At 67.6% G+C, this 57,671-nt stretch carries 45 protein-coding genes and 1 pseudogene (1 of these 46 running past the window's edge); 26 read left to right on the top strand and 20 right to left on the bottom strand.

The genetic code is table 11. The annotated features are described in order from the left end of the window. Positions 1-477, top strand: partial view of a SpoIIE family protein phosphatase gene (locus tag VN461_11185; GenBank protein ID HXB55340.1) — the end only. Its footprint begins 1,107 nt before the window's first position; the window shows 477 of its 1,584 coding nt (coding positions 1,108-1,584); its start codon lies beyond the left edge, outside the window; it ends in the stop codon at positions 475-477. A gap of 22 nt (positions 478-499) precedes the next feature. Here VN461_11185 and VN461_11180 read toward each other — a convergent pair whose 3' ends face one another. Further along, positions 500-724: a hypothetical protein gene (locus VN461_11180; GenBank protein ID HXB55339.1), complete on the bottom strand. Its 225-nt coding sequence runs from the start codon at positions 722-724 to the stop codon at positions 500-502. Between the two features lie 765 nt (positions 725-1,489). Between VN461_11180 and VN461_11175 the strand changes: the two genes are divergently transcribed. Both VN461_11175 and VN461_11170 read left to right on the top strand, forming a co-directional pair. Continuing rightward, positions 1,490-4,009, top strand: coding sequence for a PAS domain S-box protein (locus VN461_11175; GenBank protein ID HXB55338.1), 2,520 nt, complete (start codon positions 1,490-1,492; stop codon positions 4,007-4,009). Positions 4,010-4,224: 215 nt separating this feature from the next. Then, positions 4,225-5,223, top strand: coding sequence for a diguanylate cyclase (locus tag VN461_11170; protein HXB55337.1), 999 nt, complete (start codon positions 4,225-4,227; stop codon positions 5,221-5,223). A gap of 198 nt (positions 5,224-5,421) precedes the next feature. Here the strand turns inward: VN461_11170 and VN461_11165 are convergent, their stop codons facing one another. Beyond that, positions 5,422-5,862: a DoxX family protein gene (locus VN461_11165; GenBank protein ID HXB55336.1), complete on the bottom strand. Its 441-nt coding sequence runs from the start codon at positions 5,860-5,862 to the stop codon at positions 5,422-5,424. 278 nt (positions 5,863-6,140) lie between these two features. Between VN461_11165 and VN461_11160 the strand changes: the two genes are divergently transcribed. The 3 genes from VN461_11160 to VN461_11150 all read left to right on the top strand — a co-directional run bounded on the left by VN461_11160 (position 6,141) and on the right by VN461_11150 (position 10,240). Further along, entirely contained in the window at positions 6,141-7,220 is a 1,080-nt protein-coding gene (locus VN461_11160) for a hypothetical protein (GenBank protein HXB55335.1), read from the top strand. Between the two features lie 63 nt (positions 7,221-7,283). After that, positions 7,284-7,865, top strand: a complete 582-nt coding sequence (locus VN461_11155) for a methylamine utilization protein (GenBank protein HXB55334.1) — start codon at positions 7,284-7,286, stop codon at positions 7,863-7,865. A 5-nt stretch (positions 7,866-7,870) separates the two neighbouring features. Beyond that, positions 7,871-10,240: an EAL domain-containing protein gene (locus VN461_11150; protein ID HXB55333.1), complete on the top strand. Its 2,370-nt coding sequence runs from the start codon at positions 7,871-7,873 to the stop codon at positions 10,238-10,240. Between the two features lie 1,353 nt (positions 10,241-11,593). Here VN461_11150 and VN461_11145 read toward each other — a convergent pair. Together VN461_11145 and VN461_11140 are read right to left on the bottom strand one after the other, a co-directional pair. Further along, the gene (locus tag VN461_11145) at positions 11,594-12,304 is read right to left on the bottom strand and encodes a PEGA domain-containing protein (protein ID HXB55332.1); all 711 of its coding nucleotides are present in this window, start codon (positions 12,302-12,304) and stop codon (positions 11,594-11,596) included. A gap of 1,101 nt (positions 12,305-13,405) precedes the next feature. Continuing rightward, positions 13,406-13,807 carry a hypothetical protein gene (locus VN461_11140; protein ID HXB55331.1) on the bottom strand — a complete coding sequence of 134 codons (402 nt, stop codon included), beginning with the start codon at positions 13,805-13,807 and terminating at the stop codon, positions 13,406-13,408. A gap of 1,232 nt (positions 13,808-15,039) precedes the next feature. Here VN461_11140 and VN461_11135 point away from each other — a divergent pair. The 7 genes and pseudogenes from VN461_11135 to VN461_11105 all read left to right on the top strand — a co-directional run bounded on the left by VN461_11135 (position 15,040) and on the right by VN461_11105 (position 23,863). Then, complete coding sequence (locus VN461_11135) at positions 15,040-15,399, top strand: hypothetical protein (protein HXB55330.1); 360 nt, start codon at positions 15,040-15,042, stop codon at positions 15,397-15,399. An 88-nt stretch (positions 15,400-15,487) separates the two neighbouring features. Further along, positions 15,488-16,759: a TolC family protein gene (locus tag VN461_11130; GenBank protein HXB55329.1), complete on the top strand. Its 1,272-nt coding sequence runs from the start codon at positions 15,488-15,490 to the stop codon at positions 16,757-16,759. A 13-nt stretch (positions 16,760-16,772) separates the two neighbouring features. Then, positions 16,773-18,467, top strand: coding sequence for an efflux RND transporter periplasmic adaptor subunit (locus VN461_11125; protein HXB55328.1), 1,695 nt, complete (start codon positions 16,773-16,775; stop codon positions 18,465-18,467). A gap of 4 nt (positions 18,468-18,471) precedes the next feature. Continuing rightward, positions 18,472-21,747 (top strand): efflux RND transporter permease subunit, encoded by a 3,276-nt coding sequence (locus VN461_11120; GenBank protein ID HXB55327.1) that lies wholly within the window; start codon positions 18,472-18,474, stop codon positions 21,745-21,747. 199 nt (positions 21,748-21,946) lie between these two features. Beyond that, positions 21,947-22,285, top strand: a pseudogene (locus VN461_11115) (helix-turn-helix domain-containing protein). Positions 22,286-22,346: 61 nt separating this feature from the next. Further along, positions 22,347-22,538 (top strand): helix-turn-helix domain-containing protein, encoded by a 192-nt coding sequence (locus VN461_11110; protein HXB55326.1) that lies wholly within the window; start codon positions 22,347-22,349, stop codon positions 22,536-22,538. Beyond that, entirely contained in the window at positions 22,538-23,863 is a 1,326-nt protein-coding gene (locus tag VN461_11105; protein HXB55325.1) for a site-specific integrase, read from the top strand. Before VN461_11110 ends, VN461_11105 begins: the two co-directional genes overlap by 1 nt. Here the strand turns inward: VN461_11105 and VN461_11100 are convergent. From VN461_11100 to tmk, 3 genes are all read right to left on the bottom strand, one after another. After that, positions 23,814-24,131, bottom strand: a complete 318-nt coding sequence (locus VN461_11100) for a hypothetical protein (GenBank protein HXB55324.1) — start codon at positions 24,129-24,131, stop codon at positions 23,814-23,816. The genes VN461_11105 and VN461_11100 overlap by 50 nt on opposite strands. Before the next feature lie 125 nt (positions 24,132-24,256). Further along, a complete protein-coding gene (gene holB / locus VN461_11095; GenBank protein HXB55323.1) occupies positions 24,257-25,228 on the bottom strand; it encodes a DNA polymerase III subunit delta' in 972 nt (323 codons plus the stop codon). After that, the gene (gene tmk / locus VN461_11090; protein HXB55322.1) at positions 25,215-25,847 is read right to left on the bottom strand and encodes a dTMP kinase; all 633 of its coding nucleotides are present in this window, start codon (positions 25,845-25,847) and stop codon (positions 25,215-25,217) included. The genes holB and tmk overlap by 14 nt, the downstream gene beginning before the upstream one ends. An 80-nt stretch (positions 25,848-25,927) precedes the next feature. Between tmk and VN461_11085 the strand changes: the two genes are divergently transcribed. Beyond that, on the top strand, positions 25,928-26,683 hold the full coding sequence (locus VN461_11085) for a 3-oxoacyl-ACP reductase family protein (protein HXB55321.1): 756 nt from the start codon (positions 25,928-25,930) through the stop codon (positions 26,681-26,683). Position 26,684: 1 nt separating this feature from the next. Here VN461_11085 and VN461_11080 read toward each other — a convergent pair whose 3' ends face one another. After that, positions 26,685-27,770, bottom strand: coding sequence for a hypothetical protein (locus VN461_11080; protein HXB55320.1), 1,086 nt, complete (start codon positions 27,768-27,770; stop codon positions 26,685-26,687). A gap of 213 nt (positions 27,771-27,983) precedes the next feature. Between VN461_11080 and VN461_11075 the strand changes: the two genes are divergently transcribed. Then, the gene (locus VN461_11075) at positions 27,984-29,471 is read left to right on the top strand and encodes a PQQ-binding-like beta-propeller repeat protein (GenBank protein ID HXB55319.1); all 1,488 of its coding nucleotides are present in this window, start codon (positions 27,984-27,986) and stop codon (positions 29,469-29,471) included. After that, positions 29,468-31,126 carry an ATP-binding protein gene (locus VN461_11070; GenBank protein HXB55318.1) on the top strand — a complete coding sequence of 553 codons (1,659 nt, stop codon included), beginning with the start codon at positions 29,468-29,470 and terminating at the stop codon, positions 31,124-31,126. The genes VN461_11075 and VN461_11070 overlap by 4 nt, the downstream gene beginning before the upstream one ends. A 21-nt stretch (positions 31,127-31,147) precedes the next feature. Here the strand turns inward: VN461_11070 and VN461_11065 are convergent, their stop codons facing one another. Continuing rightward, a complete protein-coding gene (locus VN461_11065) occupies positions 31,148-31,930 on the bottom strand; it encodes a cyclic nucleotide-binding domain-containing protein (GenBank protein HXB55317.1) in 783 nt (260 codons plus the stop codon). A gap of 53 nt (positions 31,931-31,983) precedes the next feature. Beyond that, positions 31,984-33,396 carry a hypothetical protein gene (locus VN461_11060; protein ID HXB55316.1) on the bottom strand — a complete coding sequence of 471 codons (1,413 nt, stop codon included), beginning with the start codon at positions 33,394-33,396 and terminating at the stop codon, positions 31,984-31,986. A gap of 74 nt (positions 33,397-33,470) precedes the next feature. Between VN461_11060 and VN461_11055 the strand changes: the two genes are divergently transcribed. From VN461_11055 to VN461_11040, 4 genes are all read left to right on the top strand, one after another. Then, entirely contained in the window at positions 33,471-33,833 is a 363-nt protein-coding gene (locus VN461_11055) for a hypothetical protein (GenBank protein HXB55315.1), read from the top strand. Between the two features lie 4 nt (positions 33,834-33,837). Next, entirely contained in the window at positions 33,838-35,580 is a 1,743-nt protein-coding gene (locus VN461_11050) for a carbamoyltransferase (protein HXB55314.1), read from the top strand. A 54-nt stretch (positions 35,581-35,634) separates the two neighbouring features. Next, positions 35,635-35,799: a DUF5989 family protein gene (locus VN461_11045; GenBank protein HXB55313.1), complete on the top strand. Its 165-nt coding sequence runs from the start codon at positions 35,635-35,637 to the stop codon at positions 35,797-35,799. A 71-nt stretch (positions 35,800-35,870) separates the two neighbouring features. Continuing rightward, entirely contained in the window at positions 35,871-38,075 is a 2,205-nt protein-coding gene (locus VN461_11040; protein HXB55312.1) for a DPP IV N-terminal domain-containing protein, read from the top strand. A gap of 67 nt (positions 38,076-38,142) precedes the next feature. Here the strand turns inward: VN461_11040 and VN461_11035 are convergent, their stop codons facing one another. The 6 genes from VN461_11035 to VN461_11010 all read right to left on the bottom strand — a co-directional run bounded on the left by VN461_11035 (position 38,143) and on the right by VN461_11010 (position 46,189). Then, positions 38,143-39,651 carry a Ppx/GppA phosphatase family protein gene (locus tag VN461_11035; protein ID HXB55311.1) on the bottom strand — a complete coding sequence of 503 codons (1,509 nt, stop codon included), beginning with the start codon at positions 39,649-39,651 and terminating at the stop codon, positions 38,143-38,145. 60 nt (positions 39,652-39,711) lie between these two features. After that, complete coding sequence (locus VN461_11030; protein HXB55310.1) at positions 39,712-42,048, bottom strand: TonB-dependent receptor; 2,337 nt, start codon at positions 42,046-42,048, stop codon at positions 39,712-39,714. A gap of 258 nt (positions 42,049-42,306) precedes the next feature. Further along, the gene (gene mpl, locus VN461_11025; GenBank protein HXB55309.1) at positions 42,307-43,704 is read right to left on the bottom strand and encodes a UDP-N-acetylmuramate:L-alanyl-gamma-D-glutamyl-meso-diaminopimelate ligase; all 1,398 of its coding nucleotides are present in this window, start codon (positions 43,702-43,704) and stop codon (positions 42,307-42,309) included. Beyond that, on the bottom strand, positions 43,701-44,627 hold the full coding sequence (locus VN461_11020) for an LD-carboxypeptidase (protein ID HXB55308.1): 927 nt from the start codon (positions 44,625-44,627) through the stop codon (positions 43,701-43,703). Before VN461_11020 ends, mpl begins: the two co-directional genes overlap by 4 nt. 1 nt (position 44,628) lies before the next feature. After that, positions 44,629-45,723 carry a beta-N-acetylhexosaminidase gene (nagZ, locus tag VN461_11015; protein ID HXB55307.1) on the bottom strand — a complete coding sequence of 365 codons (1,095 nt, stop codon included), beginning with the start codon at positions 45,721-45,723 and terminating at the stop codon, positions 44,629-44,631. A gap of 10 nt (positions 45,724-45,733) precedes the next feature. Then, the gene (locus VN461_11010) at positions 45,734-46,189 is read right to left on the bottom strand and encodes a GatB/YqeY domain-containing protein (GenBank protein ID HXB55306.1); all 456 of its coding nucleotides are present in this window, start codon (positions 46,187-46,189) and stop codon (positions 45,734-45,736) included. Between the two features lie 79 nt (positions 46,190-46,268). Between VN461_11010 and VN461_11005 the strand changes: the two genes are divergently transcribed. Genes VN461_11005 through VN461_10990 form a run of 4 tightly spaced genes read left to right on the top strand, consistent with a single transcriptional unit; the run spans position 46,269 to position 51,973 of the window. Further along, positions 46,269-47,474, top strand: coding sequence for a hypothetical protein (locus VN461_11005; protein ID HXB55305.1), 1,206 nt, complete (start codon positions 46,269-46,271; stop codon positions 47,472-47,474). 20 nt (positions 47,475-47,494) lie between these two features. Beyond that, complete coding sequence (locus tag VN461_11000) at positions 47,495-48,871, top strand: ABC transporter substrate-binding protein (GenBank protein HXB55304.1); 1,377 nt, start codon at positions 47,495-47,497, stop codon at positions 48,869-48,871. After that, the gene (locus tag VN461_10995) at positions 48,856-50,592 is read left to right on the top strand and encodes an ATP-binding protein (protein ID HXB55303.1); all 1,737 of its coding nucleotides are present in this window, start codon (positions 48,856-48,858) and stop codon (positions 50,590-50,592) included. The genes VN461_11000 and VN461_10995 overlap by 16 nt, the downstream gene beginning before the upstream one ends. A 13-nt stretch (positions 50,593-50,605) precedes the next feature. Continuing rightward, entirely contained in the window at positions 50,606-51,973 is a 1,368-nt protein-coding gene (locus VN461_10990; protein HXB55302.1) for a sigma-54 dependent transcriptional regulator, read from the top strand. Positions 51,974-52,008: 35 nt separating this feature from the next. Here VN461_10990 and VN461_10985 read toward each other — a convergent pair whose 3' ends face one another. The 3 genes from VN461_10985 to VN461_10975 form a co-directional block, all read right to left on the bottom strand. Continuing rightward, a complete protein-coding gene (locus VN461_10985; protein HXB55301.1) occupies positions 52,009-52,629 on the bottom strand; it encodes a hypothetical protein in 621 nt (206 codons plus the stop codon). A 177-nt stretch (positions 52,630-52,806) separates the two neighbouring features. Further along, positions 52,807-53,358 carry an AAA family ATPase gene (locus VN461_10980; protein HXB55300.1) on the bottom strand — a complete coding sequence of 184 codons (552 nt, stop codon included), beginning with the start codon at positions 53,356-53,358 and terminating at the stop codon, positions 52,807-52,809. 37 nt (positions 53,359-53,395) lie between these two features. Beyond that, positions 53,396-55,501, bottom strand: a complete 2,106-nt coding sequence (locus VN461_10975) for an oligopeptide transporter, OPT family (protein ID HXB55299.1) — start codon at positions 55,499-55,501, stop codon at positions 53,396-53,398. A 123-nt stretch (positions 55,502-55,624) separates the two neighbouring features. Here VN461_10975 and VN461_10970 point away from each other — a divergent pair, with 123 nt between their 5' ends. Beyond that, the gene (locus VN461_10970) at positions 55,625-55,942 is read left to right on the top strand and encodes a hypothetical protein (protein ID HXB55298.1); all 318 of its coding nucleotides are present in this window, start codon (positions 55,625-55,627) and stop codon (positions 55,940-55,942) included. Here the strand turns inward: VN461_10970 and VN461_10965 are convergent. Next, the gene (locus VN461_10965) at positions 55,939-56,802 is read right to left on the bottom strand and encodes a hypothetical protein (GenBank protein ID HXB55297.1); all 864 of its coding nucleotides are present in this window, start codon (positions 56,800-56,802) and stop codon (positions 55,939-55,941) included. The genes VN461_10970 and VN461_10965 overlap by 4 nt on opposite strands. Positions 56,803-57,032: 230 nt before the next feature. On the opposite strand from VN461_10965, the gene VN461_10960 reads away from it, so the two are divergent. Beyond that, positions 57,033-57,671, top strand: a 639-nt coding sequence (locus tag VN461_10960; GenBank protein HXB55296.1) for an Hsp70 family protein, incomplete at its 3' end; no start/stop codon positions are given.

Here is a 57,671-nt window from a genome sequence, read left to right as displayed (position 1 = left end):
TGGACGGAGGGCCCTCCTGCCGCCAGCCTGGCTCGCGCCAACGTCACCCTCTGCGAGACGATCCCCGAGAACCGCTACGCGAGCATGTTCCTGGGCAGACTCGATGCCGCCGGCGGTCAGCTCACGTTCGTCAACGCCGGCCACTATCCGCCCGTCATTGTCCGAGCCGACGGCCGGGTCCTGAGCCTAGGCGAGGGCGGACCCGTTCTCGGGGTATTCCCCTCCGCGGCCTATGCCAACAACAGCTGCACCATCGGCCTGGGGGACGCTCTCGTGGTCTTCTCCGATGGTATCGCCGAGGCCCGGGACGCCAGTGAAGCGGAGTTCGGGCAACACGGAGTGGCCGCTGTTGCTGTCCGAGAACGCGGCCGAGAGGCGCGGGCCCTTGCCGACGCGATCTTTGAGCAGGTCGCCCGTCACGTGGGTGCGGGCCGGGTCAACGACGACCAAACATTGATCGTTGTGAAGCGGCGCTGAACCCCGGGCCCGCGGTCGCGGTTTAGCCGATCGCTTCGACCCGATATTCGAGGGAGATGACCAGGGCGCCGTCCGACTCCTTCCTGACCGCGCTCGGCGCCGAGACGAAGCCACCCACGCCGCAGTGCGGACAAGACATATAGATCGCCAGCCGCGTCCCGTCCGAGGGATATCGGCAGGCCAAGGCAAACATCTTGCCGCAGGCGTCGCAGCGGTGCTCGCTCCTACCCTTCGTCGTCAGGTCCATACCACTTGGAGTTGGTGCAACTCCCGTGCCCAGTCTCCTCTTGCCGACGATCTCCCCGGAAGTTGCACACGGTTCGGCCGTTGACGCACCTGCGACTCCCCGCGGCTGGCCGAGAGGCACAACGAAAATGGCCCAAATCTGGCAACCCCGTCGCTTGTCCCCAAGGCCGCCACTTGGAAACGTGTCATCGGATGCTCGATGAAGACCCGCACTCTCTCCCATCGACTTGGTCGTCCAAAAGAAGTACCATCCATTCGACGCGACCGCCCCGAGCCTCCCTCCTCGAAGCGGGTGACTGCTCCCCTACGCGGCCCCCGTTCGACAACTCCGCTCGTCGAGCCGATTGCGGCCAGGTGAGCCGATGGTTGCGCGCAGGACTGGGCCCGGACAGCTCAGATGTGTGCGGTCGCAATTTCGGGCAAGCCGAGCACTGGCCGTGCCCTGCGGCCTCCTGCTCGGCGTCCGACTCCCCGCGCCCCGAAGACGAGGCCTTCGTAAGCACCATCCTCGAAGAGGATCCAAGGAGCCCGTCCGCCCCGAAAACCTGTGCGGCAGGGCCATCAACGCCTCTGCGCCCGCGCATGCGCCCTGGGCGATTCACTCCGAGCACCTCAACACCGCGCGGGCCGGCAAGCCGCCCTCCGGAGGCTGACCACGCGCCCTCTTCGCGACATATCGCTTCGTGGGAAGGTCGTCGCCATCACCACCGCCTCCGCGGGCCTAGCCCTCCTCCTGGCCTGCGCCGCCTTTGTGATTTACGAGCTCGTGACATATCGCGCCACCATGGTCCGCAACCTCTCCGCCGAGGCGGAGATCGTGGGCAGACAGTCCAGCGCCGCAATCGTCTTCCAGGACCCCGACTCGGCAACCGCCACCCTGCGAGCCCTGCGTGCGGAGCCGCACATCGTGTCCGCCGCCCTCTACACCCTCGACGGTACGCTCTTCGCCTCTTACCTACGCGACGTCGCCTCCCCAGTCGCTTCCCTGCCACGGCCCCCCTCCGGTCAGGCGGCAGGACATGCTTTCGAAAGCCGGCGCTTGGTGCTCTTCCGCCCGATCCAGTTCGACAACTCTCCCATCGGCACGGTCCTGATCGAGTCGGACTTGAGCGAGATGACAACGCGCTTGCAGCGCTACGCCGCCATTGCGTCCGGGGTGCTCCTCATCTCCTTGATCGTCGCGTATTGGACGGCTTCGCGGTTCCAACGCCTCATCACAGGACCCGTCCTCCACCTGGCGGAGACCGCACAGCGGGTCTCCAGCCATAGAGACTACTCTGTGCGCGCAGTTGCCCAAGGCCGCGACGAACTCGGCCTTCTGGTCTCGACGTTCAACGACATGCTGCATCAGATTCAAGAACGGGATGCCGCCTTACGCGCGGCTCAAGAGCGGCTTGCCCACGTCGTTTCGTCGAGCCCAGCCGTCCTGTATTCCCTCAAGGTCGAAGGAGGGGAGCTTATACCGATGTGGGTGAGCGCGAACATCTGGCGCCTCACCGGCTACACGCAGAAGGAAAACAAGGGAGCGGAGTGGTGGGCCGAACACCTTCATCCGGAAGATCTGGAGAGGGTCATCGGTCAAGTCCCGCGCCTGCTGTCGGAGGGCTACGTCAGCCGAGAGTACCGCTTCCGCCACAAGGACGGAACCTACCGTTGGGTCGGCGACGAGCAGAGGTTGCTACGAGACGCCAACGGGAACCCAACCGAGGTCGTCGGATCGTGGTCGGACGTCACCCCCCGGAAGCAAGCGGAGCTCAGGCTTCTGGAGAGCGAGGAGCAATACCGGCTGCTCTTCGACAGCAACCCTCAGCCCATGTGGGTCTATGACGAAGAGACCCTGGCTTTCCTTGCCGTCAATGACGCCGCCGTCAAACATTACGGGTACTCCCACGCTGAGTTCCTGAGCATGACGATCCGGGACATCGGTCGGTTCGATGAGGCTCAGCTCCGGGACGAGGGCGCCGTCCGCCGCCCCGCGGAGGCAGATCAGAAGGCCTCGCACTCACCGCGGGCTTCGGCGCACCGCAAGAAGGACGGCAGCCTCATCGACGTGGAGGTTGCCGTGGGCTCGATCGAGTTCAGGGGCCGGAAGGCGGGGCTTGTCCTGGTGACCGATGTCACGGAGAGAAAGCATCTCGAGACCCAGCTTCTTCAATCGCAGAAGATGGACTCCGTGGGCCGGCTCGCGGGTGGGGTTGCCCACGACTTCAACAACCTCTTGGGAGTGATTACGGGCTACGGCGAGCTGCTCGCCGCCCGCCTGCCCGACAACCCGAAGCTCCAGAGATACGCCAACGACATTCTGAAGGCCGCCGAGCGGGCGGCTGGCCTGACCCGCCAACTCCTTGCCTTCAGCCGCAAGCAGGTCCTGCAGCCTCGAGTCCTCGACCTGAACGCCATCGTCGCGGAGATGGAGAAGATGCTGCGGCGGCTGATCGGGGAGGACGTTCAGCTGATCACGATCTTTGACAAGCGCCTGGCGGGTGTTCAGGCGGACCCGGGGCAGATGGAACAGGTCCTCATGAACCTAGCTGTGAACGCGCGTGACGCCATGCCGAGGGGAGGACGGCTCACGATCGAGACCGCCAATGTCGACCTCGACGCAACGTATGCCCGCTCCCGCCCGGGGGTCAAGCCCGGCCCTCACGTGATGCTGGCCGTCAGCGACACCGGCCACGGTATGGAGCCGGAGGTTCTGGACCACATCTTCGAGCCCTTCTTCACAACCAAGGAGGCAGGCAAAGGAACAGGGCTGGGACTGGCCACCGTCCACGGGATCGTCAAGCAGAGCGGAGGGCACATCTTCGTGTACAGCGAGCGTGGGCAGGGCACGACGTTCAAGATTTACCTGCCGCGCGTCGCGGCGGGGAAGGTGGCGGAGACCGCCGCCGCCCCCCCAGCCGAACAGCACGGGGGCTCGGAGACGGTGCTGCTGGTGGAGGACGAGGAGTCACTTCGGGGAATCGTACGAGAGTGCCTCGAAGCGAGCGGCTACAGCGTCATCGAAGCTCGTCATGCCGCCCATGCCCTGGAACTGGCGGAAGGACACTCCGCCCCTATCCACCTCTTGATCACCGACGTGATCATGCCTGGGATGAGCGGGAGCCAGCTCGCGGCCACGTTCACGGCCATTCATGCGGAGACGAAGGTCCTCTATATGTCTGGCTACACCGACGACGCCGTCGTCCTCCACGGGGTGCTCGCCGCCGATGTGAGCTTCCTGCAGAAGCCTTTCACCACAGAAGCCCTCGCCCGAAAGGTGCGGGAGGTGCTCGACCACAGGTGACCTCCACCCCCGTCGCGAGCCCCCTGTCGGCCGCCCTTCGGTCGGGCTGGACCTCAAGGTGGCCGCCGAAGAGACACCCGGGGTCGGGGGGTCTGGCGACCGTCCGCAACTCCCCATTCCGTAAAGCATGGCAAACACGGCACTTGCCATGGGGCCGCTGCCTAAAGGGCACCTTGGCACCGGTCGTGCTCTCCTTTTGACCCCAGGAGGCATGGATGGGGACTCAGCCCGTGGAAACGAACCTTGGGGGCAGGCAGGGGCGCGTGCTCTCTGTCGATGACTCTCCCCTCGCACGGGCAGTAGTCCGCGGCTACCTCCACACGGGCGGTTACCAGGTCCAGGAGGCGGAAAGTGGGCCGGAAGCCCTCCGGCACCTGGCGACCGGCGGTTACGACGTGGTCATCACAGACCTCCATATGCCAGAGGTGGATGGCTTCGCTCTGCTGTCCGCGGTCAAACGCGAGGCCCCTAGCACCGAGGTCGTCTTCCTCACCGGGGCTCACGACGTCAACTCCACCATCCGGGCTCTCCGTCTGGGAGCCCATGATTACCTGACGAAACCCCTCACCAACGCTGACGCCGTGATCTTCAGTGTGCAGCGCGCCCTCGAGAAGAGGCGTCTTCACGAGAAGAACGAGCAGTTGTTGAGCCAACTGGAGGCCCAGAGCCAGACCGATCGTCTGACGGGGCTGGCCAACCGTCGAGCCTTCGAGGAAAGCCTTGCCCGGGAAACGGCGCTGGCGCAGCGTCACGGCCACCCCCTAAGCGTTGTGTTGCTGGCAATCGATGATCTCCGGGACTTGAACCGCGCTCACGGGCGCCAGGCGACGGACGAAATTCTGCGTTCCTTCGCCCGCACCCTGACCGGCGACCTCCGCGCCGGCGATGGCCTTTATCGGTACGGCGATGAGGAATTTGTGGCCATCCTGCCCCACGCTGAGTTGCTGGGCGCGCAGGGGGCTGCGGACCGCCTCGTGGCTGCGGTCGCCGCAACCGAGGTCATGATCGACGCCACTCAAGTCTCGATCAAAGTCAGCGCGGGAGTGGCTTGCCTCTCCCTCCAGGACACCGATCGATCCGCCTTCCTCGGCCGGGCGACCGCCGCCCTTCATAAGGCCAAGAGCCGGGCTGCACGCCGCGGTGAGCCTTGGCAGTCGCCCCAGGCTATCTCTGACGGCGAGGTTGCCTCGCGGGCAAGACGGCGGACCGACTAGGTCCGACGGCCCTTTCGGACGGACCTCCAATCCATAAAGCCAGAGCCCTCTACTGGACCCGCCGCCGCGACTGGCGCACGAACCACGATGTCCCCGGAAGCAGACTGGCGACTTTGCTGATAGAGATGGCGAGGCCGGCCTCAGGGTCCGCTCTTCAGGCGAGCTCCCGTCACTTGTTGGCCGGTGCCACGTGTCCAGTTATCGACTCTTCGAACTCCTGGACCGCAAGAACGCGTCCACGGATACAAGATCGTCTTCGCGCGGCAGGAGTAACACCACAGTGAGCAGGGCGAGCCTCGGAATCACGTGGGCGTGGAACGCGTAAAGGGGCTCCTTCAGCAAATGCCCGAAGGTGACGAGGATGAGCACTCCGCCCAGAGAGATCAATGCAGGGCGCGTCTTAAAGCCCACGAGAACCAGCGCCCCCGCGACGAGCTCGACGAGTGGAACTGCTGTGCCGGTAATCCAAAGAGACCATGCGGGCAAGAAGGTGTCTGCGTATGGGCCGACGAAATAGTGACGCGCATGGCCGAACGGCGTCATCACGAAGCACTTGTAGACGCCCGCCATGAAGAAGATGAGCCCCAAGATCCCTCGGCAAAAGAAGATGGCCCACGTCCGGTCGCAAAAACCTCTCATCCTGCCTCGGGTGTGGTCCCCATGTCGGGTCACGGTCACTTTAGGCGTCAGCCCTAGCTTGACCTGTCGGCCCGGCCCCATTGGAGGCCGTTCCGGTTTCAGTCTCGCGCCGATCTTTTCGCGAAGCAACTCGTCTCGCGTTCGCGGACATCATCTCGACCCTGGTAGGAGGGCCGCACGAGCAAGCCGCTCTCTCTGGAGCGAAAAGCACGGCCAAGCTCTCAATTGAAACTTCGCGAGCGGGAGACGATGATTGCCCTGACAAAAGCGACTCCATCATGCCTGAACCGCGACGGCGCGCCGCGATCGCAGTGGTTCTCCTCGCGGCGACCCTCGCGTTCTCAATGGGTGTCCGGGGCGAAGACACCCTGCAGATCAGCGGATTCGCCGACCTTCGTGGCACGACAAAGGCCGACAATCCCTTCGAGGCTGACAGAGTCTCCTCCCAGATCCAGACCGGCATCGACTGGTCGCCCTCTCCGACCTTCCTCGCCCATCTGCATCTGCTTGCCCGGACGGACGAGGGCCAGTCCGTTCGCGGCCATGCCGGAACGCCCGAAGCCTACATCGAAGCCCATCTCCCGGCCGGAGGGAGCCGGATCAAGCTGCGGGCGGGAGCATTCTTTCTTCCCACATCGCGCGAGAACGTGGACGCGCTCTGGGAGAACCCGTATGCGGTCTCCTCCTCGGCGCTCAACTCGTGGTTCGGCGAGGAGTTTCGACCCATCGGCGTGGACGCCTCGTGGCTGCGCGGAGGCGCCGTGATCGCCGCGACGGTCTTTCGCGGAAACGACACCTTCGGCGCACTTCCCTTGGATCCCGGCTGGTCACTGGACGATCGGTGGACCCTGCTCGGGCAGAAGGTCCAGGCCGGCACCCACTATTCGTCCGTTTCGGCGGATACCGATCACCGTCTCCGATGGTCAGCGCGGGCCGGATGGAGCTTCCACCAATTCTCCGTGCTTTTCACCCACATCGACAACCGCTCCGACGGCCTGCGCCATGGCGACCTCGTCAACTGGCGCACTCGCTTCGATATTCTTGGCTTTGACTACAGGCGCGCCGACTGGACTCTCTTGGGCGAGACGGGCTGGGGCCCGACCGAACTGTTCCACCCTGGGGGGAGCTTCCGCGCGGATCTGCGCGCCAGCTACCTCCTCTTGTCACGTCAACTTCGACGCGGGCGAGCGACCGTCCGCTTTGATGCCTTCAGCAATGGCGAATCACACAAGCACGCCCTGACTCTGGCCAGCTTCTGGACGGCCGCGCCGAAGCTTACGGTAGGGGTCGAGTTCTCCGCAGGCGGCGGCCAGCAACGGGGTCTCGGCGATCTCCGTTACCGCTTCTCGGGCCCCTGAGACCACCTGACCGCGCGAGAGCCGGACCCGGCGAAACACCTCCGATGGTGGTAGTCTGGCGAGATGGGTCTGGCCGCTGCTCTTCTGCTGCTTGCTGCCGCTCGCCCAGACTCCACCGCCACCCTTCTCGTCGAGGTGCGCGATGACCGCGGCGCCGCCGTCCCCGATGCCGTGGTCTATGCGATCCCCGAGGCAAGGAAAGCGCCCCCACCATCGCACCACGTAGTGCTGGACCAGAGGAATCGCATGTTTGTCCCCCACATCCTGCCGATCCAAACCGGCACCGCGGTCACGTTTCCCAACAGCGACAACGTTCGGCACCAGGTCTACTCGTTCTCGGCGGCCAAGAAATTCCAGTTGCCCCTCTACGCAGGCACGCCCGCCGCGCCCGTCGTCTTCGACAAGCCGGGAGTGGTCACCCTGGGATGCAACATCCACGACCACATGAGCGCATACCTCGTGGTCGTCGACACACCGTATTTCGCCCTCACGGTGGCCGGACGCGGCGAGCTGTCTAGCCTGCCGGAGGGAAAGTACGACGTGCGCGTGTGGTATGCGGGGATGCGCTACGAACCACTCCCGCAACCCGTCAGCCTCGGCGCCGGCGAGCAAAGCAGCCTGACCTTCAAGATCGGAAACAAATAGCCTCGATGAGGCGCCACAGTTTCCAGACCAGGCTCCTCTCCCTAATGGTCTGGGCTCTCGTCCTGCTCCAGGCGGCGACGCTGGTCGCCGTCCACGTCGCGGGACAGCGGAACCTTCGGCAGACTCTCGCGGAAGAGCTACGCGTAGGGGCACGCGTGCTTAACCGAATTCTCGCCGCGCGCGGACGTCAGCTAACCGACACCGCTCGTGTTCTCGCGGCCGACTTCGCCTTTCGGGAGGCCATCGCTTCGGCCGATCGGCCGACCCTCACCTCTGCCTTGGTGAACCTCGGCACCCGCATCGACGGCCACGTTCTCTTCTTGATCTCACTCGATGGCTCGGTCGACGCGGACACCCTCGGCGGCCATTTCGTTAGCCGCCCGTTCCCCGTCCCCTCCCTCGTTCCGCGCGGCGCCTCCCCCACTGGCGCCGCGGCCATCGTCACCTTTGACAACCGCCCCTTCCAGTTCGTGGTTGTTCCCGTCCTCGCTCCTCAACCCATCGCCTTGGTCTGCATCGGCTTCACGATCGACGAGGCCGTGCTCGAGGATGTTCAGCGTCTGACCGCGCTCGAGTTGTCTCTCTGGGCCCCGAACCCGGGGGCACAGCCCCTCCTCATCTCGACGCTCCCGCAGGATAAGCAGTCCTCGCTGCGGGAGCGGATCCGCGACGGTGGCGTCAGGGGGGAGACGCTCCAACTCGGCTCCGACACATACCAGACCATGCTGCAGCCGATCGACACCGGTGACGCATCGGCAATCAACGTCCTTTTGCAGCGATCGCTCGAGGAAGCACAGGGCCCCCTGCGCAAGCTGGAGCTCCAGATTTTCGAGCTCTCGGGCGCTGCCTTACTCATGGCCATCGTCGCCGCGATCTTCTTCGCACGTGGCGTTACGAGCCCCCTGCGACGGCTCGCCGAGGCCGCGCAACGGATCGGACGCGGCGACTACTCCACCCCCGTCGAAAGCCCCCAAGACGAGGAGATGGCCCAGCTCGCCACCGCCTTCAACAGGATGGGCACCGAAATCGGTGGGCGCGAGGAGCAAATCCGCTTTCAAGGAAGCCACGACGGCCTGACGGGGCTGCCGAACCGGACTCTCTTCCTCGACCGCCTTGCTTTGTGGATCACGAGTGCAAAGCGGCGCGGAGCCCTCGTCGGCATGGTGATGATGGACCTCGATCGCTTCAAGGAAATCAACGATACGCTTGGCCACAGCCTCGGAGACGACCTGCTGGTGGAGATCGGCAGGCGCCTGCGCCAAACGATCCGCGAGAGCGATACCGTCGCCCGCCTCGGCGGGGACGAGTTCGCAGTGATGTTTGAGATCGGGGCCGCGCCCAACGCAGTTGAGGTTGCACAACGCATTGGCGGGGCATTCGAGACGCCGTTCACCCTCGGGGGCGTTTCCATCGACGTTAAGGCCAGCATGGGCATCGCGCTCTATCCGCCTCACGCCGAGGATGCCGGCACTCTCATGAAGCGAGCCGACGTCGCGATGTACGAAGCGAAGCGAAGCCACCGCGCCTACGCGCTCTATGAACCCGGTCGGGACGAGCATTCGCTACGCCGTCTTGCCATTCTCTCCGAGCTCCGCCAAGCCGTCGCCAGCGACGCCCTGGAGCTCCACTATCAGCCCAAGATCGATATCGCTACAGATCGGGCGATCCATGCGGAAGCCCTCGTCCGCTGGCTGCATCCTGTCCACGGCATGATGGCTCCCGACGAGTTCATCCCGCTCGCCGAGCAGTCGGGCAACATCGGGATGATCACCAAGTGGGTACTCCGAAGGGCGATTGGGGACTGCGCGGGCTGGAATCGAGCCGGCTTCGACCTCGGCGTCGCCGTGAACCTGTCTGCGCTCGATCTCTACGACGCGGAGCTACCGACGCTCATCAGCGGGTTGCTCCACGACCAGGGACTGCACCCGTCGAAGCTCGTACTCGAGATCACCGAGAGCGCCATCATGAAGGACGCGGCGTACGCCCTGAAGACTCTGCGCGACGTCAAGACGCGGGGAATAACGCTTGCCATTGACGACTATGGCACGGGCTACTCCTCACTCGCCCATTTGAAGCGCTTCCCTCTCGATGAGCTGAAGATCGACAAGTCCTTCACCATGAACTTAGGCCAGGGGGCGACCGAGGACAGCGTGATTGTTCGTTCGACTATCGATCTGGGGCACAACATGGGCCTCAAGGTCGTCGCCGAGGGAGTCGAAAGCGCCAGTGGGTACGCGATTCTCAAGCGCTTCGGCTGCGACATGGTTCAGGGGTACTTCATAAGCCGCCCGCTCCCTCCGCCACAGTTTCTCGCCTGGATGACCGAGTCGCAGTGGGGCCTTGGCTCTGGAGTGTCGTCTAGCACCGAAGGTTAGCCCCGGGAGCGCGGTAATCGGCGGAGCTGAGCCGCCGCAACCTCAACTCTCGTTGGCAGGCCACGAAGTCTGATGGCCCGGCTCCCCTCGTGATCACAATCGTGCTGTCTGATGCGTCGAACATCCCAGCCATTAAGCTACTCCGTACCGAAACGCCGTTGGACACCCACACCGCGACCGCGACTCTTTATCCCCGTTCTCCTTGGTCATTCGAGGCCCTTAGCCAAGGCCTCCCGAAGCACACCGAGGCGGCGTAACAGAGACTTACGCCCGCGGCTCCGAGCCGAGGGCCATCGAAGCAGTCCAGGGCTGGACACCAGATGGACACCGCACGAGCCGGAGGGTTCTCTCATCGGCTCGCCATGAGCCTACGGCTTGGCGGGGCAGCTTGCTGAGTTGAAGCCCGTGCAAACCGAGCACCCGTCGAACACGATGCCATAGTCGATGAGGCCCGCGCTCACTTCACCCACGCTTGTCAGTACCGTGAAGGAGAACTGAACGTGACAGGAGCCACCGCAGCGGCCGGGACCCCCGGGGCAGCAGCCCACTCCGCCGCTGGAGAACGATTCATTGTTCAGCACGTCAGCCGTGCCTGTGCCCACTTGGGAATTCGTGACGGCATAAGTGAAGTCCGGCAGCCCGCCGCAGGCCCCGGTTACGGAAGTTTGGTGAAGGCGAACGCCTGAGACGAAAACGAGAGCGTGCGCTGTATTTGTGAGGCTCACAGTGAAAAAGGCGGGTTGGTTGCAGTTCAGGACAGCGCCATTCTGGGGCGACGTCACTGTGGCAGAAAGATTGGTGAGGCTCACGGCAGGTGGCAGCGTAGTCGTGGTTGTTGCTGCTACGGTATTCGAGCCGTGGCCCACAGTTAGCGCAGCAACACCCCCCCCCACTAGGGCAGCCCCTCCTAGGATGATCAGGGCCGCGTTGGAGCCACTCTTCTTCTTCGCCTCCGGTGACTGCTCCGGGCTGGCTGCAGTCTTGGGAGTGACCTGACTCGGCGCGGGATTCGCATCCTGCCTCGGTGTCGTTGGGGTCGCGTCGGCCGGCCTAGGAGTCGTAGGCAGAAGTCGCACGACAACCGTTATGGGTTCGGTCCCGGATTCGACGGAGAGCACCCGCGTCACTGTCTCAAAGCCTGGCTTCGAGATCGTGAAGGTGACCATGCCCGGATCAACGCCGACGACTCTCAGGCCCTCCTTGGTCGTCACACCTAAGTGCATAGAACCCTGGGACACCTCCGCTCCGTCCGGGTCAGTCACGATCTGGATATCGCTAGCGAAGGCAGTGGCAGAGGCGCCAAACGCAACGACCAGGACGGCACAAAGGCATCGCATGGAACCTCCCTTGAGCTTACTGCTGCGGACTCGCGTGGAGGGCGATTGGCAAGACAACTTCGTTGTTGGAACCGACCGTCAGGGTCCGCTCGACCGACGAATAGCCGAGCTTCCTCACCGAGATAGTGACACTCCCGGCTGGAAGCTCAAGGAGAAGGCCCTCGCGCGTCGTGGAGCCGACCCCAAGGTCGCCGATATACACATCCGCACCGACGGGGTCCGTCAGCACCCTCACGCGAAAGCTTGGTGCGGTCAAGGTGGGCGGCGCTGGGGCCGGCTGTGGGGGCGCCGCGGAAGGCGTGCTAGCGCCCGCCGGGCTTCCGCCGCCCGCGGCGGTAGGCGCGGGGCCTCCTTTGGACTCAGTGAACCGGATGGCCGTCACGTGCGCGCTCTTATCCTTGGAGCCGAACAGTACGGCCATTGCGTGATCTCCGCTGCTGCCCTTCTCGTAGCCTCTTAGGAGAATCGCGCTCGCTCCCATTTCGGCAGCCTTCTTGCACGCCTTCTTGACTAGGTCGCCCTCACCCTTGCCCCAGCCGGTGCTGCCCGCCGTCGTGATTTCGCCGATGACCTCATAGAACCGCTTCACGTCCTCTTCGGCGTAGAAGACAAGGACGGACTCGGGATTGGTCGGAGGGTAGATGGCGCCGCTGCCGGAGCGGAACGTCTGAGCGCTCACGCATCCGCCCAATACCGCCAGTGCTCCAACGGCACAGAGTTTCTTCATGTGGTCCACGAGACTACACCCGACGCCCGATGGACGGGGTACACAAGAACCTCCACGACCTTCTGGAGGGAAACGGTGGAAGCCTCAGGTTCTTATCCCTGACTATAGAACCCGATCGAATGTTGTCAAGGGTTTCTTGCGCCTAAGGAGGTGGACCTGCCCTCGACGAACGCAGCGCCTACGAGCCTCAGGCTGACAGGCTGACCGTTCCCCTGGTCTCGGTCCGAATGGCTGGTCTATCCCGGATTGTCTTTGTTCTCCGCCAACACCTACACCTCGGGGACCCGCATGGATAGCGGCCGAGACCGATGCGGTGTCCACGAAGTGACCACTGCGAGGGCCGCAAGCAGCCCGCTCGAAGCTTCCAAGAGCCCCTAGAAACGGGCCTTCTACCGAGGGCTCACAGGCTCTTGAGCCACGTGTAGGGACCTTGACACCCACACTGGCAGACTGGGGAGGAGCACAGGGCGTGGGAGGGAGCGTGGCATCCACAATGGCAGGGAGCCACCGAGGGGCGCCTCAAGAGGGCTAGGCTCAAGAGCACGAGCAGGCCGAGCCACCGCAGTTTCATCCTCCCCCCTCTGGTCCGCGGGGCTACTCCCCCGCCCACGTCCAGCAGCAGATGGGGCACGCCAGCATCCAGCAGACGGTAGACGCCTACGGCTCGTGGCTTCCGGTTCGGGTCCCGGGAGCGGTGGACGCCCTCGGAGACTCACTCCTTGGGGGTCGTGGACACCGGACGGACACTGGAGAGGCTTTCGAGGTCGAGGAAGTCCGAAAGTGCTTATGCTTCAGTCCTGATCCAGCGCCTTGTCCTCGTTCTCCTTGGAAGCCAAGCCGGAGAGCGAAGGAGAGCCCAAGCGCGCCAAGGCGCGCAGCCAAGGGCCAAAAGCAGCGCTGAGCCTCGCCGTAGATCGCCCAGGATCCGCCTGCAGTGGCGACTCGGTGGCGACAAGCCCGGGTGCCGCGAACGTCCCCTATTTGTGGGCCGACGAGCTCCTGCCGCTCGCCGTTCGGCAGCCGCTTCTTCACGGTTCGAGATAACGGATCTGTTGCGCACCTTCTCCGCGTTCCGTTGGTACCCGCCTCGACGACTAGAATCTATTGCCCCCCTTCGGTCCGGGCCTTCTTCAGGGCCTCGTGCAGTTCCCGTTCTGCCTCCGAGAGGGCCTGCTCCCACTCGTCACCGGCGACGGTGCGCAGCTCGGCGAGCAGCTCGTCCTCGGACACCTTCAGGCCCCCGGTCTGAGTGGCCCAGTGGGCGAGAAGGCGCATGAGTCCGAGGGTTGGTGGCCCCAAGAGCTCGACGATGATGCGGACGCCCTCGAGGGCCTCCAGGATCTCCTCGGCCTTCTCCGCGGCGACGCCCTCGCGGCCGCGGAGCGTCTCGCGGGCAATCGACAGATAGTGGCCGGCCGCGCGGGATCGTGTGATGCCGTGCGCCTTCGCGTAGTCGTCGATCTCACGGCTCAGGGCCAGCTCGATCTTCGCGGAGACAGGCAAAAGCCGGACTGGCGCGGAAGCGGGCGCAACCGGATTCCCGCTGCCGTTCGACCCTCGTCTGGCTTCGCCGAATCGAGTATTCGCAGTCTCCTTGGTGTGTCTCACGACGCCTCCCCGAGCGCACCAAGGAGGAACTGCTCGACGCTTCTTCCGCGCCTTCGGGCCGGCGATTCCAGCCCCCTCCAGGCCTCGGAACTCGGCTCGCTTTCGAGCCTGATCCGAAGCCGATCGGCGCTCCATTCGAGGTCGCGGACGGCGTCTCCGGCAGTAGGCTCCGTGCGGAACGGGTTACCCGAGCTCCTTCCCGTAAATCCTTTCGCCACCGCGGAGTGGACACGGAGCGGAAGGCGTGGGTATACCCGCTTTAACTTGCAATAGTGGGTGGTTCGGGCCAAGTGGGGGTCGAGACGCATTCCGAACGCTCCTAACGATGAGTTAAGGGAGTGGGCCTGCCGTGAATGGCAGAGACGGGGGCCGTGAATACACGCGCACGACGGGACGACGCCCTCGGGGCGGGTCTCGCCGGCGCGAGCGCCGGCGTTCTGCAGTTGGGTCGGCACAGCGGCGGCACCCGGTCGCGTAGGGGGCGCGGGCGCGGGCGGCCTGGCGCTGAGAGTCTTCTGGAGCTCAGCCTCCTCCCGTAGGGCGATCTCGATCGTCTGGGTGGTCACGTAGGTGAGGTCAGTGGTGCTGCCCAGGCACTTCGCGTAGCGCTCCTCCGCTCGGCCCAGCAGGGCGGGGAGCCGGAGGCTCACGGTCTCAAGCTCGACCGCGACCTTGGGCTGAATGCGACGTCGGTTCACGGATCTCCTAATTCGAAGCCTTCTGCTTTTACTGGCTGCCTGGGGAGGGGGAGGGGCAAGGGGTATGCCGGGCCGTCGGGGCGGCCGGCAGCCCGAGCAAGCCAGCCCTGACAAGGGATTACAGCCCAGGAGACGGCTGAATGCGGCGGCGAGTTTTCTCAAAATCGAGAAACTGCCGGCGGGCCTTCTCAGATTTGATAAGGATATGCGGTTCGCGCCGCTGCTCGTCCTCGCCCACAGGCCCCTCCGCCTCGGTCTCTCGAGGACGCGATCACGCGTCCAGATGTCTACGTTTCTACATGATCACCGACACCATGCCCGCAGAAGCGCTCGCGAGCCTGGGTTACGGCCGCGCTTGCCGCGGGAACCCCGGCTGAAGGGGGCAGGTGCCCACGCTGGGAATTGACCCGGCAGCCGCTCCGATATAGCGTGGTGACGATGTTTCGGCGCTTCCTGCTGCTCGCGACGGGCATAGGTATCATGGGGTCCCCGGTCGCCGCGCTCTACTGCGGCGAGGGGGACGCGGCGACGATGGCCTGTTGCAAGCGCGACATGAGCAACTGCAACCGGCCCGGAAAGACGGAGGACTGCTGCCATCCCTCAGCCGCCAGCGGCGGGTTCGTGGCGGCCAAGGTCGACCAGTCACCCCGGTTGGCACCGCCGTCCTTTTCGCTCGTTCCTCAACTCGACCTCGCGGAGCGACCCGCAGTTGGGGTTGCTGTAGGCGCCCGTCCGTGGGAGCCGGCCCAAGACCTGTCGCCTCCCAGTCTCTCCATCCTGCGAATCTAACTCCTCCCTTCCCAACCTGAGCCTTCGGGAGCGGTGTCGCTCCCCCGGCGCGCGTCCGTTTCATTGAGATTCGTGGGAGGAGATCGCGATGCGTCGTGTGCTTTCAGTCCTTGTCCTAGTCGGGGCTTCCTCGGCGCTCTCCGCGCAGGAGTCGCCGTTCTCGGAGGTCTTGCTTCCGGCGCTCGTCCGCGAGGCGCTGGAGCGGAACCCCCAGATCCAGATGGCTCGTCGCTTGGTCGAAGCCAAGCGCGCTCGGGTTCCGCAGGCGGGCGCGCTCCCCGACCCCATGCTGATGTACGGAGTCGTTAACGAAGCGAGCCCGGTCCCCTTCGAGAGCTTGGGTCAGCGCGACTTCAGCGAAGTCTATGTCGGGATCTCGCAGGACATCCCCTTTCCGGGCAAACGGGGGCTCAGGGAGAAGGTCGCCCGGGAGGAAGCCTCGGCGGCCGAGTGGGCCTACGAGGCGGTCAGACGCCTGGTTGTGTCCAAGGTGGCCCAAGGCTACTTCGACCTCTACGCGGTCCACGCGGGTCTCTCCATCGTCGAGCGGAACTTTCAGCTCCTGGACCAGCTCGTAAAGGTCGCCCGGGCTCGCTACTCCGTGGGCCAGGCCACGCAGCAGGACGTGCTCGACGCCGAGTTGGAGCTGTCCCGCCTGGAGGAGCGGCGCAGCCTCCTAGTGCAGCGGCGGAGCGTGGTCGAGGCGGTCCTGGCGCGCCTTCTGTACAGGACCGACCCGGTCCCTTTCGGCCGTCCCGGATCCGTTCTCAAGACGGCACTCGAAGCAAGCCTCGAACAAGTCTTGACCCGGGCCCAGGAGGAGTCGCCGCTCCTCCGCGAGCAGGAGCGTTTCGTGGCCCAGGGCGAGCGGAGGGTTGACCTCGCCCGGAAGGAGAGGCTCCCGGACCTTGGGTTCAGCTTCGTGTACCACAACCGCGACGACCACTTCTTCAATCCCTACTACAGCTACGGTGGCACGCTGACGCTGCCGATCTACGCGGGCCGCAAGCAGAAGAAGGCGATCCAGGAGGCCGCTGAGAACCTCGGTGGCGCCAGCAGCGCCCTCGAGGCCGCCCGGGCGCAAGTCCGGTACGAAGTAACCGACGCCTTTCTCATGGCCTCGACCGCGGACCGCCTCCTGCGCCTCTACGACGAGGGGATCCTCAAGCAGGCGCGCCTCTCTCTCGATTCGGCTATCGCGCAGTACCAGGTGGGCAAGGTGGACTTCCTCACCCTGGTCACGAACTGGAGGCGGCTGCTGGACTACGACCTCACCTATCACGAGCAGCTCGCAGAGCACGAGAAGGCCCTGGCCCGGCTGTCGGTTCACGTCTCGGCCGTGACCGGGCAGCCGTTCTGAGAGGGAGATGACCATGGACACCACCCTGCAACCCGCTCCTGATCGTCCCCGGGGACGCCGGCGGCTCGCGGTCGCCCTCGTCGCAGTCATCGCTGCCGTCGGGCCTGGCATTGCCTGGATCCACGGCTGTTCCTCTCCGTCCCGCGGGTCGTCGACCGCCCAAGGCAAAGCGACCTACTACTGCCCCATGCACACCCACTACCAGTCCGACCGCCCCGGCAACTGCCCGATCTGCAGCATGAAGCTGGTGCCTCTGGAGGCACCCTCGGGGGGGCCGTCGGCGACTCAGGTGGAGACGCCTGGAAGGACTGGCGCTCCGAACGCCAACTCCACAAGCGCCGGCACCGGTACCGGGCCCACGATCCGCATCGCTCCCGAGCGCCAGCAGCAGATCGGCGTCAAGTTCGCCGAGGCCACCCTCCTCCCGGCGATCGTCGAGATCCGTGCAGTCGGCAAGGTCGCCTACGACGAGACGCAGATCGCCCACGTCCACACCAAGGTGCAGGGTTGGATCGAGGACGTCTTCGTCAACTTCGTGGGTGCCAGCGTGCGCAAGGGACAGCCGCTCTTCACGATCTACAGCCCAGACCTCGTGGCCGCGCAGGAAGAGTACCTCCTCTCCTTGCGCGCGCAGAAGGAGCTGGCGACCAGCTCGTTCGAGCGCGTATCAGAGGGCTCACGCGAGCTCCTCTCTGCCACCCGCCGGCGGCTCGAGCTGTGGGACATCACGCCCGCTCAGATCGAGGCCCTAGAGAAGCGGGGCGAGGTCTCGCGCACGGTGACGATCGCGTCCCAGGTCAGCGGGATCGTGACCGAGCGCGCGGCCTATCATCACGGCCGTACGGTCACCCCGGAACTAGACCTCTACACGATCGTGGACCTCTCGCGGGTCTGGGTGCTCGCCCAGGTCTACGAGTACGAGCTGCCGCACGTCCGCGTGGGCCAGGACGGGGAGGCCACGTTCCCGTACGAAGCGGACCGGAGGCCCCTGCTCGGCAAAGTGACTTTCGTATCCCCCGTCCTCGATCCCAAAACGCGCACGGTGGAGATCCGCATGGAGTTTGCGAACCCCGACCTCGCGCTCAAACCCGAGACCTTCGTGAACGTGAGCCTGCGGCGCGACCTGGGCAAGCGGCTCGTGGTTCCGAAGGACGCCGTCATGGACACGGGCGCGAAGCAGTATGTCTTCGTCGATAAGGGGGAGGGCTACCTCGAGCCCCGCGAGGTGAGGGCGGGCGTGGAGGTCTCCGCGGGAAGGGTCATAGCGGATGGCCTACGCGAAACGGAGCGAGTGGTAACGGCAGCGAACTTCATTCTCGACTCCGAGAGTCGGCTGAAGGGCGCCTTCGACGCCATGGGGAAGCCCTCCACGGCGGAGGGTCAGCCCGCCGGCGCGGCACCACAGATCTCAGCCGATGTCTCGACCGATCCCTCGCCTGCGCGCGTCGGGCGCAACCGTGTGCACGTGAAGCTTGCCGACGCGTCTGGGCAAGCCATCAAGGGCGCGGACGTATCGATCCGCTTCTTCATGCCCCAGATGATGGGGATGGCCCAGGTGGACGTGAAGGCAGCCCTGCGCGAGGCCGGCCCGGGCGAGTATGCGGGCGAGGTGAACCTGCCCATCGCGTGGAGCTTCGCGACGACCGTGACCGTGGTCAGGGGCGGGCAGGTCGTCGGCACCGCCGAGACTACTGTGACTGCCAGGTAGCAACATGATCAATGCCATCATCGAGTGGTCGGCGCGGAACAAGTTCCTCGTCCTCCTTCTGACCGGTTTCGCGGTCGCGGGCGGGATCTACTCCATCCGCCACGTGCCCCTCGACGCCATCCCGGACCTCTCGGACCCGCAGGTCATCATCTACACCGAGTGGCCTGGGCGCAGCCCTGACATCGTTGAGGACCAGGTCACGTACCCGATCGTCTCCGCCATGCTGGCGGGTCCCCACGTCTCGGTCGTCCGGGGCGCCTCGGATTACGGGTTCTCCTACGTCTACGTGATCTTCGACGAGGGGACGGATATCTATTGGGGCCGCTCCCGGGTCCTCGAGTACATGGACAAGATCAAGGGGAAGCTGCCGGAGGGGGTCTCCCCGACTCTCGGACCCGACGCGACTGGTGTCGGCTGGGCCTTCGAGTACGCGCTCGTCGACTGGAGTGGCCGCCACAACCTCGCCGAGCTGCGCTCCTTCAACGACTGGTACGTGCGTTACTGGCTGTCCTCGGTCCCCGGCGTGGCCGAGGTCGCTACCGTGGGTGGCTTCGTCAAGCAATACCAGGTCAACGTGGACCCGAACCGACTCCTGGCGTTTGGCGTTCCTCTTAACCGCGTGATCGAGGTCATCCGCCGGAGTAACAGCGATGTCGGCGGCCGAGTCGTGGAGTTCACAGGGAAGGAGTACCTCGTCCGGGGACGCGGCTACATCAAGTCCCTCGGGGACATCCAGGACTTACCGGTGGGGACCGACAAAAACGGGACGCCCATCCTCGTGCGAAACGTGGCCACCGTCGCCCTGGGACCCGACATGCGCCGCGGCGTGGCGGAGCTGAACGGCCAGGGGGAGGTCACCGGTGGCATCGTCATCGTCCGCCACCACCAGAACGCCCTGGGCGTGATCGAGCGCGTGAAGGCCAAGATCGCGGAGGTGAAGCCGGGCTTTCCTGAAGGAGTGGAGATCGTCACGACCTACGACCGCTCGGACCTCATCCGGCGGTCGATCGAGACCCTCGTCCACACCCTGATTGAGGAGCTCCTCATCGTCAGCCTGGTGATCCTCCTGTTCCTCCGCCACTTGCCCAGCGCGGCCATCCCCATCGTGACGATCCCCATCGCCGTCGTCATCTCTTTCATCCCCATGTACGCCTCGGACCTCACCTCGAACATCATGTCGCTCTCCGGGATCGCCATCGCGATTGGCGCCCTCGTGGACGCCGCCATCGTGGTCGTCGAGCAGACCCACAAGAAGCTCGAGAAGTGGGAGACCGCCGGCCGGCCCGGGGACTACCGCGAGGTGATCATCCAGGCGGTCAAGGAGGTGGGCGGCCCCTCGTTCTTCTCCCTCCTCGTGATCGCGGTCGCCTTCCTCCCCATCTTCGCGTTGCAGGCCCAGGAGGGGCGGCTCTTCAAGCCGCTCGCCTTCACGAAGAACACCGCCATCTCGGTCGCGGCCGTCCTGGCGATCACGCTGGATCCGGTCCTACGGCTCTTGATGACGCGCATGAAGCCCTTCCGGTTCCGGCCCCGGTGGCTGTCGTCCGCAGCCACCAAATTGGTGGTCAGCAAGATGGAGCCCGAGGAGAAGACGTGGATCAGCCGTGCGCTCATGGCCGTCTACCACCCCGCACTCCTCTTCGTCCTGCGCCACCGCTACACGACGATCCTGGTGGCTGTGCTGGTCATGGCTCTTACCGTTCCCGTCTTCCTCTCCCTGGGCTCGGAGTTCATGCCCCCCCTCAACGAGGGGACGATTCTCTACATGCCCATAACGCTGCCGGGGATTTCGGTGACCGAGGCGGCGAAGTATCTCCAGATCCAGGACAAGCTGCTCCGGAGCTTCCCCGAGGTCGAGAGCGTGTTCGGCAAGGTCGGGAAGGCCGAGACCTCCACCGACCCGGCCCCGATGAGCATGGTCGAAACCACGGTGGTCTTGAAGCCGGAGAAGGAGTGGCGGACGCACAAGCAGGACCGCTGGTACTCATCCTGGGCTCCGGAGCCCGTGAGGGTCCTGCTCCGTCCGATCTGGCCCGAGGAAAGGCGCCTGGGGTGGGAGGACCTGATCGACGAGATGGACCGGCGGGTCCAGATCCCGTCCTTCGCCAACGCGTGGCTGTTCCCCGTCCGGACGCGGATCGACATGATCACGACCGGGGTGCGCACACCGGTGGGCATCAAGGTCCTGGGCCCAGACCTCCAGACGATCGAGCGCATAGGGCTGGAGCTGGAAAAAGTGCTCCAGCAGGTCCCTGGTACACGGAGCGCCTTCTTCGAGCGCGTCACCGGCGGCTACTACTTAGACTTCAAGGTGAACCGCCAGGAGGCGGCGCGCTACGGCCTTTCGGTCGGGGACGTGAACGATATCCTGGAGTCGGCCATCGGGGGGAACAACATCACGACCACGGTCGAGGGGCGCGAGCGCTATCCCGTGAATGTCCGCTACGCGCGAGAGCTGCGCGACGACCTCCCGAAGCTCCGGCGGGTTCTGGTGCCCACACCGGCCGGTTCCCAGGTCCCCCTCGAAGAGCTCGCCTCGATCGAGCTCCAGACGGGCCCTCCGATGATCAACAACGAGGAAGGCTTCAAAGCCGGCCGCTTGTACGTCGACGTGGCCGGGCGCGACCTCGGCAGCTACGTTGAGGACGCCAAGAAGGTCGTGGAGTCCACGGTCAAGGTCCCGCCGGGCTACCAACTACTCTGGAGCGGCCAGTACGAGTACATGCTCCGCGTGAAGCAGCGGCTGCTCGTCGTGGTCCCCTTCACCCTTGTGATCATCTTCCTCCTCCTCTACTTCAACACCGGCTCCATCGCGAAAACGCTCATCATCCTCCTGGCGGTTCCCTTCTCGGCCGTGGGCGCGATCCTCTTCATCTGGTACCTCGGGTACAACGTATCGATCGCCGTGTGGGTGGGCCTGATCGCGCTCCTGGGCGTGGACGCCGAGACGGGCGTCTTCATGCTTCTTTACCTCGACCTCGCCTACGGGCAGGCGCAGCGCGAGGGCCGCATGCGGAGCCCCGAGGACCTCAAGGAGGCGATCGTCGAGGGGGCGGTCAAGCGGCTGCGGCCCAAGGTGATGACGGTGGCGGTCATGTTCATGGGCCTAGTGCCGATCATGTGGTCAGCGGGCACGGGATCGGACGTGATGCGGCGGATCGCGGCCCCCATGATCGGTGGGATCTTCACGTCGTTCTTGATGGAGCTGCTCGTCTACCCGGTCATCTACGAGATCTGGAAGGCGCGGGACGTGCGGCGTGAGCGTGCGCTCCCTACATGACGGCGAAGCCTCAAGGGCCCTATCTTCCCATTCTCAAATCTGAGTCCAACCGACAGTTTTCTCTCAAAAGAGAGAAACCCAAACATCAGGGTCGCCCGTGGATAAAGGACTTGCGGGGAGGAGCGCAGTTTCTGCCCTGGCGTCACGTTTGCAGGAGGCTAGAGACGTGGCTAGTGCCTTTGCAGCCCGTACAAGCCCGATGGAATCCGCCCAGGAGCGGCTCGCCGTCGTTGAGCAGGCCCGCATCGACGAGCTACCCATCCTCGCCATGGCGATCGCCGCCCGGATGGCCGCCCTGGTCCCCGTCGTACCGGGGACCCCAACCCCCACCCAGGACCATCCGGAGGACCGCGCCTTGACCCTGCCTCAGGTTGCAGCGGTCCTCGGCGTCTCCACCTCCTACGCCTACGAACTGGCCCGGCAGGGGCGGATCCCCACCGTTCGCCTTCCTGGAATCGAGAAAACGAGCCGGGGCGGCGTCAAGCGCCGCGGCGACGGAAAGTACGTTCGCGTGCGCCGCTCGTCGCTCGTCTCCTGGCTAGCCGAGCGCGAGACGAAACAGCTAGACGCTGGACTTAGCGTCAACCTAACATTGGGCTGTGACGGGCTCGGAAGTAAGGCAGATCCGCAAGGCGCTCGGCATGTCGCAACCCGAGTTCGCGGAGCTGGTCGGCGTACACGCCATCGCGGTGAGCAAGTGGGAGACGGGCGCGATGGGCATCCGCCCGACCACCGGAAAGCTGATCCGACTCCTGACCGCCTCTAAACGAAACCGTAAGAAGAGTCGCTAATGGGCTGCGTAAAGAAGTGGCGTGGCCGGTGGGCGACCGACTACCGCGATGGGTTCGGTCGCCGGCACGTCTACGCGTTCGATACCCGGGCGGAGGCCGAGGCACATTTGGCCGAAGCCGTCATCCAGGCGCAGTCTGCCACGCGGCCAGCCGTTGACCCCGACATCCCCCTCGTGGAGTACGCAGTGCGCTTCCTTCGTTCCTGCGAAGCGAGGGGTATCAAGCCAAAGACCCTCGAGAGATACGAAGGAGCGCTGCGTCGGCACATTGTTCCCCACCTCGGCCGAGAGAAGGTCCGGGAGATCACCCGCCCGATGGTCAAGGAGTTACTCACGCGGAAGCTCGCGGATCCAAATGTGAGCGTCCAGGGTCAGCGGCGTGGCTTCGTGGGCCGCAGGAAGCTCACCCGGGGAACCGTCCGGCACCTCCTCGGGACGATAAACGCCGTCTTGAGCGAGGCGGTGGAGGACCAGCTCATCCGGGCAAACCCGCTCCAGAAGCTTGGCAAGAAGCTCGGGCTAGGCTTGCGGGGGAAGAAAGACCGCGGAGAGATCAAGGCGCTCGACGCGGGGCAGCTCGCTCGCTTCCTGGCCGCCGTCCTGGTGAAGGCCCCTGACATGTTCCCCGTCTTCGCCGTCATGGCCTGGGCGGGCGTCCGCCTAGGCGAAGCCCTGGGCCTTCGATGGGAGGCTGTGAGCCTCGAGCCAGGAAAGCTCAGGGTGGACCGGCAGTTCGGCGGTACGACGAAGACGGACACCACCCGTGAGGTGGACATGGCCGACCCGCTTCGGGACGTGCTGGCTGACCTACTCTCCTACTGCCGCGAGGAGGCATTCCGCCAAGGCGAGACTCTCTCGCCCTGGGTACTGTTCCCGGAGTTCGGCGACAACCCCGACCGCAAAGCCGAAGCTCGGGTTGTCAAGCGGGTCCGCAATGCCATGGCCCGCTGCCTCAAGGCCGCCGACCTCCCACTGCACTTCACGCCCCACAGCTTGCGCCACAGCTTCGGGTCGCAGCTGGTCGCCGCAGGGGTCTCCCCCGCCTACGTCATGCAGCAGATGGGGCACAGCTCGATCCAGATGACGGTGGACGTGTACGGCTCCTGGCTGCCGGTGAAGGTCGAAGACGCCGTCAACAGGCTCGCCGCGGCCTCTTCCCCGTGGAGTGGCGACAAAGTGGCGACTGAGGGCGGTTTGGAGGCCTCCCAGGGGCCATCCGGCCACGGCTCTGGCGAGGGGCAACTCCTTGCAACGACTGGAACTGAAGGGAAAGCGGTCAGTCCGAATCCAGCGCCTTATCCTCGTTCTCCTTGTACATGTACTTGATGTTGTCCTTGGGGAGGAGGATGTTAGGGGCATCCGGGCGGTGGACCTTGAGCGCCGACTTGTCGTACCACTCGATCGTGCCGCGGAGCTCCTCTCCGTCCTTCAACACAATGACCATGCGCGTCTTGTTGGTCATCTGCTTCAAGTAGTAGAAGCTTTCGGCGTTGGTCTGCTCGGGGGGCGTAGGTTTGCGCTGGCGGTAGGCCTTGGTGGTCTGGAACTGCTCCTTGATCTCGGTCAGGTCGGGTCGGATTAGCTTGCGGTTCATCGTCACCCGCCTCCTGCTCGTCCAGCCAAGCCCGATGGCTCCCATGAGCCGGGCTCGCGGTAGTTCCAGACAATCGGGGGGATCCTTGATCCTTTTCTAGCATAAGCGCGAGGCTGGGCGCAACGTCAGCCGGCTAGCGCTTCCAGCAGTAGGTCCATGGAAAGGAGTTTGTTCGCATACCCGCGTAGAGCCTCCCGGGTCTCCCCTGCCGCCTCCGCCAACAATGCGGCCCGTTCGCCGACCGGACCCGCCGCCAATCCCGCCAGGCGGTCGGCGGCATCCGCGTTCAGGAGCCGCTCCGGAGCCACGCCCGTGCGCAGGGCGGCCGTGTCCCGCAGCAACGACCGCAAGGCGGTCAAGGCCAGAGCGGCGTCGTCTTCCTGATCGAGCTTCTCCGCCGCCGCCATGCGCTCCAGGGGTCCCCATCTGGGGAGCGCTTCCAGAAGGGCGAGCAGGTCCTCACGCAACGCACGGTAAGCCTTGGACTCGAACGCCAGGGCCGCGCCCAGGCTCCCCTCGGACAGGGAGGCGCGCAGCCGCGCCTCCTCGGACGAGAGCCCGACCGCACTCTGCAAATGTGCCTCCAGGACGCGGGCGGGGAGGGCGCCCATGCGGAGCACCTGACAACGCGAGCGAATGGTCGCGGGCAGGGCTTGCGGCGCGGCGGTGACCAGGAAGACGTGGGAGGTGGGGGGCGGCTCTTCCAGGCTCTTGAGGAGCGCGTTCGCCGCTTGCTCCGTCATGAGGTGGGCGTCATCGATCACTACCACCCGCGCCCGGGCCTCGAAGGGACGGTCCGCGATCGCGCGCACGGCGTCGCGGACCTGATCAATCTTGATGGCGGCGGTGGCGGGCTCGATCAGGGTCGAGTCGGGGTGGATGCCACGCTCGGCGCGGCTGCAGGCCGGGCAAACCCCGCAGGAATCACCGTCCTGCCGCAGACAAACCAGAGCCCAACCCGCCGTCAAGGCCAGCGTTTTCTTGCCGATTCCCTCCGGACCCGCGAAGAGGAGGGCAGGGGGCAGCCGCCCCTGACGGAGCGCCCGCGAGAGGAGTTGCTTGACGTGGTCGTGACCGATGACCTTAGCGAAGCCCACGGTCCCTCACGGCGAAGAGCCCCCGCGAATCCACCGCGGCCCGCAGGCGCTCGCTCACCTCCGACGTCGTTCCCTCGCCGTCCACTCGCACCCAACGCCGGGGATCCTCGGCCGTAAGGGCGAGGTAACCCGTCCGCACGCGTTCGTGGAATTCCCGAACCTCAGACTCGAGGCGGTCGTGGACACCCCGTTTCCCCACTCGAGCCAGGCCCGTCTCCACGCAGACGTCCAAGAAGATCGTGAGGTCGGGCCACAGGCCGCCGGTCGCCACCTCGGCCACCGCCCGGATGGCCGGGAGGGACAGGCCGCGCCCGTAGCCCTGGTAGGCCAGAGAGGAGTCCACGTATCGGTCCGAGATCACGCTGCGCCCCTCGGCCAGGGCGGGCCGAACCCGCTCCGCGACGTGCTGGGCCCGGTCTGCGAAGTAGAGCAGCAATTCTGTGACCGGAACCATCGCCTGATTTCGGTTGTCCAGGAGCACGCTGCGAATCAGGCGGCCGATGGCCGTCCCCCCCGGCTCATGGGTCACGAGCGTTTCCGGGCCCAGGCCCGCGGCCAGGGCCCGGGCCTGCGTGCTCTTCCCGCTCCCTTCGATCCCCTCGATGGTGATGAACGGCATCAATAGTCCCTGGGCATTCTAGGCCGAAACGCGGTTTCGGTTGACTCCGCGGCCGCAACCGGCGTACGGTCCCCCTCGCCATGCTCACGCTGTCGGGGAAAGCGGCCCTGGTCACGGGAGGAAGCCGTGGCATCGGGAGGGCGATCTGCGTGCTCTTTGCGCGCCTGGGGGCCCGGGTGGTCGTGAACTACCACCGCGACAAGGCCGCGGCCCTGGAGACGGTGGCGGCGGTCGAGGCGATTGGGGGCGAGGCCCACGCCATCCCCGCCGACGTCTCCCAGCCCTCCGAGGCCGGGCACCTCGTGGCGGAGGCGGAGGCCCGCCTCGGGGGTCTCGACATTCTGGTCGTGAATCACGGGATCTGGAAGCGCGCCTCCATCGACGCCATGACCGCCGAGCAGTGGGAGGAGACGGTGCGCGTCAACCTGGGTGGAGCCTACGGGGTTTGCCACCATGCGGCCCGCGTCATGATCCCGCGCCGCTCGGGCGTCATCATCACCATCGCCTCCACGTCCGGCCAGCGCGGCGAAGCCCACTACTCGCACTACTCCGCCACCAAGGGCGCGCTCCTCTCCTTCACGAAGTCCCTGGCGGCCGAGCTGGCCCCCCATGGCATCCGCGTCAACGGGGTGGCGCCGGGGTGGGTGTTGACGGACATGACGCGCGACGCCCTCACGGGGCCGGAGGCCGCGGCCGCCGTCCGCCCCATTCCCCTCGGCCGGCCGGGTACGCCCCAGGAGATCGCGGGGCCGGTGGCCTTCCTGGCCTCCGACCTGGCCTCCTACCTGATCGGCGAGATCCTCTCCGTGAACGGCGGGGCCGTCCTCGTCGGCTGATTCAGACCACGACCTTGGTGCGGGAGGGATGGAGTTGGGCGGAGTAGGCCTGGACGGCCCGGGTGAGGGCAGGGCGGATCAGGGAGGTGGGTTGCGATCGGTCGGCCAGGACGGCGATGGCCTCCTCGGCCTCCGACACCACCCCCACCAGGATCGAGAGGCTCCCCGTGACGAGCTCGAGGGACTCCAGGGGCTCCTCGGCCTCGTCCACCCTCAACAGGTTGCGTAGGTACAGGCTGAGGCCCGGGACCTGCTCGGCGAAGGAGGCCACGCGGATGTCGGCTGCGCCGCGCCCCGTGCGTGTGAAGACCGCACCCGTCATCAGATCAAAGATGAACGCCTGGAGGAGGGCGGGCACCTGGCCCGAGAGCTCGTCCAAGACTCGCTTGCGTAGGGCGGCCTCTTCGGCCGCGATCTGGTCGGTGGGCGCCGCTCGCTCCTCCCGGCGATTGAGTCGGCTCCGCGTGGCCGTCTCCCCGACTTCGTGGCGAGACTTCCACACGTCGCGCGAGAATTGGGAGAGGAAGAGCGTGGTCCCGTCGCCCTTGTCGAGAGCATCCTCCAACTTCTGCCGGGCTTCGCCCTTCTCGAGGGTGAGGCCCTCCCGGCTTTCCCAGTAGATGTTCGAGGCCCGGCCCCGCACGAGCAGGACCATGGCCGCTCCGGCCCGGGTCTCGATCTCCAGCGTTCCCGTGTGCTCGGCCTTTTCCAAGTGATAGAGCAGCTCGACGAGATCGGACCGGTCGCCTACCTTCTCTTTGAGACGCTGGCGGTTCGCGATGCCCCGGAGCAGGTGGGCCATATCGAGGGGGAGCTCGTAAACGGAGATGAAACCGGATTCGCCGCCCACCTTGGCCCGAAGCTGGTCGAGCGCGACCGGCCCGTTGAGTCCCACCGCTCCCTCGCGGTACAGCGCGTTCACCTCCGCCCCCAAGTAGTAGAAGATGAGCCCCACCCCCTGCGGGAGCTTGATCTCCGCGAGGCCGGTCAAGCCGGCCTGTCGGCAGGACTTCAACAGGTCGTCGAGCGAGAGCTGCCGGACCGAGAGGTCCCATTGGTGGAGGAGTTTGCTACCGGGGAACTTCATATGGGGGAGGGCGAGAGGATCCTACCGTTGACCCCGAACAAACACAAGGCGCGCACTCACCGCGCCCGGAGGCTCTCCGCAGCCGCCCCGGCCCGCGATCCGATTTTCGCATACTGCGGAACGCGGGAAGGCCCAGCCGTGACTTCAGCTTGGAAGATCGGCCGTGCGGATCCCCGAGGGTCCCCCTGAACCCCGTTGGTATAATCCGCGCACATGGCGACTGAGCTCCTCGAAGACCACCTTCGCCGCGTCACCCGCAACTTCACCGCCCGCCTGCCCGAGGACGCCGTCTTTGCCCTCGGGCGCGACCTGGCCACGGAGCTGACGAGAGCCCACGCCGCCTCCCCCCCCCGCCACCCCTCCCTCGAGCCCGCCGCGGTACCCATGATCGACGGCCGTCCGCGTTTGGATGGCGGGGGTCCGGAGGGAGATGCGGCGGAGGACCTCCTGTGTCTGGGAGCGCTGCTGCACTCCTTGGCCACCGGCGAGGAGCCCGAAGTCTCGTGGCGCCTGGACGGGCCGCCCCCCACCCCCCTCTCCACCCTGGCCCGCCGGGCCGTGCTGGCCGGGCTCACGTCCCCCCGCCCGGACGGCCGCTTCCCCACCGCCTCCGCTGCGGTGGAGGCGCTTTCCGCCGCCCTCTCCCCCGAGGCCGATCTCCCGCCTCCCTGGCCCCTGTTCCGCGGAGATCCCGGGCGTACCGGGGCCCGGACGGCGGTTGTCCCGCGGGCTGGCGTGACCCCCCTCTGGGAGGCGGCCGTGGGCAGCGTGGTCGGCTCTCCCGTGCTGACATCCCGGTTGGTCCTGACCCCGGCTCCCGACGGGCGGCTCCTCTTCCTGGACCGAGCGGGAGGCCGTCGGATCCACGAGATGCGGCTGGGGACGGCCCTCGAGTCCTCCCCCGCCCTCGCCCAGCAGGTCCTCCATGTGGGAACGGACGACGGCGAGGTCGTGGGCGTCGACATTGTGCATGGCCTCGAGACCTACCGTGTCAAGCTCGGCCGGCTGGTCCGTTCTTCACCTCTGCCCTGGGGAGAGCGGGTATTCGTGGGCGTCGTGGAAGGCAAGGACGCGGGGGCGGTGGTGGCCCTGGACGCCTCGAAGGGCAAGCCCCTCTGGAAGCGCAAGCTGGGGGCGGTCTTCTCGTCTCCGGCCGAGGCGGGGGGACGGATCCTGGTGGGAAGCGACGAGGGCAGCCTCTGCGCGCTTGACCCCGAGCAGGGCACGCTCTTGTGGTCCTGCGCCCTCGGCGCGCGCGTACGCGCGACCCCGGCGGTCGGCAAGGAGGTGGCGGTGGTGGGCGCCTTCTCCGGGCGCCTGGCCGCGGTCCGGCTGACCGACGGCACCGTGGCCTGGACGCGCGAACTGGGCCAGACCGTCTACTCCTCGGCCTGTCTCTCCGGCGAGCTCTGCGTCGTGGGCTGCCATGATGGCCGCGTCTACGGCCTGACCCTCGCCACCGGAGAGCCCGTTTTCCAGGTCGCGACCCGTGGCCCCGTGGTCTCCTCGCCCCTGGCCGTGGGCGATCGCTTCCTGATCGGCTCCACCGACGGGGATCTCTACATCCTGGACGGGGCGGGCCGCGTCCTCGCGCGTGCTTCCCTCTGCCCGGAGGGGACGGAGTCCTCTCCGGCCGTGGACGGGGACACCCTGGTGGTCGGGAGCGCGCGAGGCCTGCACGCCCTCCGGCTGACGCCATGAAGACCATGCGCATCCCCGACTGGCTCGGCGGGGGCCTGCTCGACCGCTACCACTCAGGGGCCAGCCACCTCTTCCTGCTTCACGGCAACGTACGCGACCTCCAGTCCTTCGGGCCCGGGTACCTCCCCCTCGCCGACGGCCTGCGCCGGTTGGCCGCCCGCCGGGCCGTGGTCGTCTCCTACGAGGTGTCCAAGGGTCTCGTCTTCCCGGATCCCGCCCGGGAGAAGGAGTTCCGGCGGGTGCTGGGTCTGAAGGCCGGTCCCCTCCCCGCGGATCCCGCCCGGGCCATGCTCCTGCTGGACGCCCTTCTGGCCAGCGACCGTGGCGCCCCGGGGTCGGTCGCCATCCTGCTCGACTACGTCCATAACCTCGCGCCTTCCGGGCCCGCTTCCGGAACCGAGCGCCAGACGGTGACCATGCTCGCCCGCTGGGCCTCCGACCCCAAGGTCGCCACCCGCCGGCCCCTCGTCCTCCTCATCGCCCCCGCGGCGGGCGATGTCTCGGAGGAAATTTACTCCGGTACATCGGGGGCGGAAGTGGTGGCGGTGCCGCGGCCAGAACTTCCCGCCCGGACGGAGTTCGCCCGCCACCTCAAGGACTCCTACCCGGAGGTCACCTGGACGCTGAGCCCGGAGGAGTTGGCCGCGGAGACGGGTGGCCTGGCCCTGGTGCAGATGGAAGACATCCTGCAGCGGGCGCGGGGCGGGCCCGCACCCCTCGGCCGCTCCTCGATCGTGGACCGCAAGATCGACCTCCTCAAGCAGGAATACGGGGAGGTGCTGGAGATCCTGCAGCCCAAGCACGACCTTTCCGCGGTGGGCGGGTTGGAGCACGCCACCCGGGAGCTGAAGGAAGTGGCCGACATCATGCGCCGCGGTCTCACCTCCGCCGCCCCCATGGGGATCATCCTCATGGGGCCCCCCGGCACGGGCAAGAGCTACCTGGCCGAGTGCTTCGCCCGAGAGTGCGGCATGCTCTGCGTCCGCTTCCGCCCCCTGCGCCAGATGTACGTAGGCCAGTCGGAGCGAAACCAGGAGAAGGCTTTCGCCGCCATCCGCGCCCTAGCCCCCGTGGTCGTGATCGTGGACGAATCGGACCAGGCCGAAGGGGGCAGTCGGGACCAAGGCTCGGGAGACTCGGGGGTCACCGAGCGCATGCGGGCCTCTGCCTTCGCCTTCTGGGGGGACAGCGGGCTTCGGGGCCGGGTCCTGCGCATCGACATCACCAACCGCGTCGACCTCATCGATACCGCCATGCGGCGCTCCGGCCGGACCGACATCAAGATCCCGATCCTCATGCCCGACGAGGAGGCACGAAGGCAGATCTTCGAGGTAACGGTGCGCAAGCACGAGCTCGTCTCCACCATCGCCGACTACGCTCCTTTCGCGCGGCGCACGGGGGGTTTCACGGGAAGCGACATCGAGTTGGCGCTGACCACCGCCTGGCGGTTCGCCCTCCGCGGCGGCGGCACCGCCCTGACCGAGGCCGCCCTCACCGCCGCCCTCGACGACCTCCTCCCCACCGCCCGCGATCAGGTCACCGTCGACCGCATGACGCTGATCGCGCTCGACGAGTGCCGCAACAAGCGGCTCCTGCCCCCCAACGCCGAGGTCATCCGCAAGGAGATCGAGGCCCGGCGCCTCGCCGCCGGCTAGGCGCGGGGGGGCCCCGATGGCTCAGCGAGCCGCGGGAGTCTTGAAGGTGAGCGCGAGGCGACAGAGGACCAGCTCGTCGCCGTCCTTGACGGGGGTAAGCACGCCGTTGGCCAGCTTCTGGCCGTTCAGGAACGTCCCGTTCATGGTCCCGATCTCTTCCGCCACGAAGTGCTTCCCCTCCTTGATGACCAGCCGAGCGTGACGCCTCGATATGTTGCGGCTCTGGTCCTCGTTGGTGAGGTCCACCTCCGGGCTCATGCCGGTCACGGAGTCATAGCGGCCGATGAGGGCGTCGCTCTTGAAGACGGGGAATACGTTGCCGGTGGACTGGGAAATGAAATAGGCCAGGGCCTCGGCCTGGAGCGTCCCCGAGGTGGGGGACTTCGGCCGGGCTTCCGAGGACATGTCGGCGGGAACCGCGCCCCCGGCCGCAATCTGCTCGATCTGCCGCGTGGTCTCGCGGAGCCGGAGCGAGTACTTCCGGAGCATGCGCACCGCGATCTCGGGGTTGCTCTTGATCATGTCCCCAAAGATCTCGCTCCCGATCACGATCAGGTCCCCGTCCTCCACCATCTCCGCGGAGGCCGACCGCGGCATCCGCTCGAGCACCGCCATCTCCCCGAAGAAGTCCCCCTTCTCCAGCACGGCCAGGGTGGTCTCTCCGTGCGGAACCTTCTTCTTGATGGCCACCCGGCCGGATTGGATGATGTACATGTCCTCCCCCTCGTCTCCCTCGTGGAAGAGGACCGTCCCTTTGGTGAAGTGGTTCAGGAACTTAGCGAAGGGGTTCTTGTCCGCGCTCATCGCGTTCAGTTAAGGGAGTTTAGCAGATTCGCCCCGGAGGGGGCCAGCCGAGCTCAGGCGGGGGCCTCGATCCCCCTGAGCTCCTCGTCCAGGGGGACGTTCTGCAGGATGGACCGCTTCTGCACCTCGCGGAACAGGGTCATGAGAAAGGTCTCGAAGCGGTGGCCGATCAGCTGGAGGGCGGGCAGGCTGGGGCACTTCAGAATCTCGATGAAGAACAGCTCGAAACCGGACCAGTCCCGGTACATGAGGTACTTGATGTTGTGGTCGTAGAAGGTCGAGATCTCCTCCTTCATCCTCACCGCGGAGGCGGGATCCTTCCGCTCCTGGAACTCGCGGAGGGCCTTGACCAGCCTGGCCAAGCCATCGCGCAGCCGCACGGACTGCTCCAGCTTGGCCGTGAAATCGGGGAAGATGTCGCTCCCTTCCACCTTCTCGTCGAAGGCCTGGGCCAGCTGGACCACCGACTGCTGGAAGCAGTCCTTCAGGATTCCGTGGCTGTTCTCCACCCGCGTCCGGATAGTATCGGCTTGCCGGGCGACCGAGATGTCTAGGAGCTCGGTGTTGATGACTTTCTTGAGCTCGAGGGGGATGCAGTATACGAAGGAGTCGTAGAGTTGGTGTAGCAGCTGCCCGGCCTCGAGGCTCCTCAACACCCGTTTCTCGATGTAGCCCAAGAGCAACCGCGTCTCCGAGGTGATGAGGGAGAAGATCAGGATTGTGTTGCGCAGATCCTCCTCCCCGCTACGCTCGGGGTTCGCGTACTCGAGGTAGTGCAGAAGGCGGAAGAGCTCCAGGAATACCTTGGCCGCCTGTTTGCGTTCGAGCGGGCTCCCGATGCCCCGGATGGTGGCCGCCACCGCGGGGTTGGTGACCCGGTCGTGGATGGGCTTGAACTTCTTATCGATGAGGAGGGCCAGGAGGTGGCTGCGACGGATCTCACGGTAGAGGATCTTGCCCACCGCGCTGAAGCTCGTAAAGGGCAAGCGGGAGAGCTTCACGAGGTCGGTGAGCATGATGTGGATGTCCTCGAAGGACTCGCGCAGGAGGGTCAGACCCGCCTCCGGGGTGGCCTGGCGGATGAGCTTCTCCACGTAGGGATCGACGTCCTCGTCCTTCTTGAGGTAGCTCTCGATGTACTGGTCGAAGCGGGTGAGGTTGACCTGCTCCTCGGTGAGGATGGCGGTGCAGAGGTGCACCACCCGCAGGATCACGTTGTCGACGAGTCGCAGCTCCTCCGACCAGTTCCGGAGGGCGAGCTGCTTGGTCTCCTTTTCCGAGAGGGGCTGGTTCTTGATGTGGAAGAAGCGCTCGAAGCTCTGGAGCCACATCTCCAGTTCGAAGAGGTCGGCGGTCTTGCCGGCCGCCGCCACCTCCTCCATCCACTGACGGAGCTGCCCGCGCAGAAAGTCGGTCCGGGGCTCCAGCGGGGCCCGCGGGGTCTCCTCGCGCTTATCCCGGGACATCTGCCCGGATTATACCGCTTGCCCGCCCGCGCATTGACCCCTCCCGCCTCCGCCGTTATCATTGGAGGCTGTTTTTGGGGGTTCTGATCTCCTTGAGCGTCTTCGAAGCCCTCACCGACCTCGCCCGCCTGCCCACGCGGTGGAAGCTCTTGACCCTGGCCACGGTCGTGGTCCTGGCGGAGCTGGCCCTGCGCCGCTTCGCCCCCCGGTCTCGGGCCTATGCCCGTTGGAAGGCCACCTTCGAGGCGGTGGGCTCGGTCTGGACCGGCGTCCTCCTGTCCGTCGTCTATCTCCTCTCCGTGGGCCCCATCAGTCTGGCCGTACACTGGTTCGGCCGGGACCCCCTCGATCGAGCCTTGGGGCCTGAGCCCACTTTCTGGCGGTCGCACGAGCCCAACCCCTTGGGGCCCGAGGCGGCTGTCCGACACCAGTTCTGACCAGATGAACGTCCTCGGCATTTCCTGCTTCTACCACGACTCCGCGGCCGCGCTCCTGCGCGACGGACAGGTCGTGGCGGCCTGCCAGGAGGAGCGCCTCAGCCGCAAGAAGCACGACTCCGGCTTCCCCTCCCGAGCCATCAAATACGTCCTGAAGGAAGCCGGGATTGGCCCCCAGGACCTCGACGCGGTGGGCTTTTACGACAAGCCCCTGCTCAAGTTCGAGCGGATGCTCTCCACCTACATCGCCACTTTCCCCCGCTCGTTTGGCTCCTTCCGCAAGGCCATCCCCGTCTGGCTGCACGAGAAGCTCTGGGTGCCCTCCATCATTCGCAAGGAGCTCAAGCCCTACAAGGGTCCGATCCTCTTTGCCGAGCACCACATGAGCCATGCCGCCTCCTGCTTCTTGGTCTCGCCGTTCGAGGAAGCGGCCATCCTGACCATTGACGGGGTGGGGGAATGGGCGACCGCATCCTTCGGGCTGGGGCGGGGCAGCGAGATCACGCTCTTCAAGGAGATCCGGTTCCCCCACAGCCTCGGGCTCCTCTACAGCGCCTTCACTTACTACCTGGGCTTCAAGGTCAACAGCGCGGAATACAAGGTGATGGGCCTGGCTCCCTACGGCCGGCCGCTCCACTACGAGCGGATCATGAAAGACATGATCCACTTGAACGAGGACGGCTCCTTCAAGCTCAACATGGATTACTTCTCCTACGACTACGGCCTCACCATGACCAACGGCCGTTTCAACGACTTCTTCGGGGGGCCGCCGCGAAAACCCGAGACCTGGATGACGGAGCGCGAGTTCGATATCGCCGCCTCCGTGCAGAAGGTCTGCGAGGAAGTCGTCCTCAAGATGGTGAACTACATCCACCGCGAGACCGGCCTCACCAACCTTTGCATGGCGGGGGGGGTGGCCCTCAACTGCGTGGCTAACGGGCGGGTCATCCGCGAGACCCCCATGAAGAACCTCTTCGTGCAACCGGCGGCCGGCGACGCGGGGGGAGCGGTGGGGGTGGCCCACTACCTCTACAACACGATCGGCAAGAAGCCGCGGGGCAAGGCCTGGGCCCACGCCTACCTGGGCCCCGCCTACGAGGATCGCGAGATCGCGGAGTACCTCGAGGGTCAGGGCGCGAAGCACCGGCTCCTCTCCGACCGCGAGCTGGTGGAGACGACGGCCCGCCTCATCGCGGAGGGCAACGTCATCGGCTGGTTCCAGGGCCGGATGGAGTTCGGCCCCCGGGCCCTGGGGGGCCGAAGCATCCTGGCCGATCCCCGGGACCCGAAGATGCGGGACACCCTCAACATGAAGATCAAGTTCCGGGAGGGTTTCCGCCCCTTTGCCCCCTCCGTCCTCGCCGATCGGGCGAAGGACTGGTTCGAGATCGAGTGCGAGAGCCCCTACATGCTGCTCGTGGCTCAAGTCCCGGAGAGCAAGCGCGTGATCCCGTCCGTGACCCACGTGGACGGCTCCGCCCGCCTGCAGACCGTGACCCGCGCGGAAAGCCCGCTCTACTACGACCTGATCGCCGAGTTCGGGCGGGTCACGGGCGTGCCCGTGGTCATCAATACCTCCTTCAACGTCCGGGGAGAGCCCATCGTCTGCACCCCCCACGACGCCTATCTGTGCTTCCGCCGCACGAACATGGACTACCTGGTCCTGGGCCATTACCTCCTCGACCGGAGGGAGCAGCCGCCCTTGCGCGAGGACGTGGACTGGAGGAGCCTGTTCGAGCTGGACTAGATCGTGGGGCCCCGGGGCCGCGGTGGCGGAGTCTCAGGGAGCAAGGAGAGAGGAATGGCATTTGAAAGGCTCGGCATCCTGCGCGAGCTTTGGGCCTTCATGAAGGTCCGCAAGAAGTGGTGGCTCGGGCCCATCGTCGTGATGCTGGCCCTCCTGGGCCTCCTCGTGGTCTTCACCCAGGGCAGCGCGGTCGCTCCCTTCATCTACACCCTCTTCTGATCTCCAGGGTGGGACACGTCCCCGGGCGGCCGGCGCGACGGGCCGGTCGCCCTTCCGAAGCTGTCCTTGTCTTGGCCGCCGCCCTCCTCGCGGCCCTGGCCCCCGCCCTCCTCTTTCCCGGGGAGGGCAGCCAAAAGCTCACCCCCGAGCGGCTGGCCGCGGACCCCCCGCTGGGCGGGGTCCTCCCTTCCGACCTCGCCTGGAACCCCGACGCCAGGCGGCTGACCTACCTGCGCCCGGCGGGCCAGAAGAGCGCGGCCGACCTCCACGCGCTGGATGCGGGGACGGGTCGGGAGACCCTCGTCCTGGCCGGCGCCCGGGTGCTTTTGCCCCCGACGGCCAAGGAAAACGGCGGTTCCGCGAAATCCCTCCCCCTTGGCGGTTACGCCTGGTCGCCGAAGGGAGATAGCCTTCTTGTGTCGTACGAGGGCGATCTCTATCTCGTGGACGTCCGGACCGCGGCCGTGCGTGCGCTCACCCACACCCCCGAGGCCGAGGAGTTCCCGGAGTTCTCGCCCGACGGCAAGCGGGTGGCCTTCGTCCGCAAGAACGACCTCTACGTAGTGGAGGTCAGCAGCGGGCGGGAGACCCGCCTCACCAAGAGCGGCTCCGACACCCTTCTCAACGGCCGACTGGACTGGGTGTATGAGGAGGAGCTGGCCTCCCGCTCCGGCCGGTCGTTCGTCTGGTCTCCCGACTCCCGCGCCATTGCCTACCTCCAGCTCGATCAGGCCCGCGTCCCCACCTTCCCCATTGTGGATTTCCTGCCCGTGCCGAACGAGGTCACGGCCCAACGCTACCCCCAGGCGGGGGCCCCGAACGCCATCGTCCGCCTGGGGGTGGTGGCCCTTTCGGACGACGGCAGCCCCGGGCCCGAGCGCCTGCTCTCCTTCGATCCCGACGACTGCTACGTGGTGCCCGATCTCGCCTGGGCGCCGGACTCCCGCACCCTCGCCTACCAGCACTTGAACCGAGAGCAAAACGAGCTGCAGCTCCGCTTCCTGCCCGTGCCGGAGGCCGCCGGCGCCCCCCTGGGCAGCGCGCGCACCGTCCTCACCGAGCACGCCCCGACCTGGGTCGACGCCCAGGGTGCCCCCCACTTCCTGAAGGACGGGCGCCGCTTCCTCTGGCTGTCCCAGCGCGGCGGGTTCGCCCACCTCCATCTTTGCGAGGCCGAGGGCCCCTGCCACGCCCTCACCTCGGGCCCCTGGGTGGTGGACAAGGTTCTGGGGGTGGACGAGAGCGCGGGCCTCGTCTACTTCACGGCCACGGAGAAGGACCCGCGCGAGCGCCACCTCTACCGCGTGAGCCTGGACGGAACGGGGCGGACGCGGTTGAGCCGCGAGGACGGCACGCACAAAGTCCTGCTCTCCCCCGGCGCCCGCTTCTACGCGGACACCTGGTCCGATGTCGCCACGCCCCCCCGGATCTGGGTCGCGTCCTCGGAGGGAGGGCGCCGCTCATCGGTGGAGGAGAACCGCAACCCCGAGATCGCGCAGTACGAGCTGGGAAGCGTGGAGTGGGTGGAGGTCAAGGCTCCCGGAGGCACCCCCCTCCACGCCCGCCTGCTGAAACCCGCCCGCTTCGACCCCCGGCACCGCTATCCGGTCCTGGTCAAGGTCTACGGAGGCCCGCACGTCCAGACCGTCCTAAACGCCTGGGGAAGCGTCTCCCCCCTCGATCATCTGCTGGCCAGCCACGGCTTCCTCATCTTCTCCCTCGACAACCGGGGCTCGGCGGGGCGCGGCCAGGCCTTCGCGGACCCGCTCTTCCACGGCATGGGCCAGGTCGAGCTCGAGGACCAGCTGGTGGGGGTCGAGTACCTGAAGTCGCTGCCCTACGTGGATCCGGCCCGCCTCGGCATCTGGGGCTGGTCGTACGGGGGGTACATGACCCTTTACGCCCTCACCCATGCCCCCACCGTCTTCAAGGCGGGGGTCGCGGGAGCGCCCGTGACGGACTGGAAGTTCTACGACACCATCTACACCGAGCGGTACATGGGCACGCCCCAGTCCAACCCCCGGGGCTACGAGAGCGCCTCTCCCCTCTTCCGGGCCGCCGACCTCAAAGCGGACCTCCTCCTCATCCATGGCACCGCCGACGACAACGTGCATCTGGCCAACACGATCTCCTTCGTGGACGCCCTCACCCGGGCGGACCGGCCCTACCGGCTATCCCTCTATCCCCGCCAGATGCATGGGTTTCGGGCCCGGGAGAGCCGGGTCGCCGCCGACACCGACATCCTGCGCCATTTCGAGAAGAGCCTGAAACCCTGAAGCCGCGCGCCGGAGAGCGGTCCGGAGAGGGACGGGTTCGGTCCTGCTGGCGTTTGCCGGGCGCTCTTCAGCCCGCGGTCACGACCAGCTCGCGCCCGTAGGCACGCGCGAAGCGCTGGCCCACCGTGCGGGGCCGCCAGCCCGCCAGGGTGGGGACCCTGACCCGCACTTCGTCCTTGGTCACCTCGCAGTCCAGGCTCACGGCCTGGCCCCGCGGGCAGCGTTCCTCGATGTCGTCCGCCAGGACGAGGAGAGCGGCCGCGCGGGCCACCGCCGGCTCGTCCTCGCCCGTGAGCAGGGGGGCGTAAGACTTCGCCCTCGTGTCCTTGTCCCCCGCGCTGCGCACCACCGCGGAGAGGAGGGCGATACCCCGGTGAGAGAACCCGTTCAGGTCGGTGGCGAGCACGATGTCGGCCACGTGCTCGTGGCGGTCGAAGAAGTCGATGCTGCGCCCGATGTCGAGGACGGTGGCCGCCTGCAGGAGGGCCTCCTGGGCCTCGGCGTGGGGGCGGAGCTCCAGGGCCGCGTCCAGGCCCTCGGCCAGGGTCCGGCGCCGGGCGGCCTGCTCCGCGTCCCAACCGTCGAAGCGCGACACGAGGGCGGCGATCGAGGACTCGCGCACGGCGGAAACCGCGGGCAAGCCCTCCGCCACCAGGCTCACGGCCAGACCCTCCCGCACCCCCTGCCCGGAGACCTGGACCGCGGCGGCATCCAGAAGCTCCATCAGCGTCAGCACGCCCAGGCCTCCGCCCACCACGGAGTCGCCCCGGTCGTCGTTCAGGCCCGGGGCCTGCTCCCGTTTCTTGAGCTTCATGGAGGCGAGCTCCCCCGTGATCTCCTTGATCCGGCGGCGGGGGACGATGTAGCCATGGAGGCGGCTGATGGGATAGTCCCGGGCGCGGCGGTCGATCTTGGCCAGGTTGCGCACCGTGCCCCCCGTGCCCACGAGCTCCTCCCCCGGCTCCAGGGGCGTCACCTTCGCCTGTTTCAGCTGGGCGTGCACGTGCTCGCGGAGCCGCTTGATCTGGCCCGAGCTGGGAGGATCCGACTCCAGGAAGGCCTCGGACAGCCGTAGAGCACCCAGAGGCAGGCTGACTGAGCTCACCAGCCGCCGCTGGCGAAAGCGGGAGACTTGCATGCTTCCGCCCCCCATATCGAAGAGCACGCCGTGCTCCACGGGCAGGCCCCGCACCGCCCCCAGGAAGCCAAACTGGGCCTCTTCCGCCCCCGAAAGGACGCGCGCCTCGATGCCCAGCTCCTTGCGGATGCGGGCGATCAGGGCGGGTCCGTTCTCCGCGTCGCGCACGGCCGCGGTGGCCACGGCCACGATGCGCTCCGCCCCCGTCCCTTGGGCGATAGCGCGGAAGTCGCGGAGGGCCTCCCAGGCCCGGTCCACCGCCTCCTTGGTCAGGCGGTGGCCCTGGTCGAGGTCGTGGATCAGGCGCAGGGAGGCGCGGCTTCCGGCCAGGATCTGCAGGTGGCCACCCACCTGATAGCGATAAACCACCACCCGGCCGGAGTTGGAGCCGATGTCGATGACGGCCAGGGTCCGCGGGGAGGCCTCAGGGGGGGTCATCTGCCGTGGGCCAAAAAAAGGGCCCCCGGGATTCGCCCCCGGGGGCCTTGGCCCAGCCCTTCACTTGGTGAAGATGCGGACCTCGAGAACGAGGGCCCGCTTCAGGATGTCCCCGTACACCTGCTGCTGGATGGTCTTGTTCAGGAGGTTCGTCCCCTTGAGGCTGGTCACGACCTTACCCTCCGCCCATTTCCAGCCGAGCGTCGCGTTCACCATGGTGAAGGAGTCGGTGTACCCCGAGAAGTCCGGGGCGAGGACGTCCGTCCAGAAGGCCTTGTCCGTGAAGTTCAGGGAGAGGTTGCCGATGAACTGCTTGGTGTTGACGTTGACCCCCGCGTTGAACCGGTTGGTGGGGGGCAAGGACAGTTTGGCCGCAAAGTACGGGAGCTGGCCAGGGTCGGGGGTCTGCACCTTCGGTGTGTTCTGGTAGGAGTAGTTGGCGTAGGCGCTGACCTCCCGGGTGAACTGCTGGTCGATGGAGAGCTCCACCCCGCGCTGCTGGGTCGGCCCCAGGTTCAAGTAGGTGCTCACCTTATTGGGGAGCAGGATCGGCCCCCCGAACTGCGGGGGTATTTGGGCCAGGACCCCCATGAGAACGGGAGGCAGCGTGATGGGCTGGCCCGTGACCGTGACCCCGGTGGCGGGGTCCGTGGGCGAGTAGAAGCTGAGGCCGTTGGCCAGGGCGGCGGCGGTGGGGATGGTGGTGAGGTTCGTGAAGCTGATGCTGTTGTTCTGGTCGTTCTGGTAGATCGCGAACCCAAGGGTCGTCTTGCCGTTGATGGATCCCGTGTAGGCGAACTCATAGGCGTTCAGGGACTCCGCGACGAGGTTCGTGTTGCCGAAATTGTTGACGGTCAGGAAAAACGGCGTCGTCACGAAGGGCTGGAGGGGTGGGGGGAGGAATGGTGCCAGCGGCGAGAGGTTGATGGGCCGCGGGGCCAGGATGTTCTGGTCCAGGTAGTTGTTGATGTCGGAGGGCGAGCGGAACGCGCGATTGAACGACACCCGCAGAGAGTGCTCGGGCGTGGGCTTGTACATGAGGCTCACGCGCGGCGACCAGAAGGCGCTGTCCAGGTTGCCGAACTTGTCCACGCGTACGCCCCCCGCCAGGCGGAACTTGTCGACGAAGAATTCCTCCTGGAAGTAGGCGCCGAATTCGTTGCGGTCCTTGCTGTTGGGCGCGAGGGTGATGTTGAAATTGTTCCGGCGCGCATTGCCCCCGTAGCTGAGGATGTGCTTGCCCGCGATGACGTTGGAGTTCCCGACTTCGAAGTCGTAGGTTTGGGTCTTGAAGCCGAGGACGACGGCGTTGCCGCTGGGGTCCTTGGCCAGCTCGTTGGGAGCGGAGGTGTCCGTGAAGTTGCCGAACGCCGACACCTTTAGGGCGCTCTTGGTGTACTGCAGCTTGCCGTACATCAGCTTGGAGCCGCTCTGGATGTTGAAGGGGCCGATTCCGGTGTGGATGATCCCGGTGGTGCCGGAGTAACCCCCCTGGTAGGTCATGTGGCCACCGCCCGAGAACTCCTGGTCCACGCGCAGGTCAGCCTTGGGCTGGCTCGTGCCCTGGTTCGTAAACGCGCCCAAGCCTTCACGGTCGGGTGGAAACACTCCGCCCCCGACGCACCCGGTCTGGGTGCCAGAGACGCAGGGCACGGAGCTGGGAGCGGTGGGGTTCGGGATGATGGGCACCTGCCCCAGCGGCCGGGAGTAGGGGTCGGAGTTGAAATAGCCGGCGGACAGGCGCCAGGCCACCTTGTCGCTGGGGGCCTGGGAGTAGGTGAAGTTTGCCCCGTAGCTATAGCCGTTGCCCTCGCTCTGCCGCGAGCCCGCGTCACGGTTGATCAGCCCGCCCGTGAGGTTCAGCCCGAAACCCTGGGCCTCCCGGGGCGACTTGGTGATGATGTTGATGACACCGGTCAAGGCGTTGGCCCCCCACACCGCGGACGCCGGTCCCCGCACGACCTCGATCTGCTTGATCTCGTTCGGGCTCTGGGGGAGGAAGTCCCAGAGCACCAGGCCAAAGAAGTCCAGGTAGATGGACCGACCGTCCAGCAGCACGAGCTGACTGTCGGTGAGGGTCGAGGTGGACTGGCGGGCCGTGATGTTGAAATCGCGGGCCGAAGTCTGGATGACGTTCAGCCCCGGCACCGTCCTCAAGAGGTCGCCGTAGTTCTGGGCCGGGCTGGTGACGAGGGTGTCAGCGCTTATCACGCTCATGGTGGCGGGAGCGTTGATGAGCGTGGACTCCACCTTCGATGCGCTGACCACGACCACTTCCTCCCGCTTCACGACCTCGTCGTCTTTTTTCTTTTGATCCTTCCCCTGGGTTGGGTCTTGGGCCAGGACCGGAACTGCGAACGCCCCCAGGCCGATGAGGGCCAGGAGATGGCATTTCATACCGTCCTCCTTACGAGAACAGATCCTCCGGCCCTGGGCAGATAGGGCCGGCGTCGGGGGCGGCCCGCGGCCACCCCGGGGAAGCCCGAAGCCCCTGGGCTAGCCGCCGTCGATGGGAGCGGGGCGGCTCCCGGTTCCTGCGCGCGACCAACTACGACTCGACGACGCCTCATCCCTGGATTGATGGACGCAGTCATACCACACCGGGAGAGCATCTTCCAGCGCGCGACGGCTGGGCTTCCGGCCGGACCGCTCGGATCAGGCCCGCTCCAGGGCCCGGAGCAACTTCTCGTGGATTCCCCCAAAGCCGCCGTTGGAGAGCAGGACGACCCGGTCTCCCTCCCGAAGCTCGGCGGAGAGGGCGGTCACGATGTCAGGAACGGAGGGGATGAAGCGGGCCTCGGTGCCCTGGCCCCGCAGCGCGTCCACGAGCCCGACCTCGGAGAGGCGGTGACCCTCCGGAACCTTGCCCGGAAGGTGCGCCGCCGCCACCACCACGAGGTCGGCGGCGCGGAAGGCCCGCCCGAAGTCTTCCTGAAAGACACCCGTGCGCGAGGTGTAGGAGCGGGGTTCGAAGACGGCCACCAGCCGGCCCCCACCCTCCCCCGCCGCCCGCAAGGCCTTGAGCGTCTCCCGCACCGCGGTGGGATGGTGGGCGAAATCGTCGTAGACAATAACCCCCCGCGCCCGGCCCCGCACCTCCAGACGCCGCTTCACGCCCCGGAAGGCGGCCAGGGCCGCGCGGGCGGCCTCGGGCGGGACCCCCACCTCGGCCGCGACCGCCAGCGCGGCCAGCGCGTTCCGCACGTTGTGCTCTCCGGGAAGGCCGAGGGCGAATTCTCCCAGGTCCCGGCCCCGGCGCTGAAGCCCGAACCTCCAGGCGTCGGGCCCGGGCCGCACGTTCACGGCCCGCCAGTCGGCTTCTCCCTGAATCCCGAACGTCTCCACCCGGCACGGCGCCCGGGAGAGGATCTCAAGGAGGGGCGGGCTCTCCGCTCCCGCCACGAGCAGGCCGCGACGGGGGATCACATTTAGGAGCCGGACGAAGGCCGTCTGCACCGCGGCCAGATCGGGGTAGATGTCGGCATGGTCGTACTCGACGTTTCCGATCACCGCCACGTCGGGGAAGTAGTGCACGAACTTGGGGCGCTTGTCGAAGAAGGCCGTGTCGTACTCGTCTCCCTCGGCCAGGAAGTGCGGGCCGGCCCCGAGCCGGAAGCTCTGGCCGAAATCAACGGGGATTCCCCCAATAAGGAACGAGGGATCGCGACCCGCCTGGTGGAGGATCAGGGCCAGGAGGCTGGCGGTGGTGGTCTTGCCGTGCGTCCCCGCCACCACCAGCGAGGTCCGGCCGCGGATGAACTCCTCGGCCAGGAGGGCGGGCAGACTGGACATCCGCTGCTTGCGGTCCAGGACCGCCTCCACCTCGGGGTTGCCCCGGGAGAGGGCGTTGCCGATCACAACCAGGTCGGCCTCGGGGGGAACGTTGTCGGCCGCGTAGGGCGAGCGCAGCCGGATCCCCAGGGCCTCGAGCTGGGTGGACATGGGCGGGTAGACGTCCTGGTCGGAGCCTGAGACCTCGTGGCCGCGCTCGCGGAGAAGCCCGGCCAGCGAGGCCATGGCGGTGCCGCAGATCCCGCAGAGGTGGACCCTCACGAAACGGACGGCTCCAGCACCTCGAAGCTCGCTTCCTCCCCGCAGCGGAGGCGGGCGCGTACCCCCAGGGGCAAGGTCAAGTTCGGGCTGGAGGTGTGTCCGCTGCTGAGCCCCACCGCGATGGGGATGTCCAGGCCGGCGAGGGCGTCCCCGATCACGTCTTCTAGCGAGTAGTCCGCGGCCAGGCGGGGAACGCAGCCCTTCATGTCCCCGAAGACGACCCCCGTCACCCCTTCCAGGCCTCCGGAGTCCCGAAGCTGCCGCAGCATCCGGTCGATCCGGTAGGGAGCCTCGTCCACATCCTCCAGGAACAGCATCGTGCCCTCGTCGTCCGGCGGCAGCTGCCAGGGCGTGCCTGCGGCCGCGGCCAGGATGCTCAGGCAGCCCCCGCGCAGTCGGCCTTCGGCCCCGCCCGCGCGCAGCGGCATGAGGTCCCCCTCCTCGCTCGCATAGGCCGCCCCTTCGCCCATCACGGCGCGCCGGAAGCTGGCGGGGTCGTACGTCCCCTCCGGAAAGTCCCAAGCCACCATGGGGCCGTGGAAGCTCACCAAACCCAAGCGAGCGAAGTACAGGTGGAGGAAGGTGGCGTCGCTGAACCCCACGAAGACCTTGGGGTGAGCCCTTAGGAGAGCCCCGTCGAGGGCGGGCAGGAGATGGCCCGCCCCCGCCCCCCCCCGGGCGCAGACGACACCCGTGACCGCATCGTCGGCGAAGAGGGCGTGCAGCTCGTCCACGCGTCGCTCCACGCTCCCCGCCGTGAACCGGGTCCGGTCGAGGAGACCCTCCGGGACCCGCACCGGGAAACCGAGGGCCTCGAGGGCGGCCACGCCCCGGCGCAGCCGCTCGGGGTCGGGAGGCCCGGAGGGAGCGCACACCCCCAAGAGGCCACCGGGACGCAGGGCCGGCGGCTTGACCGGCGCCATCCTAGGCCACCCCTCCGCGCTCCTCGATCTCCCGGGCCAGGGCCCGGTGCCGGCCCGCGGCCAAGAGGGCCGCCTTGGGATCGGGATCGTGGTGCGGAAGCAGGAACCGCTCCTTGAGCCGGCGGATCCGATCGCCGACGTCGTCCATCTCCGGCCACGGGATCTCCTCCGCCTCGAGGGCGTGGATCACCGCCTCCAAGGCCGCAACCTGCGCCTCCGGCCCCTTGCAGACAGGAAGGATGTCGCAACCCGCCTTGGCGGCCAGGACGGCCGAGATCGCCGGCGGCCAGCGCTCCGCCACCGCCTTCATCTCCAGGTCATCACCCACCACGACCCCTCCGTAGCCCATCTCCTTCCGGAGGAGGGCGGTGAGGACGCGCGGGGAGAGGGTGGCGGGAAGGCGGTCGTCCAGCTCCCGCACCAGGACGTGGGCGGTCATGATCGTGGCCACCCCCGCCTCGATTGCTTTGCGGAACGGGCGCAGCTCCACCTCTTCGAGCCGCGGGCGCTCGTGGTCAACCGCGGGGAGGTCCAGGTGGGAGTCCACCTCCGTGTCGCCGTGGCCGGGAAAGTGCTTCGCGCAGGCGGCCACGCCGCCGTCCTGCAGTCCGCGGATCAGCGCCGCCCCCAGGCGCCCTACGAGGTCGGGGTCGTCGCCCAAGGAGCGGTCGCCGATCACGGGGTTCTTGGGGTTGGTGTCGACGTCCATTACGGGCGCGAAGTCCAGGCGGAACCCGCAGGCGGCAAGCTCCGCGGCCAGGGCCTCCCCCAGGCGCCGAGCGATGTCCTCCGAGCCTGTGCGCCCCACGGCGCGCAATGGCGGCCAGACGGTCCAAGGCTCGCGAAGCCGCGCCACCCGCCCGCCCTCCTGATCCACCGCGACCAGGAGCGGAAGCTCGTGCCCCGCCCCCCGGGCCAGGGACTGCAGCTCGCGGATGAGCTCCGCCACCTGCTCGGGTCCGTCCACGTTGCGGGCGAAGAGGATGACGTGCCCCACCCCGAAGTCGCGGATGAGCCGCTTGAGGTGGCTCGAGGGCTCGTACCCCTCCCACCCCACCATGAAGCGTTGGCCGACCCGCCGGACAAGCTCTTTCAAGGGGCGCCGCTCAGCCCCCGAGGCGTTTGCGCACGAGCTCGCTGACCTTCTTGCCGTCCGCCGGCTTCCCCGCCGCCTGGAGCCCGGCCAGAGCCGCTTTCATGACCTTGCCCATGTCCTTGGGCGAGGCCCCCCCCGTCTCCGTCACCGCCCTCTCCACCGCGGCCGCGATCTCGGCCTCGGAGGCCTCGGCGGGCAGGTAGGACCGGAGGACCCCGATCTCCGCCCGCTCCTTGTCCGCCAGCTCCCCCCGGCTCGCCTTCGTGAAATGCTCGATGGCCTCCTCGCGTTGCTTCACGAGGCCCTGCAGCACGCGCGCGGCCTCCGCCTCGTCGAGGGGCGCTCTCTTGTCGATCTCCTTGTTCTTGAGCGCGGCCTTCGCCATCCTCAGCGCGCTGGTCCGGGCGGCGTCCCGGGCCTTCATGGCCGCGGTGAGGTCCGCCTCGATCCGCTTCTCTAGGCTCATAGGGAGCATTGTACCGTCGGTCTCTCCGTCCCCGGCCTTCCCGGGAGAGATCCGCTGCAATTGCGGGAAGCGCCTTTGCGTGGGCTATCCTTCCCCCGTGCCCCGGCCCTCCCGTGCCGCCCTCTCGTGGGCCCTCCTCTTCGCCCTCGCCCGGCCCGCCGCCGCCGACTCGCCCTTGAGCCGGCTGGCCGCCGCCCTGGCCGACGAGATCGCGCGCATCGCGCAGGGGCGACCGGTGGAGGTGGGAACGATCGAGGATCGAACGGGCCGGGGGGCCGCCTTCGTCCTCGACCTGCGCAGCCTCTTGCTCTCACGCCTCGAGGGCCGGCTCTCCACCGGCCCCGGTTCCCGGCTGCGTGTGGAACCGGTCCTGATGGAAGCCCCGTTGCGCCTGGTGGTCTCGGCCCGGGTGGTGAGCGAGCCGGAGGGCAGCTTGGTCGATGTGATCTCGGTGTCGGCGCCCACTGACCCCGCCGTCTTGCCCTTGTCGCCCGTCCGCCCCCCGCCCGGGCGATCCGGCTTCGAGACCGTGGCCAGCAGCCGGACGCCGCCCCTCGAGGGGCCGGTCGTCGGCCTGGCCCTGCTCAGCGACGACCGCGTGCTCGTCCTCCAGACCGAATCGCTCGGCCTCTACCGCTGGGAGGACTCCCGCCTGGTGCGCCAGGCGCAACGACCCCTGCCCGGTCCCTTCGAGGCCGTGAGGATGCCGGGGGGGTTGGTGCTGGCCACAGAGGGGGGCCTGGTGTGGGCCGTCACCAGCCGCTCGCCTAGGGCGTCCCTCTTCGCGGTGGAGGAGGGCGGGCGCCGGCTCGGTGAGAGGCTCGTGGCCGACGCCCTGCCCTGGCCGGGGAGCCCGGGGGGTCTACGCTTCCGTCCGGGGACGAACCTCCTGGAGGGCACCCTGGAGGGCCTGGGCAGCGGTCCTTTCCTCGCCGTCACCGACGCCCCGGTGGGCGTGGCCGTGGACCCCGAGGGCCGCCTCCGCGTATCCACCCCCGAGGGCCCTCGCGCCTCCGGACTCAGGTCGGGAACGGGGCTGGCCTGCCTCTGGAGAGGCTTCCTGGCCGCCGCCTCCGCGGCGCCGCCCGGGGCCGCGGACGCGATCCTGATCTTGGAGCGGAGGGAGCGGGATTTGAGCCTGGCCGACAGCCTGCCCGTTCCGGGGGTGGTGCGCGCCTTAGCCGCCTCCGTGCACGGGGATACGGCCCGGCTGGTGGCCGCCCTCGAGGACCCGGGTGGCGAGACCTACCTGCTGTTCCTGGACCTCCGCCGGACCACATCGTGACGGCCCGGACACGCCCGGCGTTGGCGCTAACCCTTCTCCTGCTCCTGCCCGCCGCCCTCCGCGCCGCGCTCGGCCCGCGCTACGGGGGCGAGCTCACGGTGGGCGTTCTCGACCTCCCCCCGAGCCTTGAGCCCACCGTGCCGCGAGGCCCGGGAGCGCGCCTCCTGGCTGGCCTCGCGGGGGAGGGCCTCGTGGGGGGCGGTCCGGACGCCGTCCCGACCCCGAGCCTGGCCGAGAGCTGGGCGGCATCCGCCGCCGGCCGCGAATGGACGCTGACCCTTCGTCCGCTGGCCCGCTTCCAGGATGACACCCCCCTGACCTCCGAGGCCACGGTACGGTCGCTGCGCCGTTTCTTGCGCGGACCGGGCGCCGCCGCCGCTCACCTGGCGGAGTCGCTCGAGGGCGGTCAGTCCTTCCGATCGCGCACGACCGAGGACCTGCCCGGCCTTTCCGCTCCCGACCCCCGGCGGGTCGTGCTGAGGACTGATGGCCCCCGCTCCCTGCCCTTGCTTCCGCTCGCCTCCCCGGCCGCCGCCATCACCAGCCCCACGGGTGCCGGCGCCGGTCCCTTCGTGCCCACGGTTGTCCTCCCCGGGCGAAGGGTCGTGCTCACCGCCTTCGGAGGCCACGCGCGGGGGCGGCCCTACCTCGACCGCGTCCAGGTCGTGGCCGCCCCGGACGCGCCCGCTCTCCACGCGGAGCTCCGGGCGGGGAGAATCGACCTGGGCTCGGGCGAGCCCGGGGTGTCCGCTCTGGCCGCCACCCTCTTGCTCGTGCTCGATCCGGCCCGCCCTCCCTTCGACCAAGCGGACGCGCGGGGGGCGGTGGCCGCGGCCATCGACCGCGCGGAGATGGCAGCCAAGCTGATCCCGGGAGGGGACCCCGCGCCCTTCCTGCTCGTCCCCGGCCTATTGCCTTCGCTCGGGGCGGAGGCTCCTCGGGCGCGCGCCCCGGTCCGCGGCACCGTCACCATGGCCGTTAGCACGGACGTGCCCCCCCTCCTGAGCCAGCGCGTGGTCGCGCATCTGGTCACCCTCGGCCTCTCGGTGCGGGTGGTGCCGTCAGACCCGGCCACCGTCCGCCAGGTCCCCGCCTCCGCCCGCCTCCTCCTGTGGTCGCCCGAGATTCCGGAGTCTGGGCTCGCCCTCGAGGAGCTCGCCGACCTCGCTCGCCACCCCTCCGGGGCGCGAGACCTGCTGGCCGCGGCCGCGCGTGAACTCGACCTCGACCGGCGGCGGGTCCTGCTCTACCGGGCCGAGGCCGGCCTGCGCGCCGAGACTGTCCTCGTCCCCCTGAGCTCGGTGCCCCTCTCCTTCGGCGGTCGCGCGGGGGTTCACGGCGCGCGCCTCGAGCTCACCGGACGCCTCTGCCTGGAGGATGCGTGGATCGAGCCGTGAACCGCGTGGTGGGGGGTCTGCGGGGTCGGCTGCTGGCCGGCTTCGTGCTCGTGGCCGTCCTACCCCTGCTCCTGCTCTCCCTCGTGGTCACGGGCCTCATCTCCCGCAGCCTGGAAGAGGCCTCCTTCGGCCGCCTGGGCCGAGGCCTCGAGGCCGTGCGGGACCGGCTCGCGGAGAGGCGTCGCTGGGCCGAGGCCCAGGTGGCGGCGGTGGTGGACCAGGACCTCCCCTCCGCCCGCTCCCCCGCGGAGGCCGACCGGACACTGGCGGAGGAGATCGCGCGCCGCCGTGACTTGCCGGACCTCGAGATCGTGGATGGCCGAGGGCTCGTGGTCTCCTCGCGCCACTGGCCGGCGGGCTTCGGCCTCGAGGACCGGGATGGGCTCTTCCCCGGCGACCCCGGGCTGCGGCTGGAGAAGGTGGCCGAGGGCTACGGGGTGGCCGAGCGCTTGGCCCTGGTCGCAGAGCGCCCCGCCTCCTGGCGGGGAGCGACGGTCACCGTGCGGGGAGGCATCTTTCTCGACCACGACTTCCTGTCCGACTTGTCGCGCCTCATGGGCGCGGAGGTGGCCCTGCGCGACGGGCTGCGCCAGCAGTGGATCGCGCCCTCCGCTTCGCCCCTGCTGGCCTGGGCATCCCCCGCCTTGGGCGCGGGGACGGGCCGGGTCGACCTCAAAGGGGGCACCTACCGCTTTGTGGCGGCGCCGCTGCATCCCGACCTCCAACTGGTGGTGGCCGCGCCCGGCGGGCCCCTGGACACCGCCCTGGAGCAGGTCCGCCGCCTCACCCTTCTCCTCGCGGGGGTGGCCCTTCTGGCCGCCCTCGCCGGTGGCCTCGTGCTCTCCCGCCGCCTGGCCTTGCCCATCCGCGAACTCGCCCAGGCCGCGGAGCGCGTGTCGCGGGGGGACCTGGAGGGCACGGTGCCCGTCCGTACCCGCGACGAGATCGGTGACTTGGCCCGAGCCTTCAACGCCATGATCGACGAGCTCGGCGCCTCGCGGGAGCGGCTGGCCCAGGCGGAGCGGGTGGCGGCCTGGCGGGAGATGGCGCGGCGCCTGGCCCACGAGCTCAAGAAGCCGCTCTTCCCCATCCAGCTCTCCATCGAGACCCTGCAACGCTCCCTCGAGCGCGATGCGGCGGGCGGGTCGCGCGAGGGAGCCGCCTTCGCCGACCTCTTCCGCGACTCGAGCCAGACCATCCTCCACGAGCTCCGCGCGCTGCGGGCGATCATCGAGGAGTTCGACCAGTTCGCGCGCCTGCCCCGGCCCCAGCGGCAGCTCGTGGACCTCAACCGTCTCGTGGACCAGGTCCTCGCCCTCTACCAGGCGCGGGCGGCGGGGGTGCGCCTCGAGCGGGATACCCCGGCGTTGCCCCCCATCTCCGCCGACCCCGACCTGCTGTCCCGCGCCCTCGGGAATCTGGTGGCCAACGCCCTCGAGGCCATGCCCGCGGGAGGCACCCTCGGCATTCGGAGCCGCGCGCGCCCGGGGGGAGTGGCGCTTGAAGTGCGGGACAGCGGACCGGGCCTGAGCGAGGAGCAGCGAGCGCGGCTCTTCACGCCCTACTACACGACCAAGCCGGGTGGCACCGGCCTGGGCCTGGCCATCGCTCAGGGTATCGTCTCCGACCACGGGGGGCGGGTGGAGGTGAAGAGCGAGCCGGGAGGGGGGGTGGCCTTCACGCTGCTCCTGCCCTTCCCCGAAAAGGCCGAGCATCTGTGAGAAGCTCTTGGGGATGGCTAAGCCGCGCATCCTGATCCTGGACGACGACCCCGGCACCCTGGCCTCCCTGTCCCGAGCCTTCGCCCTCGAGGGCTACACCGCCTTGACCGCCTCCTCGGCCGTGCGGGCCCTGGAGCGGCTGCAGGAGGAGCCGGTGGACGCGGTTCTCTCCGACGTGGTGATGCCGGAGATGGACGGGCTCGAGTTCCTGGCCCGGCTGCGCGAGCGCAACGCGGACGTGCCCGTGATCCTCATGAGCGGACAGGCCACGGTGGAGACGGCGGTCAAAGCCACCCGCCTGGGGGCTCTGGATTTCGTGGAGAAGCCGGTGGGGCTCGACCGGCTGCTCCTCACCCTCCGCAACGCCTTGCGCCTGGACCGCCTGGAGCGCGAGAACCGCGAGCTGCAGAGGTACTGGCGGGACGAGCTCGCGCTCGTGGGGGACAGCGCGCCCCTGGCCTCCCTGCGGGCCCTGGTGGAGCGCGCCGCCCCCTCCGACGTACCCATCCTGGTCGTGGGCGAGAACGGGACCGGCAAGGAGCTGGTGGCCCGGGCCATCCACGAGCTCTCGCCCCGCCGGGCCCAGCCCTTCGTGCGCATGAACTGCGCGGCCGTGCCCGCAGATCTGGTGGAGAGCGAGCTCTTCGGCCACGAGAAAGGGGCGTTCTCGGGGGCGGTGGCCCAGCGCCGCGGCCGGTTCGAGCAGGCCGACGGGGGCACCCTCTTCCTGGACGAGATCGGGGACATGCCCGCGGCCATGCAGGCCAAGCTGCTCCGCGTGCTCCAGGACGGCGAGGTGACGCGGGTGGGGGGCACGGGCGAGATCCGGGTGGACGTGCGCCTCATCTCCGCCACCAACCGCGACGTGGAGACCATGCTCGCGGACGGGCGCTTCCGCGAGGACCTCTACTACCGGATCAGCACCCTCACCCTGCGCGCGCCTCCCCTAAGGGAGCGGCCGGACGACGTGCCCACCCTCGCCCTCCACTTCGCGGCCGCGGCCTGCCGGCGCAACCTCTGGAAGCCACGCCGCATCGCCCCCGAGGCCTTGGAGCTGCTCCGCGCGCAGCCCTGGAGGGGCAACGTGCGCGAGCTCCGGAACGTGGTCGAGCGCGCCCTCATCCTCTCCGAGGGCGATCCCCTGACGGGGGAGGATCTCCGCGCCGCCCTCCCCACCTCCCCCGCCACCCGCCCCGCGCCCGCCCCCGCGCAGGGGGCGCTTCGGGACCTGGTGGAGTCCTTCGAGCGCGACGTGATCCGCGAGCGGCTGAGGACGACCGGCGGCCACGTCACCAACGCCGCCCGCAGCCTGGGGCTGGAGCGAAGCCACCTCTACAAGAAGTGCAAGCAGCTCGGCATCGACATGCGCGAGGGGACGTAGGGCCCCCCCTAGCCGTCAAGGCTCAGAAGGGGCGGCTACTCCTTGCTTCGGTAGGCCTCCAGCACCATGAACTCGCTCCACGTCTTCCCGTCATCGGACTTCTCGCCGCGCCAGGTGAAGTGCTTTTCGGAAATGTTCGTGTAGGTCGCGCGCGTGTAAGCGTGGGGGGCCAGGGGCTCCTTGAACACGTAGGCGATGGACCCGCCATCGAACGTCACCCCCCCGAGCTCCTCCGGCCCCAGATCCACCCACGTTCCCGCGAGCGCGCTCAGCCACTTCATGTTCCAAGTCTGCCGGATGGCGTCATAAGTCCGGAGATTCACGCCGAGCACGATCAGCTCTCCCGAGGGGCCGGTCATGCGGTATTCGTCCGCGATGGCATAGCCGTCGAGGACGAAGCGACCGAACCACGTGGCCTGCAGCGCCTGCCAGTCTCCATTGGCCAACCGCGCCCTCGCTTCGCACCGCCAGCGGCTGATGAGAAACGCGAATCGGGAGAGGGCGGAGGGCGCCTTGGGGTTGGCCTTACCGAACTCCTGCTCGACTTGGTCCATGGGATGATCGTCCTTGGGAGCGGCGGCTGCTCCTCGCGGGGGTCCGGTCAGCAGCAAGAGTGCGCTGAGCAGCCCGCCCACCCATTCCTGCGTTCCCATCATCGGTCCCTCCTTGTTCGTTGTCGTGCTCGTTCGTTGTCGTGCCATCGTCGCCGCGGCACGAGGGGTGGCGGCCCCGGTGGGTGGCGGGCCATCCCTCTCTGGAAAGGGGATGAGCGGCAAGTGTTCCCCCCCAGGCGGCGGGCCTCGGCCCCCGAGGGCGTCGAGAACCCACCGGCCCTAGAACAGCCGCTTGGACAGCCCGGGAGCACTCAGGACCCGTTCGCGCACCGTCTCGAGCCACCGCTCCCGCTGTCCGGGGGGGAGCACCTCGTGGGGGATCTTCTTCTCCTTGAGCAGGCGGTCGACGAGCTCGTCGATGGAGCGCATGAAGAACTGGTCGGTGTCGCGCACGCCGTCCGCGGAGACGGGCGCGGTGGAGAGGGGAACCTTGAAGAGCAGATCGTAGGTCTTCATCCAGTGGTCCACGAAGCGCTCGATCGGCTTCTGGCGGCCGCAGGCCAGGGCCAGGTAGGCATAATTGTCGAGGACGCTGCGGTCGCAGACCACCACCGCGTGCTGGCTGGCGGACCTTATCTCCTCCGCCACCTGGGTCATGAGAATCCAGGTCTGGGCCTCGATCGAGGTCTGGCGGTTGATGGGAAGGGGCGAGAGCCGGGCCACCTCCTTGACCATGTCCACGTTCACGTCCTGGCGCTTGAGGAGGGAGGCGAGGTCGTAGCAGAGGGTGGTCTTGCCCACGCCGTGGGTGCCGATGAAGGCGACCTTCATTGACTGTCGGGCCGACGGGTCATCCGGGGGCATGGGCTCAGGCGGCGGGCGGTGAGCCCCGGGCCCGGCGGTGGAGCAGGTAGGCGATGAGGAGGAAGGCCAGCAGCCCGGGAATGGCAGAGGTCACGAAGGCCGGGGGCAGGAGGCGGGGCCCGAGGTTGAATGCCTCGCGCAGCCAGGTGAGCCGATCGGGGGCCAGCGCCGCCACCCCCAGGCCCATGAGGGAGCCGCCCGCGATGAGGCCGGAGCTGTAAAGCACGCCCGGGCCCGCGTCGGATTCCGCCTCCCCCCCGCGGTGCCGGTCGATCAGCCAGCGCACCAGGCCCCCCACGAAGACCGGGGTCGTGCTCTCCAGGGGCAAGTACACCCCGACCGCGAAGGCCAAGGCGGGAACCCCCACCATTTCCATGACGATGGAGATGAAGACCCCGATGAGGACGAGGCCCCAGGGGAGCTGACGCTCCAGAATCCCCTTGATGACCAGGCTCATCAGCCGGGCTTGGGGCGCGGAGGCCCGCTCGGAGCCGATGCCTTGCACGACCTCGAAATGGACCTGGCCCTCGGCGTCGGCCAAGTAGGTCCCGTCCGGGATCCCCGGCACCCCCCCCACGCGGCGGAGCCCGTAGGACGCGCCGTCGGGGCCCGCCTGCCGGGGGGCCTGCGCGTCCGCGCTCAGGACGACGTCAAAGTGGGCGGCGCGGACGGTGCTGAAGCTCTCGTTGATGAAGATGACGGTCCTTCCCACCACGAACACGCAGGCCAGCACCCCCACGATGAGAGCCACCTGCTGCTTCCAGGGCGTGGCCCCCACCAGGAACCCGGTCTTCAGATCCTGGCTCGTGGTCCCCGCGTTGCTGGCGGCGATGCACACCACCCCCCCCACGGCCAGAGCCACCGCGGTGTATCCGTGGCCGGTCCAGCCCAGGGTCACGAAGATGAGGCAGGTGCCCATGAGGGTAGCGATGGCCATGCCGCTGATCGGGCAGGAGGAGGAACCAAGCTCACCCGTGATGCGGGAGGCGACCACGGAGAAGAAGAAGCCGAAGAGGATGATGAGGCCCGCGGCCAGGAGGTTCACCTTGAGCTGGGGGATGAGGGTCATGGCCAGGGCGAGGGCCACCGAGCCCACCAGCACGACGGTGATGGGAATGTCGCGCTCGGTGCGGCGCAGGGCCGGCCCGCCGCCGCCCCGCGAAAGCCGGAGGTCGCGGAAGGAGGCAGCGAAGGAGTCGATGATGGTGGGCATGGCCCTTACGAGGTTGATGATGCCCCCCGCCGCCACCGCTCCCGCCCCCACGTAGCGGATGTAGTAGTTCCAGATGTCGTCCGCCCCCATGGTCGAGATGGGGACGCTGGCCGGATAGAGGGGGGCGGAGCGGCCTTCGCCAAAGAGGGCGATGGCGGGAATGAGGACCAGGGAGGCTAGGGCCCCGCCCCCCACCATGAGGGCGGAGGAGCGGTACCCGATGATGTAGCCGACCCCCATGAGCTCCGGGGAGGCGTCCAGGCGAATTCGGGCTGTCTTGTTGTAGAAGCCGAGCACCCGCTCCGGGAACTGGTTCCACAGGCCGTTGATGGCCATCAGCATCTTGTAGAAGAGGCCCACAAACAGCCCCTCGAAGACCAGCCGGGCCTCCGTCCCCTTCTCCTCCCCCACCATGAGGACCTCGGCGCAGGCCGTCCCCTCGGGGTAGGTGAGGACCCCGTGCTCCCGAACGATCAGGTAGCGCCGGAGCGGAATCATCATCAGGATGCCGAGAATGCCGCCCAGCAGGGCGAGCACCATGGTCCGCATCCAGTCCAGCTCGAAGCCCAGGAACACAAGGGCGGGGATGGTGTAGATCACCCCCCCCGCGATGGACTCCCCCGCCGAGCCTGTGGTTTGGACGATGTTGTTCTCAAGGATTGAGGCCGGGGAGCCCAGGGTGCGGGAGAGGGCGCGGAACACGGTGATGGAGATGACCGCGATGGGGATGGAGGCGGACACGGTGAGGCCCACGCGCAGGCCCAGGTAGGCGGAGGAGGCGCCGAAAAGCAGGCCCAGGAGCGAGCCCAGGACGAGCGCGCGCAGGGTCAGCTCTGGGAGCGCCGTCTCGTCCGCGACGTAGGGCCGGAACGCGACCGGCGCAGGGGTTTGGGCCAAGCGGACCTCCCGGGAAGTGCGCGCATTCTAACAGCAGGAAGACCGGACTCGCTTTCCCCCCCGGGCCGTCGTTGCCCCGGGACGGACCCCATGCTCTAATCGCTGGAGGCCCCAGGGAACGCCATGTCCGACTTCTACGAGCCCTACGAGAAGCTCATTCGGATCGTCGTCCTGGGCAAGGTCTTCCACGTCCCCGAGAACAATCTCCTCCTTCGCCAGATGCAGTACGTGTCCGAGGACATCGGCTCCGGCCGCTACTGCTGGAACGGGGAGTGCCGCTACTGCGAGATCAAGTACCGACGCAACGGGGACACCTCGGACACGCCCGCCCTGGCCTGCCGACTCAAGGGCTTGGAAGGGATGCGGATCACCAAGCTGGCGGGGGAGATGAAGTACAACCTGAGCGCGGCCCTGGCGGGGGCGGAGAAGGCCGGAGACTAGACCGCCTTCACCCGGGAGCGCACCTGCTTCCAGGTGGTGGTGAGGCTGTTGCGGGTCATCTCCAGCCGGCGGGTCGTGAAGTCGGTGGGCTCCCGGCCGGCCAGGGTTTCTTTGGCCCGCGTCATGAGCTTGCGACAGGTCTGGAGCAGGATGTCGTCGGCCCGGCCGGAGCCCTTTAGGAGCTCCAGATCCCGCGTGAGCTCCTCGAGCACGCGCTCGATCTCGAGCACCCGCTCCCGCAGCACGGGGTCGAGGGGATAGATCACCTCCTCGGCGGGAGCGGTCAGGGCTGCGGGGGGGGGTGCGGGGGCGGGCAGGGGCTCGGGGAGCCCTCCCGTCCGCGCTCGCTCCTGCTCCTGCTTCAGCTCCGCCCAGGCCCGGGAGAAGAGGAAAGGATAGAGGGCGTTGGCCTGCTCGAACTCTTTCTTGGCGGCGTCGTGCTTGGTGAGGTAGTACTCCCGGATCAAGCACTTGATCTGAAGGACCTGGCGCTGCTCCTTCTCATCGATGATCCGGCGGGCCCCTTCGGCAAGGATCTTGATCTGCTGCTCGATGGTCCGGTTCTGCTCCGCGCTGCGAACGTCGGGAAAGTCGTGGTCGCGCCCGAAGATGATGCGGGCGTTGGGCTCGCCATAGTTCGCGTAGATGATGGTGTTGATGCGGCGGACCTCGAGCTCCAGCACGGGATCCAGGACCGGCCCCCGGTCCTCGACCTGGATGTGGTAGAGCGTGCCGACGCTGGACGTGTAGTTCTGGTTGAGACCCGTCACCCGGCAGAGATGCTTGGGCAGGGGCCCGTCGGGGGTCCCTGGTCCCCCCTCCTCGGGGGGTCGTCCGGGTACCTCGAATGGCGACTTCAACTGAGCCCCAAATTTTCCTGGCCGATCCTACCAAAGACTCCCCTTATTCGCAACAAGATCAGGGCTTTGGCAGGGGGGTTAGCCTTCGCCCCATCCCTTAGTGCATTGGACTCATATTTAGTGCTTGACATTTGCTAAGCCAGGGCCTATTATCCAGTCGGTGTTGGGCCCCGATCACATCCGGGGGCCCAGTAGCACGCTCAAAATAGGCTGTTTCGGAGGTCAGGGGTATGAGCAGAGTCATCGGTATCGATCTGGGGACCACGAACTCCGTGGTCGCCGTCCTGGACGGCGGCGAGCCCACCGTGATCACGAACCCCGAAGGGGGTCGGACGACTCCCTCCGTGGTCGGATTCACGAAGGACGGGGAGCGCCTGGTCGGCCAGGTCGCGAAGCGCCAAGCGGTCACGAACCCGGAGAACACCGTCTTCTCCATCAAGCGCTTCATGGGCCGGAAGTTCTCCGAGGTGACGGAGGAGAACAAGATGGTCCCCTACAAGGTCGTGGAAGCGCCCAACGGGGACGTGCGGATCTCCGTCCACGGCAAGTTGTACTCCCCCCCCGAGATCTCGGCCATGATCCTCCAGAAGCTCAAGCAAGCCGCCGAGGACTACCTGGGCGAGAAGGTGACGAAGGCCGTGATCACGGTGCCGGCCTACTTCAACGACTCCCAGCGCCAGGCCACCAAGGACGCGGGCAAGATCGCCGGGCTCGAGGTCCCGCGGATTGTGAACGAGCCCACCGCGGCCGCCCTCGCCTACGGCCTGGACAAGAAGAAGGACGAGACGATCGCGGTGTACGACTTCGGGGGCGGCACCTTCGACATCTCCGTGCTGGAGGTGGGCGAGGGGGTGGTGGAGGTTAAGGCC

This window comes from Vicinamibacteria bacterium, from assembly GCA_035570235.1.
In the GTDB taxonomy this organism is placed as follows: Bacteria; Acidobacteriota; Vicinamibacteria; order Fen-336; family Fen-336; genus DATMML01.
This window is presented reverse-complemented; position numbering and strand designations above follow the sequence as displayed.

Bases quoted from the DNA above. Each gene is read 5' to 3' on its own strand.
- VN461_11180 (HXB55339.1), bottom strand. From the start codon at position 724: ATGGACCTGACGACGAAGGGTAGGAGCGAGCACCGCTGCGACGCCTGC.
- VN461_11170 (HXB55337.1), top strand. From the start codon at position 4,225: ATGGGGACTCAGCCCGTGGAAACGAACCTTGGGGGCAGGCAGGGGCGC.
- VN461_11165 (HXB55336.1), bottom strand. From the start codon at position 5,862: ATGAGAGGTTTTTGCGACCGGACGTGGGCCATCTTCTTTTGCCGAGGG.
- VN461_11160 (HXB55335.1), top strand. From the start codon at position 6,141: ATGCCTGAACCGCGACGGCGCGCCGCGATCGCAGTGGTTCTCCTCGCG.
- VN461_11155 (HXB55334.1), top strand. From the start codon at position 7,284: ATGGGTCTGGCCGCTGCTCTTCTGCTGCTTGCTGCCGCTCGCCCAGAC.
- VN461_11150 (HXB55333.1), top strand. From the start codon at position 7,871: ATGAGGCGCCACAGTTTCCAGACCAGGCTCCTCTCCCTAATGGTCTGG.
- VN461_11145 (HXB55332.1), bottom strand. From the start codon at position 12,304: ATGAAGAAACTCTGTGCCGTTGGAGCACTGGCGGTATTGGGCGGATGC.
- VN461_11130 (HXB55329.1), top strand. From the start codon at position 15,488: ATGCGTCGTGTGCTTTCAGTCCTTGTCCTAGTCGGGGCTTCCTCGGCG.
- VN461_11125 (HXB55328.1), top strand. From the start codon at position 16,773: ATGGACACCACCCTGCAACCCGCTCCTGATCGTCCCCGGGGACGCCGG.
- VN461_11120 (HXB55327.1), top strand. From the start codon at position 18,472: ATGATCAATGCCATCATCGAGTGGTCGGCGCGGAACAAGTTCCTCGTC.
- VN461_11105 (HXB55325.1), top strand. From the start codon at position 22,538: ATGGGCTGCGTAAAGAAGTGGCGTGGCCGGTGGGCGACCGACTACCGC.
- VN461_11100 (HXB55324.1), bottom strand. From the start codon at position 24,131: ATGAACCGCAAGCTAATCCGACCCGACCTGACCGAGATCAAGGAGCAG.
- tmk (HXB55322.1), bottom strand. From the start codon at position 25,847: ATGCCGTTCATCACCATCGAGGGGATCGAAGGGAGCGGGAAGAGCACG.
- VN461_11085 (HXB55321.1), top strand. From the start codon at position 25,928: ATGCTCACGCTGTCGGGGAAAGCGGCCCTGGTCACGGGAGGAAGCCGT.
- VN461_11080 (HXB55320.1), bottom strand. From the start codon at position 27,770: ATGAAGTTCCCCGGTAGCAAACTCCTCCACCAATGGGACCTCTCGGTC.
- VN461_11075 (HXB55319.1), top strand. From the start codon at position 27,984: ATGGCGACTGAGCTCCTCGAAGACCACCTTCGCCGCGTCACCCGCAAC.
- VN461_11070 (HXB55318.1), top strand. From the start codon at position 29,468: ATGAAGACCATGCGCATCCCCGACTGGCTCGGCGGGGGCCTGCTCGAC.
- VN461_11065 (HXB55317.1), bottom strand. From the start codon at position 31,930: ATGAGCGCGGACAAGAACCCCTTCGCTAAGTTCCTGAACCACTTCACC.
- VN461_11060 (HXB55316.1), bottom strand. From the start codon at position 33,396: ATGTCCCGGGATAAGCGCGAGGAGACCCCGCGGGCCCCGCTGGAGCCC.
- VN461_11050 (HXB55314.1), top strand. From the start codon at position 33,838: ATGAACGTCCTCGGCATTTCCTGCTTCTACCACGACTCCGCGGCCGCG.
- VN461_11045 (HXB55313.1), top strand. From the start codon at position 35,635: ATGGCATTTGAAAGGCTCGGCATCCTGCGCGAGCTTTGGGCCTTCATG.
- VN461_11035 (HXB55311.1), bottom strand. From the start codon at position 39,651: ATGACCCCCCCTGAGGCCTCCCCGCGGACCCTGGCCGTCATCGACATC.
- VN461_11030 (HXB55310.1), bottom strand. From the start codon at position 42,048: ATGAAATGCCATCTCCTGGCCCTCATCGGCCTGGGGGCGTTCGCAGTT.
- VN461_11020 (HXB55308.1), bottom strand. From the start codon at position 44,627: ATGGCGCCGGTCAAGCCGCCGGCCCTGCGTCCCGGTGGCCTCTTGGGG.
- VN461_11010 (HXB55306.1), bottom strand. From the start codon at position 46,189: ATGAGCCTAGAGAAGCGGATCGAGGCGGACCTCACCGCGGCCATGAAG.
- VN461_10990 (HXB55302.1), top strand. From the start codon at position 50,606: ATGGCTAAGCCGCGCATCCTGATCCTGGACGACGACCCCGGCACCCTG.
- VN461_10985 (HXB55301.1), bottom strand. From the start codon at position 52,629: ATGATGGGAACGCAGGAATGGGTGGGCGGGCTGCTCAGCGCACTCTTG.
- VN461_10980 (HXB55300.1), bottom strand. From the start codon at position 53,358: ATGAAGGTCGCCTTCATCGGCACCCACGGCGTGGGCAAGACCACCCTC.
- VN461_10970 (HXB55298.1), top strand. From the start codon at position 55,625: ATGTCCGACTTCTACGAGCCCTACGAGAAGCTCATTCGGATCGTCGTC.